Origin of the sequence: Pseudomonas coronafaciens pv. oryzae str. 1_6 (assembly GCF_000156995.2) — a bacterium.
In the GTDB taxonomy this organism is placed as follows: Bacteria; Pseudomonadota; Gammaproteobacteria; order Pseudomonadales; family Pseudomonadaceae; genus Aquipseudomonas; species Aquipseudomonas tremae.
This window is the reverse complement of record NZ_CP046035.1, coordinates 3,454,376-3,512,046: the sequence shown is the minus strand read 5'-3', so window position 1 is coordinate 3,512,046 and position 57,671 is coordinate 3,454,376. Positions and strand designations below refer to the sequence as shown.

Sequence of the window (57,671 nt, the reverse complement as noted above, 5' to 3'; positions counted from 1 at the left end):
GAAGCGCAGCAGGTCGATACCCTGTTCATGACGGTGTCGCTGTTCAACACCCTCAGCGCCGAGTGCTCCGACTGTTTCTCGACCCTGCGCCAGGTACTGATCGGCGGTGAACAAGTCAGCGCCGCCGCCGTCCGCGCCTGGTATCAGGCCAACCCCGAAAGCCGCTGCCGGATTTTCAACGTTTACGGCCCCACCGAATGCACCACCTTTGCCGTGTCCTGGCCAATTCCCCGTGATTTCGCGGGTGATGCAGTACCGATTGGCCGGCCATTGCCGGACACCTTCGCCCACGTACTGGACGCCAGACAAAGCCCGGTGGCAGCCGGAGAAACAGGCGAGCTGTACCTGAGCGGCAGCGGGGTGGCCTGTGGCTACCGGCAGCGGGCCGATGAGACTGCCCGCAGTTTCGTCCGTCTGTCCGCGCTCGACGGCGGTACAGCGTTGCATTATCGAACCGGCGATCTGGTCAGGGTCAACGCCGAAGGACTGATCGAATATCTGGGGCGGGTGGACCGTCAGGTAAAAGTACGCGGTTTTCGGATTGAACCGGGAGAGGTCGAACAACGCCTGCTGGAGCATCCGGGTGTTGCCCAGGTGCATGTCTGCACGCGCAGACAGGCGGCCGAGGATCACCAGTTGCTTGCCTTCATCGTGCCACGCGACGGGCTGGACTATCGCAGCCTGGAGGAGCATCTGCGTGAGCGTCTGGCGTCGTGGATGCGGCCGCACCAGCTGTTTCTGCTGCCGCGCCTGCCGCTGACCGCCAATGGCAAGATTGATCAACAGGCGCTGTTGGCGCAGCCGCTGGAGCCATGGCGGCCGGCCAACGGGGCAACCACGGGCGCTGAGCAATCGCCCGTTCTGGACTGGTTACTGACCCAGGCCCGCTCGCTGTTGGCTCAACCGGCACTGGGCGGGCAGGACGACTGGCTTGCCAGCGGTGGCGATTCGCTCAAAGCAATGCGCCTGCGTTCTGCGATTCGCCACCACTGGCATCGGGAAATAGCGATTGCCGATTTACTGGCCGAACCTTTCGCGACACTGGCCGAGCGTATTGGCGCCGAACAGGTCAACGCGCTGGCCTATCCTCCCGCACCGGCCATCAGCACGCCCAAGCAATCACCTGCCAGCGCCGAACAAAGCCGCCTGTGGCTGATACAGCAACGCGCCCCCGAATCGACCGCCTACAACGTGCCGCTCATTCTGCATCTGGCGGCAGGTGTTCAGGTTGCCGAACTGGCCGAGGCGGTGAAACGACTGATAGCGCGGCACCCCGGGTTGCGCACGGCCTTCGTGTCTGGGGCTGAAGGGTTGCAACAGGTGGTTGCCGAGCAGGGCGCCGAATGTCGGGTATTTGCGCGTGGAGCGTTCGACGAAGACACTTGGCGCAGCTTTGCGGCACTGGTGTTCGACACACCGTTCGATCTGTCGGCAGCTACCTTGTGCAAGGCCTGGCTGCTGCCATTCGCCGATGGCAGCTGTCGACTGCTGATCAATCTGCACCACATCGTTGTCGATGGCTGGTCAATGAACTTGCTGTTCGATGAGCTGGCACAGTTGTACACCGACGCGTTGCAGGGGCGGGCAAGCGACCAGCCGGCGCCGGCGCTGAGTACGCTGGTGTTTGCCCTGTGGCAACGGCAATGGCGTATCGATCCGCATTACCGCGATCAGCGTCGCGCGTTGGCCGCACTGCACCGCCGGCTCGAAGCCCCATCGCCCGCGCTGTTGCCGTCCCGCCCGGCCAGCCCGCAGGCGAGGCTGGACCGTCAGCTGCTGGGCGCCGAACGCAGCCGGGCGCTTGACCGGTTTTGCAGTCAGCAGCGGCTGACCCGTTACGAGGTACTGTTCAGCGCCTTCGCCTGGAGCCTGTACGCCGTGACCGGCTGCGAGCGTCCACGAATCGCCAGTCCGGTAGCGAACCGTCCGTTACGCGAGTTCGAGGATGCGCCGGGCATGTTTGCCAACACCGTGCTGATCCCGGTTGCATTCGATAACGGCAGGGCATTGAGCGATCAGTTGCGCGCTCAGACGGCCGTGGTGCGCGAAGTGCTGGCCTTGCAGGACGTTGCGTTGGCGGATCTGGTCGAAGACCTGCGCCTGTCGTCCGGCAGTGCGCTGTTCGACTTCATGTTCGTCTTGGAAAATACCGACTATGCGCGCCTGTCCGACAGCGCGTTGAATGCCACTCTGGAGTTTGCCGAGAGCCTGCAGGCCAAGTGTCCGCTGACCTTGCTGGTGGTCGATGGCGGGTCGCAACTGGAATGCTGGTGGGAATACCAGTGCAGCTATTTCGATGCACCGCAGATGCAGGCCATTCACGAGGTGTTCCAGCGTGGCATCGATTTGCTGCTGGACAGCCCTGCAACGAGCAACCCTGCAGCGACCCTGCATGATGTGCTCAGGCCTTGGCGTTTCAGCCTGCCTGCTGCCAGTCAGGGCGTTAGCGATGAGCCGCCGTTCAACACGCTGGCCGACTGGTTCGAGCATCAGGTGCACTGCACGCCGGATGCCCCGGCACTGGTCGCCGATCAGCGCTGCATCAGTTACGCCCGATTGAATGCGCTGGCCGAAACGCTGGCGGCCACCCTGAGCGAGCTGCTGCCCGATCGGCAAAATACGCCGTTACAGGTGGTGCTGTACCTTGATGCTTCCGTCGAGCATATCGTGGCGTTGCTGGCGCTGAGCCGACTCAATGTCACCGCGGTGCCGCTGGACCCTGGCTATCCACTGGCGGTGCAACGGCAGATTCTGCAACAGGCCCGGCCTTGCTGCCTTCTGTACAGCTCGGCGACCGAGACCGCACTGGCGGCGCTGGACGGTGGTGAGGTGCCTCGCCACAGGGTTGATCTGGGTGCTCCGGATAAATCGTTCGAGCGTCGCCGTCATGCAGGTGAACGACCGCTGTATACGCTGTTCACCTCGGGTTCGACCGGCACGCCAAAGGGCGTACAAGTCCCGGACCGGACCCTCTGCAACCTGCTGCACTGGCAGCGCACCGAGGGACACTTACCGGCAAAATCGGTGACTCTGCAGTTTTCCATGCTGTCGTTCGACGTTTCCTTTCAGGAGATTTTCAGCACCCTGTGCGGCGGCGGTTGCTTCCACCTGATCAACCCCCGCTGGCGACAGGACGCCTCGGCGTTGTTGAGTTACTTGGTGCAGGCGCGTATCGAACGGCTGTTTCTGCCCTGCGTGGCTCTGCAGCACTTGGCACAGACCGCTGTCAGCCATCGGATCTACCCACAGGCGCTGCGCGAGGTGGTGACGGCGGGCGAGCAATTGCTGTGTACCGACGCGTTGAACAACTGGTTTGCCGGTATGCCGCAGGCCCGCCTGTTCAACCATTACGGTCCGACCGAAACCCACGTTGTCAGCGCCTGGCGCTTGCCGGCTGATGTGCAAGAATGGCCATTGCGCGCCCCCATCGGCCATGCCGTCAGCAATGCATGCCTGCTGGTGGTCGACGAGCATGATCGACCGCTGCCACATGGCTGCCAGGGTTATCTGCTGGTAGCGGGGCCGATGATTTCACGCTGCTATCTCGCTGATCAGGCCTTGAATGCTTCGCGCTTCGTCGAGCTTGAGATGCCCGAACGCGGAACAACACTGTTCTATCGCACCGCAGATCTGGTCCGTGCCGATGCGCAGGGTTGCCTGCACTACATCGGTCGTGATGATCAGCAGGTCAAGATCAGTGGCCAGCGCCTCGAACTCGGACAGATCGAAGCTGCGCTGATGCAGGTCGAGTCGGTCAGCAATGCGGTGGTTGCCATGCAAGGCGAACCGCCGCGCCTGTGCGCATGGCTGCAGATCGATGGGGCTACGCCCGATATCCGGGGCCTGGATCGTCAGGTTGCGCTGCACGTGCCCGCTCATGTGCGCATTGATCAATATCGGCGTCTGGACCGCTGGCCGCGCACGCCCAGTGGCAAAATCGATCGCAAGGCCTTGGCCGAACTGGGCGAGCCCTTGCAGCGGCCTCGCGCGTCGGTCACGGCGATCACTCTGACCCCGCTTGAACAGCAACTGAGTGAACTGTTCGTCGCGGTGATCGGGCGCGAGATCGAACCGGAGCAGACCTTTTTCGAAGCCGGCGCCACCAGCCTTGGCCTGATGCGCCTGCATGCGCGCTACAACGAGACGCTGGCGTACCCGGTGGCCATGTCGGAAATGTTCGAACATGTGACTGTGCGCCGCCTTGCGCAGCACCTGTCTGCCTCGCCTTCGGTGCCGACCGAGCGTGCGCGGCAAGCCGAAGTCAGCGAACAGCCCATGGCAATCATTGGCATGTCGGTGAATGTCGCGGGGGCCAGCGATCTCGCCGGGTTCTGGGCGATGGTGCAGGGCAACGAACGGGGTATCGAGCTGTTTGATGCCGCCGATGGGTTGGTCGGCGCTCGCAGCCAGATGGACGGGATGCTGGATTTCGATCCCGAATACTTCGGCATCAGCCTGCAGGAAGCGCGGCTGATGGACCCGCAACAGCGGCATCTGCTGATGGCCTGTGTGCAGGCGTTGCAGCATGCGGCGATCACACCGCATGCCGAGGGGCCACGTATCGGCCTGATTGCCAGTTGCGGCGAAACTACCTATTTCCAGCAAATGCTGCGCGAAAGTGCTGACGGCGACCTGCCGGACGGTTTCCAGATGGCACTGCATCACGACAAGGATTTTCTGGCCACCAAGGCCGCCTATCATCTGGACCTCAGCGGTCCGGCGCTAAGTGTTCAGGCCGCCTGTGGCAGTTCGCTGATTGCGGTGCATCTTGCCGCCGGCATGCTCCGGCAGGGCGACAGCGACGTGATGCTGGCGGCAGGTGTACTGATCGATCCGATCCTGACCGACGGCTACCGGTATCGGCCGCAACACATATTTTCTCGTGACGGGTTGTGTCGTCCGTTCAGTGACGACGCCAGCGGCACCATCGGTGCCAGTGGGTATGGCGTGGTAGTGCTCAAACCGCTGGCCCGTGCCCAGGCCGATGGCGATCGTATCTACGCGTTGGTCGAAGCCTCTGCACTGAATAACGATGGCCGGACGAAAATGAGCTATACCGCGCCGTCGGTGGCGGGGCAGAGCGCAGTGATCAGCGAGGCGCTGCGCAAGGCCGGTATCTGCGGTGCCGATATGGGTTACATCGAGGCTCACGGCACCGGTACCCTGCTGGGCGACCCGATTGAAGTCGCGGCCCTGAACAAGGCGTTCGGTGATGCACCTGCGGCGAGCTGCGCACTGGCGTCGGTGAAAAGCCAGATAGGCCACCTCGGTGCGGCGGCCGGTGTCGTCGGTCTGATTCGGGCATCGCTGGCAGTGTTTCATGGCGTGATCCCGCCCAATCTCGGCTTCGGTCGTATCAACCCGCAGATTAACCTTGAGCACTCGCCGTTCTACATACCCACCACCTCGCGCCCGTGGCCCGAGGGCCGTCGGCGACTGGCCGGTGTCAGCAGTTTTGGCATCGGCGGCACCAACGCGCATGTGATTGTCGCTGCGCCACCGGCGCAGGCAGCCATCGCCGAAGACGTCGCCCCATGCCTGTTGCTCTCGGCGCACAGCCGGTCGGCATTGCAGCGCGACATGGCGGCCATCGAGGCGTGGCTCGGCGCTCATCCGCAACAGCAGCCTGCGCTGCTGCGCCATCTGCAACGTGGTCGACGGGCCTTGCCCTGGCGTTTCGCGACGATCTGTCAGCCGGGTCAGGCCCTGCGCATGCAACCTGATGCCATCAAACGAGTCAGCCCGACAGGGGCGCGCATCGATGGTCGCGAACAGACGCCGCAGGTACTGCTGGACGCCTGGTATGAAGGCGTCGATATCAACTGGCCGGCTCGCTCTGCGCCGCCGCCCTGGGACTTGCCACCCTCGACTTTTGACCTACAAACGTTCCGCTTTCAGACCTCTGCGAGAGTCGAGCCGCCGGCGACTGCGGTGCAGACGGCCGAGCGACAGCCCGTTGCCGACTGGTTCCATCAGCGCCAATGGCAGCGTGTGCGCCGCTTGAATCAGAATATGCCCGGCCTGCGCCGGGACATGCTGGTGGTGTGCAGCCAGGAGCGCCTGGACAGCACAGTGCTCGGTTGTTTGAGTGAAGTGTATCGGCAGGTCATTGAAGTGTGCGCCGGCAATGGCTACCAGCGGCTCGGACCGGACCGCTACGAGCTGGACCCGCTGGACAGTTCGGCATTCTCACGGCTGATCGCCGAACTGACGCAAAGAGCCCCGCTGACCGAACTCGACTGGCTGCACGCCCTGCCATTGTCGGTCAGCGGGGCCGTCAACGAACAAAGTCTGGCGGCGGGGCAATGGGCGTGTCTGGATACCGTTTGCGCGCTGTTGCAGGCCTGGGGCCAGACTCCGCGAACGATGGTTTTGCGCCTCTGGCTGTTGTCCTGGCAAGCCTGCCCGGTCAATGGTGACGTACAGCGCCCCGAGCTGGCCGCGCTGGCAGGGATCACTGAGGTTGCACCGCAGGAATACCCGATCCGCTGCCACTGGCTTGACCTTCCCGAGCCACGGCTAAGTCTTTATGCGCGGCCGCTGGCGGCGTTGCTGGCCGATCCGGCTTTGCTGCCTCGGCGTATGGCCATTCGTGACGACTATCTGTGGCAAACCAGGCTCCAGGCCAGTCCGCTTGTGGCCCCTGCAACCGTTTCGAATCTGTTGCCCGTCGACGGCACGTTTCTGCTGCTCGGCGGCACTGGCGGTATCGGTCGCACGTTAGGCGAACACCTGTTGCAATCCAGCCAACGCCGTCTGGTGGTGCTGTCGCGCAGCGGCAATTGCCCGGACAACCTGCTCGGCTACCGCTCACGCATCGACCTGATCGCAGCGGATATCGCTGACTTGGCGCGCTGGCCCGCCGTTCTCGACTCGTTGCGCCAGCGTTACGGGCGTTTCGACGGCGTGATTCATGCTGCCGGAACCGGTGCAGGCAGCCTGATTCGTCAGCGTGATGCGCAGACGCTGGCAGCGTCCATGGCCAGCAAGACCCTCGGTATGCTGGCGGTTGAAGAGTTGGTCAAGCAGATGACGCCGGGCTTCGTGCTGTATTGCTCGTCGATGTCGGCGCTGTTTGGCGGCGCCGGTCATGTGGATTATGCAGCGGCCAGCGCGGTGCTCGATGGTTTCGCCCACTACCGCGCCGATCCCGCCGATACGTGTGTGCGCCTGAGCATCAACTGGGACATCTGGCGAGACATCGGCATGGCTGCGGCCGAAGGCGTCGGCGATGCGGCTCACCAGCAGCATCTGGCAGTCGGCCTGACGGCGCAGGAGGGCGGTCAGGTGTTCGACGCCGCGCTGGGCGCCCAGTTGCCGCAGCTGCTGATTTCGACCACCCGACTCGAAACCGCACGGCAGTTTTACCCACTTCGTCACGGCGCCGCTTCTTCCCCGACCGACATCAAGCTTGCCGGGCAATCGGACACCGATCTTCGCGAACGTTTACAGGGTTGCCTGTGCAAGTGGCTGGGTGTTCCGTCGCTGGACGAGGAGGCTTCCCTGTATGAACTGGGCGCCGATTCGCTGACCTTGCTGGACCTGATCGATGAGTTGCAGGCCGCGACCGGCGAGGTGCTGCAGCTTTCGCAATTCAGCCCCACGGTCAGTCTGCGTGAAGTACTGATGCTGGTGCAGTCGAGTGAAACAGATGAGGCAAAAGCTGACGATGAATGGGATGTCGCCGTACGTATCGACCCGTGGCACGCAGGCGCAGGCCGTGAACGCCTGTACCTGATTCACCCTGTGGGTGGCGATGTTCAGGCGTACCGCGAGATGGTCGCGGCACTGCATCCTGATCTCGGTGTGTGGGTCATCGCCGATCCGGCCCTGCGTCTGCCGGAGTTGCCGAATATCAGCCTTGTCGAGCGTGCGCGCCTGTATCTGCAGGCGCTACAGGCGCATTGTCCGCAGGGCAGCGTCTGGCGCCTCGCGGGCTGGTCATTCGGTGCCTGGGTGGCGCAGGCCATGTGCAGCCTCGTACCGACGGACCACCGGCAACCGCTGTTGTATCTGATCGATCCGCCTGCGCCGGACGCCGGTCTGGAGCTTGCGCAGATTGACGAAGACCAGATTCAGCAGGTGTTCAAGCGGGAGTTTTCTGCGCGGCGACCCGATGTGCCAACTGCTGGCCTGGTCAACGATACGTCACGTTATCTGCACAGCCTGACCGTCTGCTGCCGAAACAACATGGCGAGCATGGTCGAGTATCGGCCCGCGCAACTGCCTGACACCAAGGCACGGCTGTTCATTGCCACGCGCCCCAACCCTTATGGTATCGGCACCGCCTGGCAACTGGCGGACCTGCGGCGTGCCTGGCAACAACTGTTGCCGCACTCGCTGAGCTGGCAGCCACTGGACACCGACCACTACGGCATTGTTGCAGCGCCCTGGGCGCACGTGATGGCTGAGATGATCAATTCGGACTTTGAATCGGGACTGGGCTGAAGGCGTCTCAAGCGCGCTTTTCATGGGCGCGCCAGCCCGCTATCGAACAACGGTCATGGTGAAGAAAAGCCATGCCAATAACAGGAAGGTGAGGGGACATGGATCAACTGGCTCTCAAGGCTATCGAGAAAATCGCCGGCGCCGTGCGTGCGCCTTACCACAGCATTACCGTGGAGCGTCTGACGCCGATCATCGGTGCCGAGGTCAGCGGTGTCGATCTGTCGCAACCGCTGCAAGAGGCACAGCTGGCGGAAATCCGCAGGGCGTTTCTCGAGAATCATGTGCTGGTGTTTCGCGATCAGCACATGACGGTGGAGCAGCATAAAGCGTTCGGTCGCCTGTTCGGCCCGCTGCGGGCCTTGCCGGTCGAAGATATCGACGGCGATGATGCTGAACTGGTCGTGGTGCGCGCCAATGCCCAGTCACGTTTTGTCGCCGGTGAGTTGTGGCACACCGACGGTACGGCCGATGCGGAGCCTTCGATGGGCTCGATGCTGTATGTCAAAGAGACGCCCGCGATCGGCACTGGCGGCGATACGCTGTTCGCCAACATGCACCTGGCGATTGAAATGCTCTCGCCTGCCATGCAGCAGTTTCTCGGCCAGCTGACCGCCATTCATGACGGCGAAATTCCCTGGAAAGGCTACACGCCGCCCGCCAATCTACCCAAGAGCGAGCATCCGGTAGTCGTCCGCCATCCAGAGACCGGGCGACCGACCCTGTTCGTCAATTCCGGGTTCACCTCGCACATTGTGCAATTGTCCGCTGACGAGAGCCGGACCCTGCTGAACATGCTTTATGACTTGATCGCTCGCGAACCGAGCCTCAGTTGCCGAGTGCGCTGGGCACCCAATACGCTGGTGTTCTGGGACAATCGCTGCACCCAGCACCATGCCGTCTGGGACTACTTTCCACACTCGCGCTATGGCGAGCGGGTCACGATTCTGGGCGGCCGGCCCACGGCGTGAGGCAGGCTGGCCGGGCACCGGTTTTCAGGCCCGGAGTTGCAGGTCGTAGATCAGATCATCGAACCATTGCTCGCCGATCTGATAAGCATGCGGCACGCGGCGTTCCAGGGTGAAACCGCATTTATCCATGACTTTGCACGAGGCGATGTTGCCGTCGGTCACGGTCGACTCCAGTGAGTCGAGCCCGATGGCGGCGGCATAGTCGATGACTGCGCGCAGCGACTCGGTGCCATATCCCTTGCCCTGGTGCTCAGGCAACAACAGGTAACCCACTTCCGCATGCCGTGGCGACATGATGCGAAAGCCGCTGACACCCAGCTCCACGCCGCTGTGCCTGTCGATGACCACCAGGCACAGCCAGTGCTCTGACTCAGGCCCCCACTCAGGCAGCCGGTGATTGAAACCTTTGCGGATCTGTTCCTCTTCGATTTCACCGAACACATATTGCATGGTCTGCGGTTCCGAGTGCAGCCTGAGGAACAGCGGCCAGTCGTCAACGACCATCGTCCGCAGATAAAGCCGCTCGGTGTTTAACTCCAGCATCCATTGCTCCTTGAAGGATCAGAAAAGGCACAGGGTTTTTTACCCGGCCTGCACCCAATGATCAATAATGCACGCAAATTCCATTGCTATGACGCTCGGCAGCATGGGCCCATCTTATTTTCAGGACGTCAGGGACGATAAATGGCATTTCGGGTATTGGTCATCGGTGGCTACGGCAACTTCGGCAGGCTGATCTGCAACCATCTGGTGAACACGCCGGGTATCGAGCTGGTTACTTCAGGTCGTGACAGCCACAAGCTGGCAACGCAGCTCGCCGAATTGCAGACGCATGGTGGCAACGCCTGCCAGAGCTGGTGCGTCGATATCATGCAGGCTGGCAATAGCGAGTCTCTTCGGAGGCTGGGCATTGATCTGGTGATTCATACGGCCGGGCCTTTTCAGGGGCAGTCCTACGCAGTGGCGCAGCATTGCATCGATGCCGGGGTCAATTACTGCGACCTGTCGGACTGCCGGACCTTCGTCTCCGGCATTTCCGCCCTCGACACTGCCGCTCGCGAGGCGGGTGTCAGCCTGCTGAGCGGGTGCAGTTCGGTGCCCACGCTCTCGGCAGCAATCATCGACCAGCATCGTCAACGTTTTCTGCGCATCGATTCGATAGCACACGGCATCTCGTCGGCAGCGAAAATGCCTGGGGTTTCCACCGTGCTTGGCGTGCTGGCCTACGCCGGCAAGCCCATCAGGCAGCTCAAGGCTGGCCAGGTGCATGAGGTGTCCGGCTGGATGGATTTGACCCTGCGGCGCTTGCCTGGCATGGGCACTCGCTTGCTGGCCAATGTCGATGCGCCGGATATCGATGTCTTTGCCACGCGTTATGCGGCGCAGAGCCTGAGTTTCAAGGCGGGTTCGGGGCTCAAATCGGGTGTGATTGCGACCTGGTTGCTGGCGTTGGCCGTTCGTCTTGGACTGGTCCGCGACCCTGCGCCGTGGGCGGTGCGCTTGCACCGCTGGGGGACCCGCTTCGAACATCTGGGTGATCGAAAAAGCGCCATGTATATCGATGTCGACGGAGAGGGGCTAGACGGTCGACCGCTGCAGATGCGTGCGCAATTGACCGCGCTCAACGACAAAGGCCCCGAAATCCCCAGCTGCGCCGCCGTCGCCCTGAGTATAAAAATGGCAGCTGGCTATCGTCCGCAGCCAGGGGCGCGTGCCTGTGTCGGGGAGGTCAGCGTTGACGAGTACCTGGCGGCGATCAACGAGCCGTCAGACATTTGCCTCGATGTGCATTTTGAGCCTGCGGGGGTCTGACGTTGCTTTATATCGGCCTGAAATACCTGCACGTCATCGCGGCGATTTTCCTGTTCGGCTTTGGCATGGGCTCCTACCTCTATCTGATTGCGGCGAGCAGGAGTGGTAATCCGGTGGTCATTGCTCATGTTGCTAGAACGGTGGTGCGCTTCGACGCGTGGATTACCACACCGGCAGGTTTTGTTCAGATCATCACCGGCTATGCGATGGCCCGTCTGGCGGGCATGTCGCTTTTGACTGACTGGATCATTACGTCCCTGATCATTTTTGTCTGCGTAGGCATGCTGTGGTTACCCGTGCTGATTCTGCAACATCGTCTTCAGCGAATGGCCGAGGACGCTGTCAAGGCAGGCGCACTCATCAATGATCAGTTTCAAGCGCTTTACCGTCTATGGTTCTGGCTCGGCATCGCCGGTTTTTCAGGCATGTTCGTGATTGTATTAATGATGGTGAGCAAAATGACGTTCATGCGTTTGCTGCAAATTTGAAGCGGTCCGGGCGTATGTCTCCCTGCCACCGGTCATCTGAAACGTGTGTTTCAGGTCAGATAAATAAATCTTAATGAGGCCGGTAGCGGCCCTGAATACGGGGTGTGCACGGCACCTGTCTGCAGTTGTCTGCTTAATCAATCTCAATAAAGCTATCAAGTTAACCTGCGTTGCGCCGATTCACAGGAATCACGAAAAATCAAAGGCACACACGTAATGAGCGCAAAATGGTTGGACAACTTGAAAGTCAGCAAGAAGCTCGGGCTGGGCTTCGCGGCTATTTTGCTGGGTGTATTGACGGTGACGGCCATCGGTTACTCCAGCACTAACCTGTTGATCGAACGCATGGGCAAGAGTAGCAAGGTCGCCGAGATCAAGGCTGACGTTTTGAGCGCGCGTATCGCTGCACAAGCCTACGCCACAGGCCCTAGCCCAGCGGGTGTGCAGACTTACTCAAGCGCACTGGATACGCTGAATCGCAGCGTCGATGATGGGCTGCGGGTATTTGTGGTGTCGAGCAACCTGGAAAAACTGCGAGGCATCAAGGAGCAAGTCGGCGGGCTGAAGCAGACGTTCGAACAGTTGGTCAGCATCAACCAGAAAGTCGATGATGCGCTGAAACCCATCATCAAAGTGTCCGATGATGTCAGTGCCACTTTCGAGAACCTGCTGAACAAGACCATTGACGACACCTTGCGTGTGCCGGATGAAACCGGCATCAAACAGGTCAAGATCGCTGGCGACCTGCGCAATGGCATGACTAATTTCCGTTTGGTATTTCGTCGCTACCTGAGTATCCCTTCTGCTGATAATCGTCAGGCCACTTATAACGCGGCTGACGCGTTGATCGCTCAGGTGGGTGCCGCCCGCAGCCAGTTGCCTGTCGAGGCGAATGCCTCGGTAGATGCTGCGCTGGCTGCATTAAAACAATACAAAGTGCTGATGACTTCGATCTCGGAAATGCTTCAGCAGACCGACCAGATACGAGGCAATTTGCAACAGCAGTCTGTTGCGACCGCTGCTCGTGCAGACGATTTGGCGACCCAGCAGGTAATCAGTGCCAAAAAAGAGCAGGACACTGCTGTCATGCAGCTGTTGAGTGTGGCGGTGGTCGTGCTGCTGATCGGCATTTTTGCTGCATTCGTGATCACCCGCCAGATCACCGCGCCATTGAATGACACAGTCATCGCCGCGCGTCGTATCGCCGACGGTGATCTGACTCATGACATCAGCACGATTCGTCAGGACGAACTGGGCCTGTTGCAGAACACCATGCAGCACATGACCGTTTCCCTGCGCAGTCTGATCGGTGGTATCGGCAACGGTGTCACTCAAATTGCTACAGCGGCCGAGGAGTTGTCTGCCGTGAGTGAGCAGACCAGTGCCGGTGTTTCCTTGCAGAAGACCGAAGTGGATCAGGTGGCGACCGCTATGAACCAGATGGCTTCCACCGTGCAGGAAGTTGCGCGCAATACCGAAGATGCTTCGCGGGCGGCCAAGCAAGCCAGCGAGCGTGCGGCCCACGGAAGCAGTGTGGTGCAGCACGCTACACGTGAAATCGGTCAACTGGCCGGTGAAGTGAAGCAGCTCGGTGAGGCCATGCAGCGTCTGACTGAAGACAGTGGCAAGATCGGCAGTGTCATCGACGTGATCAAAGCTGTCGCCGAACAGACCAACCTGCTGGCACTCAACGCGGCCATCGAGGCTGCACGTGCCGGTGAACAGGGCCGTGGTTTTGCGGTAGTAGCCGACGAAGTTCGCTCGCTGGCCCAGCGTACTCAGAACTCGACCACTGAAATCGAAGCGCTGATCCTGACCTTGCAACAAGGCACCGGCGCCGCTTCGGGCCTGATGGACGCCAGCCTGCAACGCACCGAAGGTACTGTGGTTCTGGCCCGCCAGGCTGAACAGGCACTGGTGGAGATCAACCAGTCAATCAGTACTATTGAACAGATGAGCCAACAAATTTCCGCTGCCGCCGAGCAACAAAGCTCGGTGACGGACGAAATCAACCGCAGCGTATTGAGTGTTCGCGACATCGCCGATCAGTCGGCCTCTGCGACCGAGCAGAGCGCAGCGTCGACAGTCGAACTGGCCCGCTTGGGCAGCGATCTGCAGAGCATGGTTGCGCGCTTCAGGATTTAACCTTCCAAAACAGAGTGCCTCGTGACGCCGTCACGAGGCACTCTGTCGGGCTTCTGCCCGCGCAACCATCCACCCCCCATACCCCGAAACCGCCATGCCTCCGGCTATTTGTCAGGACAGCGGCTCACCGAACATCGCCCATGCTCAGAGCATCGTCATCGGCGGACCAGAATGGCCGCAAGGCCCGTGTGGTACTTGAAAGCCCGTCCAATCAGGCGATCAAGGCATGCGTCGAGGCGGGGCTGGCGATCAGACTCATTGATCGAGGCGCGGTCAGCGATGCCATGCGGCTGCTCGATGACCTCCCCGATATCGCCGAGCATGAAATCGTGTTTCTGCGATCGCCCGCGTCAAAGACCGATGAGGCCGTGAGTCTGCTGGCGCAGGCGATGCAGAAGCATTTTCGGGTTTAAGCTGGGCGCGAGTGCGCCTCAACCGTCCTTGAACAAAAAGCTATACGCATTCAGCGCCGGGACGCCGCCGAGGTGTGCGTAGAGCACTTTCGAGCCTTCGGGGAATTCGCCGTTGCGCACCATGTCGATCATGCCGTGCATGGATTTGCCTTCGTAGACCGGATCTGTCAGTACGCCTTCGAGTCTGGCGCAGAGGCGTATGGCTTGCAGGGTGCCTTCGTTGGGCAGGCCGTATTCGGGGTAGGCGTAGCGGGTGTCGAGTACCACGTCTTCGGCGGTGATTTCACGGCCAAGCTCGACCAGCTTTGCGGTGTTTTGAGCAATGCGCAGGATTTGTTCGCGGGTTTTGTCCGGCTTGGCCGAGGCATCGATACCGATGACTCGCTGCGCACGGCCATCGGCAGCGAAACCCACCAGCATGCCTGCATGGGTGCTGCCGGTCACCGAGCAGACCACGATATAGTCGAACTTGAAGCCCAGTTCTTCTTCCTGCTGACGCACTTCATCGGCAAAGCGCACAAAACCCAGCCCGCCGTAGGGATGCTCGGAGCAACCAGCGGGGATCGGAAACGGTTTGCCGCCGCTTTCAACCACGTCGGCCATGGCTTTTTCCCAGCTCGGGCGGATGCCGATGTCGAAGCCGGCCGAGTCCAGGCGCACATCGGCGCCCATGATGCGCGACATTTCGATATTTCCGACCCGGTCATACAGCGCATCGGAATAGTTGACCCAGTTCTCCTGCACCAGCACGCATTTCATGCCCAGATGCGCCGCGACAGCCGCCACCTGACGAGTCTGATTGGACTGGATGCCGCCTATGGACACCAGCGTGTCGTACCCACCTTCGATGGCTTCAGGCACCAGGTATTCCAGCTTGCGGGTCTTGTTGCCGCCAAATGCCAGGCCGCTGTTGCAGTCTTCACGCTTGGCATACAACTCGACCTTGCCACCCAGGTGCTCGCTCAAGCGTTTCAGAGGGGTAATGGGTGAAGGGCCGAAAGTCAGAGGGTAGCGTTTGAACTTGCTGAGGTTCATGTCGGGTCTCCGTTGATGAGTTGATCCAGGCATCGAAGTTTTGAGGTTCGACGTTTGAACGGTGTGCCTGGCATGGCTCCCATCATAGAAAATCGCCCGGTAATTGTGGTTGCAAAGAATTGTATGTATGCAAAATTATGGTTAGTGTATTTGCCATCAAACCTGTTTTTATTCTGTGAAATAAATAATGAAAGCAATAAATGAAAGTGCCAGGAAGTCCGGTGCCGATATGGCGCCGCTGCTGGACAGGATCGACCGCGCTATCCTGAAGACGCTGCAGCGTGACGCCTCGATTTCCAATGTCGCACTTGCCGAGAAGGTCAAACTGAGCCCGCCAGCCTGCTTGCGGCGTGTCGAACGGTTGAAGGAGGCGGGGGTCATCAAAGGTGTTGTCGCGCTGCTCAATGGCGATGTACTTGATGCAGGCATGGTGGTGCTGATCGGCGTAGTGCTGGATCGCTCCACGCCGGACTCGTTTGCACAATTTGAAGCAGCAGCGCAGAAAGTCTCCGGCTGCATGGAGTTTCATGTGGTCACCGGCGAGTTCGACTACTTCATGCTGCTGCGCACTAAAGACAGCCAGAGTTTCAACCGCCTGCATGCCGAACAGTTGCTGTACTTGCCGGGCGTCAGGCAGATCCGTTCGTTCATGGGCCTGCGTCAGGTGTTGTCGACCACGCATTTGCCGATTTGACAGACCGGGAGTGTCTGGCCGGGCATTGTCAGCGTCAAACGTTCGCGTCTGACAAGGGTCAGAGTTGGTTGATGCAACACGATTGACGCCGGTGCGTGATTCAATAAAGCCGTTTCTTTTTATTTGCTCAAGGATTTTCATTTTGGCTGCTGGAAGCTTGCTTACCCTGCTTGACGATATTGCGACCCTGCTGGATGACGTGGCATTGGCCACCAAAAAGACCGCAGGCGTGCTGGGCGATGACCTGGCCCTCAATGCCCAGCAAGTCACCGGCGTGACGGCGGACCGTGAGCTGCCGGCGGTGTGGGCGGTCGCCAAAGGTTCATTGCTCAACAAGGCGATTCTGGTGCCGGCCGCGTTGTTGATCAGCGCCTTCGCGCCCTGGGCGATTCTGCCGCTGCTGATGATCGGTGGCGCGTTTCTGTGTTTCGAAGGTTTCGAAAAGATTGCCCATAAATGGCTGCATCCTGAAACCGGTGAGGAACACGACCAACGCAAGCAAGCGGCTACAGATGCATCAGTGGACATGGTCGCGTTCGAGAAGGAGCGCATCAAGGGTGCGATTCGCACTGACTTCATTCTTTCGGCAGAAATCATCGTGCTGGCATTGGGCGTTGTCTCGGCCCGTCCGTTCATGGACCAGGTCGGCGTGCTGGTTATTGTTGCGGTATTGATTACCGTCGGGGTCTATGGCCTGGTGGCCGGTATCGTCAAGCTTGACGACTTGGGTCTGTACCTGAAAAAGACCGCAAGCGTGGCTGCGCAGAAGGTCGGCGGTGCCTTGTTATGGCTGGCACCGGTGCTGATGAAGGTGTTGTCGATCGTCGGTACTGCGGCCATGTTCATGGTCGGTGGCGGGATTCTGGTTCACGGCCTGCCGTTCGTTCACCATTGGGTCGAAGGCGTGACGGAAGCGGCGGAGGGTGCTGTAGGCGGTCTGTCGCTGGTTGTTCCGACGCTGATCGATGCTGTCGCAGGGATTATTGCCGGTGCGGTGCTGGTGTTGGTCGTGACACTGATCGGCAAGCTCTGGAAAGCGGCGAGGGAGTAACCGTAAGGGGCGTCGTGACAGAGGCAGGTTGTGGGCGCGGACCGGGCGATGCATCGCTTGTCCGCGACCTCTTTATTTTGTAGGAGCGGACTTGTCCGCGACCTGCCGGGAACCGGCAGTAAAACTGTTTTCAGGGCCGCTTCGCAGCCCATCGCAGCCGTCGTATCCTCCTGAAGCACTACGCCGCCGTCCTCCTGGCAGATGCCCGTTCTACGCGTATCTCAAGAGGTATGTATGACTCGGTCACCTACTTAGAAAAACACTTTCACCAGTAAGCTCGCGGTGTTCTGATCGGTATCAAAGGAGCTTGTATCCTTGATGCCGTATTTGTTGGTCCAGTAGTCGTACTCGATACCGACATAGAGCTGGCGTTCCGGGTAGTTCAGTGCTTTGCCGAGGTCATACTTGATCTGCGGGTTGAAGTGCAGGTTGGAGTGGTAAGTGCCACGTGAGGTCTTGTCATTGTCCACCACCCAGTCCATGAACCCGTCGATCAGCACGTCCGATTTACCGACGGGAATGGTGTAGGACCAGACTGGAGTAATCTGCCATACGCCGTCACCCGGCCGATTGCCTTCGGTCTGGCGCTGGTAGAAGTTCAGCTGGAAGTAATCGAAGCCCGGGATTTTCAAGTCAAAGGCCGGACCGATAAGATACGACTCGTTATCGCCTTCACCAAACTCGTAAGTTGCAGCGATCAACACATCGCTGATCGGCCCGAATTCAAACTTCTGACCAAAGATCTTGCCCAGCGACAGCCGTGGCGAGAACTCGCCGTAGTAGGTGTTATCGCCAGCCGTTGCGTCTTTCTTGCCGTTGTAGAAGATCTTGTCGACGAAGAAGAAGTTATCGCCGTATTTCCAGCTGTCCGCATGCTCGAATGTGAAAGTCTGCTGATTTTCCGGATTCACAGCAAAGTCTCGTCCATTGAGATAGGTGAGGCTATTGCTCTGCCACTGGAATATATCCCCCGCCATGGCGGGTGCGGCGGACAGCAGACTGCTGGCCAGTAACACGCTGGAAAACGTACGGTTCATGCGGTGGGTCCCTTGATATGGATCATGATTTTGCAGACTGGCGTTCTGTAAGTGACGCCTTGTCTGGTGGAGCAATAATTTGTCTGTCTGGTCAGCTTTATGTTGTTAGCAAGAGCTGCGCCAACCCATGAAAAAATTCAACTAATCTCCAGGCCGATGCTGAGAGTGTCGGTTTTAAGTGTTTTTTCAAGCCGACAGGCGCCTGAGTGCTCAGTCAGCCAGTTGGCTGTCCGGGCACATTCAATGTAAGGGCAGGTGAAGGTGCAGTTTCGCAGCGGCGGCGGAGGATACTGACTCGCATCACCCAGCTCAAGTGCTCCAGGGCAGGGCGCCTAGAGCGAAAACAGGGCAAACGCCTGGTTGGGTCAGTTGATGTGCGCGCCCTGATCGATCCATGCACCTACCAGATCACGCTCCTGCTGGGTCATCTGAGTGATATTGCCTAGCGGCATGATGGGCGCGGTGATCGCTTGCGCCTTGATGCGGGGTGCCTGTTGCCGGATCTGCTCGGGCGTATCGAACATTACCCCTGCCGGGGCGACGCTGAACAGTTGGCTGGTGGGGTTGGCCGAGTGGCAGACCGAGCAGCGTTGCTGGATTACCTCATGCACCTTGGTGAAATCCGCATCGGCAACCTTGGCAGGTTCTGCCTGGACGGCCGGAGCCACCGCTTCTGCAGGCTTCTCGTCGGCCCGGTGACCGCCCACGGCGGTACCCGGCAGCGGCTGGTAGACGATCTTCGCGGACGGTTGTTCGGGGCCTGTGACATACGCCAGGCAAAGCATGCCCAGCGCGGCGACCGGCAGGGTCCAGGCGAATCGGTGACTGTCATGCCGTGTATTGAAATAGTGCCGCACCAGCACAGCCAGCAGCGCGATACCGGCCAGGATCAGCCAGTTGTACTGACTGCCATAAGTACTTGGAAAATGGTTGCTGATCATGATGAACAGCACCGGCAGGGTGAAGTAATTATTGTGCCGCGAACGCAGCAGGCCCTTGGCCGGCAGGCTTGGGTCCGGGGTGCGGTTCTCGGCAATGGCGGCCACCAATGCGCGTTGCGCCGGCATGATGATGCGAAACACGTTACCGACCATGATGGTGCCCATGATCGCGCCCACGTGCAGATAGGCACCACGGCCGCTGAATATCTTGCTGAAACCGTAGGCTGCCGCGACCAGCAGCACAAACAGCACTACGCCCAGCAGCGCGGGGCGTTTGCCCAGTGGCGAGTCGCACAGAAAGCTGTAGACAAACCAGCCAACGAACAACGAACCCAGACCGATATGCACGCCTTCGGCACCGCTCAGGCTGCTACCAGGTGCCAGCAGGTACAGTGTCGGGTTGGCGTAAAACACCACACACAGCAGTGCAACCCCCGACAGCCAGGTTGAATAGGCTTCCCATTTGAACCAGTGCAGGTTCTCCGGCATGGTCGGTGGCGCAAGCTTGTATTTTTCCAAGTGATAGATGCCGCCGCCGTGGATCGCCCACAGGTCGCCCGACAGCCCGTCACGAGGGTTGCTGCGATTGAGGTTGTTCTCGAGCCAGACGAAGTAGAACGATGCGCCGATCCAGGCGACACCCACAATCATGTGAATCCAGCGCACGCCCAGGTTCAGCCATTCCATCAGATGTGCCAGCACGGTTCTTACCCTTCCAGCGGGTTTGGGTCGAGCACCAGCCGCTGGCTCTCGACAAAGTAATGTTCGTCGCAGTTGTTGCCGGAGCCACTGCGATCAACCACCAGAAAGTCATCCTGTTTTTCGATCGTCAGTACCGGATGGTGCCAGACGCCTCGATGGTAATTGATGCCCTGTCTGCCGTTTGTGACGAAGGCGCGCGTCAGCTCTGGCTCAGGCGCGTCGCCAACCGGCGCGACCACGATCAGAAAGGGCTTGCCGAGCAGCGGGATGAACGCCTGGCTGCCCAATGGGTGGCGCTCCAGCATGCCGATGGTCAACGGCATCTGCAGCGCCTGGGCGCGGAAAATGCTGATGATCGCTTTGTCATCCGGTTGCGCCGTCTCAACCTCGGCCAGACGATGAAAGCGCATGGTCGAACCGTTGTTGATCATGAAGTGATCGCTGCCGTCGGTTTCGATGACATCACCGAATGGCGCAAAGGCTTCCTTGGTCAGTGGCTCGATTGTCAGTTTGCGCATGCGGATTCTTCTTTAATGGTTTCGGAGTTAGTCATTTGCATGTTCATACTCATGGCTATCGTGCCAATGCCCGGCGTCACGACTCTACGCACAACCACACATCCTGGATCGGACGCAGAGCGTCCAGAACTGCATTCCCACGCAGAGCGCGGGAATGTCTTTTGCCTGTTGCTGCCTCCCGTTGCGTTTTATCTGGACACCTTGCCCAGCACCCGCAGCCTGCTCACACCGCCGTCCGGGAATACGTTCAGGCGGATGTGGGTGATCGGGCCGATGGCTTTGATCTGCTCGGCGAACTCGTGCTCGGCGTGCATGGTCAGCTTCTGGCTTGGCAGCAGTTCGCGCCAGAACAGGCTCTGAGTTTCTATCTGGTTGTCGGTGCCACCCTTGACCAGGGCGCCCTGAATCGAGCAGCTGTCCGGGTAGTTGCCCTTGAAGTGCAGGGTGTCGACGATGACTTTTTCGACTTCGCCCTGATGCCCTAGCGCCACGATGACCCAGTCGTTGCCCGGTGTACGACGGCGTGCGGTTTCCCAGCCGTCGCCCATATTCACGCCACGGCCCGGGTTGAGGATGTTGCTCATGCTGCCGTAATGCTCGTCCGAGCAGGCAATTGAACGGCCGCCATTGAGCGCGGCAACCAGGTCGATCTGTTCGTCTTCGCTGACTTTCGACCAATCGCGATGCGGCACGCCGTACACCCGCAGGCGCGCTACGCCACCATCAGGGTAGATGTTGAAGCGCAAATGGCTGAATGGCTGATCGTGACTGATCTCGTGATAGTGGTGGCTGTTGCCTTGCAGTTCTACCGACGGCAGCACTTCGGTCCACGCAGTGTTTTCGTCCGGTTCGCCAGCGGCTAGAAAACACGCTTCCAGCGAAGCCGAAGGCGGGAAGTTTCCGGTGAAGAACGAGGTGTCGATGTCCACGCCTTTTATCGTGCCTGCCACGCCCAGGCGAATCACCGCGCTGTCATAGCCTTCGAAACGCTTGCGACGCGATTCCCAACCATCCATCCATTTGCCGTTGTCGTCGAACACACCTTCTTTCCAGACCGCGGGAGTTGGCTGGAACAGTCGATTGGCATCAGCGAACCAGTCATCGGTGACCGACAGGATCTTTGTGCCCAGGCGTGCGTCGGCCAGGTTCACGAACTTCTCGAACGGTGCGGCGTAAACTTTCATGCTTTTTGTCTGCCTTCTGAATACGGTTATGACTGCGACGCTTGAAGCGCCTGTAGACGAAACAGTGCGATCTTATTGATCTCGGCCAAGGCACAAGCGAACTCGGCCTCGGGCGAGTGGTGGATGCGTTGCTCGAACGCCGCGAGAATCCTGTGTCTGTCGCTGCCCTTGACCGCCATGATGAACGGAAAGCCGAAGCGCGCCTTGTAAGCTTCGTTCAGCTCGGTAAAACGCTGAAACTCTTCAGGCGTGCATAGGTGGATCCCTGCACCCGCCTGCTCATCGGTACTCGCCTGAGTCAGCTCGCCCCGGACGGCAGCCTTGCCTGCCAGGTCCGGGTGAGCATTGATCAGCGCAAGTTGCTGCTCGTGGGTGGCACGCAGCAGGATATCGCTCATGCGTGCATGCAGTGTGTCGAGCTGATCAAGCTCCGGGCCTGCGCCCTGGTCAAACGCCTGTTGCGCAATCCAGGGTGAGTGCTCGTAGATATCGGCGAATGTTGCTACAAATGCGTCGCGGCTCAGAGTCGATGGTTTCAAATGCGGTAACGCGTTCATAGTGCCGCCTTGTCAGTAAAGGGATGTTCACTGTGCCAGTGGCGTGCGATATCGACGCGTCGAGCGAACCAGACCTGCTCGTGGCTTTTGGCGTATTCGATGAAGCGTTTGAGGGCGGCAAGGCGCGCGGGGCGGCCTATGAGGCGACAATGCAAACCGATGGAAAGCATCTTCGGCGCGTCGTCACCTTCGGCATACAGCACGTCGAAAGCGTCTTTCAAATACTGAAAAAACTGCTCGCCATTGTTGAAGCCCTGCACCTGGGTGAAGCGCATGTCATTGGTGTCCAGCGTGTAGGGGATCACCAGATGAGCTTTGCCGGTTGGGTTGTTCGGCTCCCAGTAGGGCAGGTCGTCGTCGTAGGTGTCGCAATCGTAGAGAAAGCCGCCTTCTTCCATGACCAGCCGCCGCGTGTTCGGTCCGGTGCGCCCGGTGTACCAGCCCAGCGGACGTTCGCCGCTGATCTCGGTCAGGATCTGAATCGCCTGGCGCATGTGTTCCCGCTCCTCGGCCTCGTCCATGTTCTGATAGTCGATCCAGCGATAGCCGTGGCTGCAGATTTCATGACCGTCAGCGACCATCGTGCGGATCACGTCCGGGTGACGCTGCGCCGCCATGGCGACGGCGAAGATGGTCAGGGGAATATCGAGCTGCCTGAACAGCTTGAGAATGCGCCAAACGCCAGCACGACTGCCGTACTCGTACAGCGACTCCATGCTCATGTTGCGCTGGCCTTGCAGTGGCTGCGCAGCGACCATCTCGGACAGAAAGGCTTCGGATTCCTTGTCGCCATGCAGGACGTTGCGCTCGCCACCTTCCTCGTAATTCAGCACGAAAGACAAAGCGATGCGCGCATTGCCCGGCCATCGAGGGTGAGGCGGGTTGCTGCCGTAACCGATCAGGTCGCGTGGGTAGTCAGCGCTCACTGCAAGCTTCCTTATGTGCGTGATATCAAGTGCAATGCCAGAAGCAGGCGAGGCAGTGCAGGGTAAAGATTGTATACAATTTGTTTTGCTGGTTGTAACTCTGAACTTTTCTTCACCAGGGCGGCATCATTGACAGACACTAAAGCAAGAAACCTGCCTGACTGGTCAGTTAAAACCAAAAAACCTGATAATTTTCCTTGGCTTCGCTGAAGTCGGCTTTTCCCGGTTGTCGGGGGAAGGTGTTCGAAGCGTCTTGATCATTTTTGGGTGTACAGGATTTTTCAAAACTGTCTTAATCGGTTGCAATTGAACGATGCCGGGCACTTCATTGGTGCGCTTTTTCACACTCACGGGATGCAAGGGGCGAAGTTTTGGGCAAATTGACCACACACGTGCTGGACTCCGCACATGGCTGTCCGGGCAGTGGCATCCGTATTGACTTGTATCGGGTTGAAGATCAGCAACTGCTGCACATCGTCAGCGTCGCGACTAATAGTGACGGACGCTGTGACGCGGCTTTGCTGCAAGGCGATGATTACCGGTCTGGCGTTTATCAACTGCACTTTCAGGCGGGCGATTACTACCGCGCGCGAGGCGTGACGCTGAACGAGCCTGCATTTCTCGATGAAGTAGTGCTGCGCTTCGGCATTGATGCAGGTCAGGAACACTTTCACGTTCCGCTGCTAATCTCGCCTTACAGCTACTCGACCTACAGAGGCAGCTGACCTCTTGCCCGCCCCACACTGCGGGCTTTTTTACAGGCGCGTTTCCTGAGCCGCCGCTGTGGCTGCCCTGTGTACAATGCGCCAGCACCGACGCCGTAACCTCTTCGCACGAGCCTTCATGAACGATCAGTCCCTGCCTCTCAAGAAACAGCCGCGCAGCCTCGACAGCGGTCGCAGCGTTACTCAGGACGATATCGTTTATGAACATATTTTCGATGCAATCCTCGAGCAGCGCCTGGCGCCGGGCACCCGGCTGAGCGAAGAGGCGCTGGGTGAGATATTCGGAGTCAGCCGCACCATCATTCGCCGTGCGCTGTCGCGGCTGGGCCATGAAGGTGTCGTGCTGCTGCGTCCCAATCGCGGCGCAGTGGTTGCCAGCCCCAGTGTTGAAGAGGCACGTCAGGTGTTCTTCGCCCGGCGCATGGTCGAGCAGGCCATTACCGAACTGGCTGTCGAACACGCCACTGCCAGGCAACTGGCCGAACTGCGGCAGATGGTCAGCGACGAGCGCGACAGCTTTGCTCGCGGTGATCGGGGGGCCGGTATTCGCCTGTCCGGCGAGTTTCATCTGCAACTGGCGGTGGCGGCGAAGAACGCACCGTTGATCAGTTTTCAGCGCAGCCTGGTGTCGCAGACATCGCTGATCATTGCCCAGTATGAAACCGGCGACCGCACGCACTGCTCATACGACGAACACAACCAGTTGATCGACGCGATCGAAGCACGCGACGCGCCGCTGGCAGTCGAGCTGATGATGCATCACATGGACCACATCAGCAGCAAACTCAACCTCGACGAAAGCAGCGCTTCGGATGACCTGCACGCCGTGTTCTCGCATGTACTGAGCAGAAAAAGACCGGTGCGTTGAGGCTGCTTATCCGCAAACCTCTCGTTCCTCACGCTTAAGACCGGACGCAGAGCGGCCAGAAATGCATGCCAGCCCATTGGCACGATAGCCAATCGCACTCGGTTCAACCTCGGTCATGCACCAGTCGTCCACCCGACCAGGTCTGCTTCACCGTCCGGTCATCGCCAATCGTCATCAGTACGAACAGAATCTCTTCAATGTCTTTCGCCTGTTTCAGTCTGTACGACAGCAGCGGCGTGGCGTTGTAATCCAGTATCAGGAAGTCGGCCTCGTTGCCAGGCTTGAGGCTGCCGACCTTGTCTTCCAGACGCAGCGCGCGTGCGCCGCCCAGTGTCGCCAGATACAGCGACTTTAAAGGGCTCAGTCGTGCGCCCTGCATCTGCATGACCTTGTAGGCTTCATTAAGTGTCTGCAAGATCGAAAAGCTGGTTCCGCCCCCCACGTCAGTACCCATGCCGACGTTGATCTTGTGCTTCTCGGCCATCGGCAGGTTGAACAGGCCGCTGCCCAGAAACAGGTTGGAGGTGGGGCAGAATGCGATAGCCGAGCCAGCCTGCGCCAGTCGCGCGCACTGTTCGTCGCACAGGTGTACACCGTGGGCAAACACCGAGCGTTCGCTCAACAGGTTGAAGTGATCGTAGACGTCCAGATAGTGCTTGCGCTCGGGGAACAGGGCCTTGACCCACTCGATCTCCTGAAGGTTTTCGCTGATGTGGGTCTGCATGTACAGGCCGGGGTATTCGGTCAGCAACTGGCCGGCCAGGCTCAACTGCTCCGGGCTGCTGGTCGGCGCGAAGCGCGGGGTGACTGCGTAGCTCAGGCGACCCTTGCCGTGCCAGCGCTCGATCAGCGCCTTGCTGTCGGCATAACCGGATTCTGGTGTATCGACCAGATAGTTCGGTGCATTGCGGTCCATCATGACCTTGCCGGCGATCATGCGCAGGTCAAGTGCCTGCGCTGCGCTGAAAAACGCCTCCACCGACTCCTTGTGGACGCTGCCGAACACCAGCGCCGTGGTGGTGCCGTTGCGCAGCAGTTCCTTGATGAAGATGTCTGCCACCTGCGCTGAATGCTCGGCGTCAGCGAACTGGCTTTCGCAGGGGAACGTGTAGGTATTGAGCCAGTCGAGCAATTGCTCACCGTAGGAGCCGATCATGCCAGTTTGCGGCAAGTGAATGTGGGTATCGATGAAGCCCGGTGTGATCAGGGCGTCCTGATATTCGACCAGCTCGACATCACTGCCGAGGCTGTCGAGCAGATCAGCCGCATGGCCCACCGAGACGATCTTTCCGTCTTCGACCACCAGCAACCCATCGGCAAAATACTCATATGAAGCATCGCTGGTCACTTGCGCCGGGTCGGCGATGCTGTGGACGATGGCGGCGCGGTAGGCTTTGCGGTTGACAACTGAACTCATGGCAATCTCATTGCGACTGGCTGCGCCGCGAGGCGGGCAGCAATCTGGCGATAGGTTTCACATTGGCACTTGGCTGGCCAAAGCTGACATTGTAGGTCGCGATGACCTCGGCTGCGATGGACACGGCTATTTCCACGGGCAATTTGCCTTTGACCTCGGCCAGGCCCATCGGGCAACGCATGCGCTGCAGCAGGCTGGCGTCAAAGCCCCGTTCACGCAGCCGATGCTCGAATTTGACGCGTTTGGTTTTCGAACCGATCAGCCCGAAGTAGCCGAAGTCTGCACGCTTCAGAATGGCGGCGGCCAGTTCCAGGTCGAGCTGATGATTGTGAGTCATGACGATGCAGTAAGTGCCGACAGGCAACTGCGCCACTTCATCGACCGGCTCGTCATTGACGATTTTCAGCACACCGTCCGGCATCGGATCGGGAAATTCGTGCTCACGGCTATCGATCCAGCGTACTCGGCAGGGCAGAGTGGCCAGCAACGGCACCAGCGCGCGACCGACATGCCCCGCGCCGAATACGGCGATCTGCGCAACCGGTTCGCCCATCGGCTCAAACAACAGCACGTTCACGCCGCCGCAACACTGACCCAGGCTTGCACCCAGATTGAAGCGTTCCAGGCGGGTCTGCCGGGTGCCATTGGCAAGCATCTCCCTGGCGATTTCCATGGCCTTGTATTCCAGATGCCCGCCACCGATGGTGTCGTAGATGCGCTCGGCGCAAACCACCATTTTCGAGCCGGCGTTGCGTGGCGTCGAGCCCAGCTCTTCGATGATCGTCACTAGAATGCCAGGTTCGCTGCGGGCCTGTAGCTCGGCCAGGGCGCTGATCCAGTCAGTCATTTCTGCTCCAGAACGGAGTGATCCAGGCCGGGCGCCTTCGCGAGCAAGCTCGCCCCCACAGGGGGATCCGGGACATCTGAAGACGACGCTTCGCTTGCTCGCGTAGAGGCCTGTGCGGCACTGGCAACGATCGGCTCGGAACGCCCGTTTGTTGAGCGACGCGGATCGCTGTTTCGACGCATCTGCTCACAGCCCCAGAGCACTTTTTCCGGAGTCGCCGGGGCATCGATGTTCGGCTGATGACGATAGTCTCCCAGGCTCGCCACTGCATCCTTGATTGCACACCAGGCGGCAATGCCGAGCATGAACGGCGGTTCGCCCACGGCCTTGGAGTGGAACACGGTGTCTTCCGGATTCTTGCGGTTTTCGACCAGCTTGACGCGCAAGTCCAGCGGCATGTCGGCAACCGCGGGGATCTTGTAAGAGGCCGGGCCGCTGGTCATCAGCTTGCCCTTGTCATTCCACACCAGCTCCTCGGTGGTCAGCCAGCCAGCGCCCTGGATATAGCCGCCTTCGACCTGACCGATGTCGATGGCCGGGTTCAGCGACGCACCCACATCGTGGAGGATGTCAGTGCGCAAGGTCTTGTATTCACCGGTCAGGGTGTCGACGATCACCTCGACGCAGGCGGCCCCGAACGCGTAGTAATAGAACGGCCGGCCACGCGCCCGACTGCTGTCATAGAAAATCTTCGGCGTCTTGTAGTAACCGGTGCTGGACAGCGACACCTGGCCCATCCACGCCAACTGAGCCAGCTCGGCAAAGGGCAGGACCATGTCGCCGATCCGCACATGGCCATTTCGAAACTCGACCTCGGTTTCTGCCACCTCATGATGCCGCGCTGCAAACTCGATCAGCCGCTGCTTGAGGATTTCGGCAGCATTCTGCGCCGCTTTGCCATTCAGGTCGGTACCGCTGGACGCCGCCGTCGGCGAGGTGTTCGGCACTTTGTCAGTATTGGTGGCAGTGATCTGGATGCGGTCGATATCGACCTGAAACACTTCTGCCACGACCTGCGCGACCTTGGTATTCAAGCCCTGACCCATCTCGGTGCCACCGTGGTTCAGGTGGATGCTGCCGTCGGTGTATATATGAATCAGCGCGCCCGCCTGGTTGAGAAAGCTGGCGGTGAACGAGATGCCAAACTTGACCGGGGTCAGCGCCAGGCCTTTTTTCAGGATCGGGCTGTCGGCGTTGAAGGCGCGAATGGCCTCGCGACGCACCGCGTACTGGCTGCTTTGTTCCAGGTCGGCAGTCATTTCTTCTAGCAGGTTGTGCTCGACGGTCTGGTAGTAATGAGTAACGTTGCGTTCGGTCTTGCCATAGTAATTGGCCTTGCGCACCGCCAGCGGGTCCTTGCCCAAGAAGCGGGCGATGCAGTCCATGACCTCTTCGATGGCCACCATACCCTGTGGGCCACCGAAGCCGCGGTAGGCGGTATTCGAGGCCGTATGGGTCTTGCAGCGATGGCCGTTGATCGTGGCTTCGCCCAGGTAATAAGCGTTGTCGGCATGGAACATCGCGCGGTCGACAATCGAGGCCGACAGGTCTGGCGAGTAGCCGCAATTGCCTGCCAGGTCCAGCTCTATGCCTTGCAAGCGACCTTCATCATCAAAGCCTACGTCGTACTCGATGTAGAACGGATGGCGCTTGCCGGTCATCTGCATGTCTTCGAAGCGTTGCAGGCGCATCTTGGTCGGCTGCCCAGTCAGGTGGGCAATCACCGCGCACAGGCACGCCGGGCTGGCTGCCTGAGTTTCCTTGCCGCCAAAACCGCCGCCCATGCGCCGCATGTCGACCACAATGCGGTTCATCGGCACGTCCAGTACCTCGGCCACCAGCTTCTGGATTTCCGTAGGGTTCTGGGTCGAGCAGTAGACAATCATGCCGCCATCCTCAGTCGGCATGACCGAGGAAATCTGGGTTTCCAGGTAAAAATGCTCTTGACCACCGATGTGCAGGTTGCCTTGCAAGCGATGGGTTGCGCCTTGCAGCGCCGTCGCAGAGTCGCCGCGTTTGTGGGTATGGCTGTCGAGCACAAAATGCTTCTGGCGCAGCGCCTGGACCACATCCAGCACGGGCTCCAGGTCTTCGTATTCGATGATTGCGGCCATGGCGGCCTGGCGTGCTACGTCCAGATCCCGTGCAGCAACGGCAAGCACTGGCTGGCCGACGAATTCAACCTTGTCGATGGCCAGCAGCGGGTCGCCCGGCAGCAGCGGGCCGATGTCCTTCAGGCCCGGAATGTCTGCATGGGTGATCGCAATTCGTACGCCTGCAAAGGCGTAGCAGGGCGATGTGTCGATGCTGATGATGCGCGCATGGGCGCGGTCGGACAGCCGCGCATACACATGCAACTGATTGGGAAACTCAAGGCGGTCGTCGATATAAACGGCTTCACCCGACACATGCTTGTCGGCGCTGTCGTGCTTTACGCTACGACCGACGCCGGTGCTGAGGCCTTGTTGAAACAGCGCAAGCATGTCGGCTTGTGTCAGCGGCGGGTTGTGATCAGACATAGTCAGTCACCCGCGTCGCAAAGGCTGGTTTTTGCAGTTCGATGAAATACTTGCGCAACAGGTTGCGGGCGCTCAGCAAACGGTACTCTTTGCTGGCTCTGAAGTCCGACAGCGGAGTGAAATCGTCACCCAGCGCAGCACAGGCACGCTCCAGGGTTTCTTTGTTCCAGGGCTGGCCGACCAGCGCCTGCTCGCACGCCGTTGCGCGTTTCGGGATCGCTGCCATGCCGCCAAATGCAACGCGAGCGTCATTTACCACGCCATCTTCTATCGTCAGGCGAAACGCCGCACACACTGCGGAAATATCGTCGTCCAGCCGTTTGGATACCTTATAAGCACGGAATATGTGCCGAGGATTTGCAGTCGGGACGATAATTCGTTCGATGAACTCGCCTGCTTGGCGGGCGGTGACCTTGTAATCGATGAAGTAATCTTCCAGCGCCAGCGTGCGTTGAACAGTACCCTTGCGCAGCACAACCCGAGCGCCGAGTGCGATCAGCAGTGGCGGGGAGTCACCTATGGGCGAAGCGTTGCCGATGTTGCCGCCCAGCGTGCCTTGATTACGAATCTGCAGTGAAGCAAACCGCTGCAGCAGCTCGCCGAAATCCGGGTATTCGGCTTTGAGCGCGGTGTAGCAATCGGTCAGTGGCGTCGCTGCGCCGATCTCCAGGCGGTCCTCGAAGCGTTCGACACGCTTCATTTCGTCGATGTGCCCGACGTAGATCAGGGCGGGCAGCGGTTTATGGAATTGCGTGACTTCAAGCGCCAGATCGGTGCCGCCCGCTAACAGGCGAGCTTCCGGGTTGGTGTGATACAGGTCGGCAAGATCAGCCACGGTCAGCGGGATCAGGCAGTGTTTGTCGCCGTCGCTCAGTTCGCCGGGCCTGTCAGGTGTGATCGCGCGCAAGCGCTCGATTGTCTGGCCTTCGCGTTGATCGAACTGGTCAGGCAACTGCTCGCCGCAAGCCTGCTCGGCAGCGGCGAGGATCGGACGATACCCCGTGCAGCGACACAGGTTGCCAGCCAGGGCTTCATGGACCTGATGGGCATCGGCCTGCTGACTGTTCTTTTGCAACGCAAACAGCGACATCACAAACCCTGGCGTGCAGAAGCCACATTGCGAGCCATGACACTCCACCATTGCCTTCTGCACGCTGTGCAAATGGCCCTGATGTTTCAGGTCTTCCACGCTTATCAATTGTTTGCCATGCAGGGAGGCGACGAAAGTCAGGCATGAATTGACACTGCGGTAACGCAGTTGTGGCTGACCGTCGGCATCGCTTTGCAGCTCGCCGATCACCACAGTGCAAGCGCCACAGTCACCACTGGCGCAACCTTCCTTGGTACCGGGCTTGTGTGCCTGCTCACGCAGGTAGGTCAGCACGGTCATGTTCGGATTCAGGGTGCGCTCGGTTTTTAGCTCTTGGTTCAAAAGGAACTGAATCACGGCGCAAAGCCCTCGCATTTATTGTCATCAGACATGTCGATGAATCTATCAGCTCTGCCAATGGGGTCAATTTTTTTCTGACTCCGAAGTCAGGAAATCAGAGTTTTCGTCGACTCATTGATCATGAGTTTTCAGCGACTGGTTGTTAATAGAAGGAATGTGCAAGGTTTTTGCTTAATTCGTGCCAGTTTTTGTAGCTATGGCCCTGCGCCATCCACGCAGGGTGAGATACACTTCGCCGCTTGCATGCAGAACTGGTTTTTTTGAAGGATAGTCATGACGTTCAAGGCACCGGACAGCCTCGCTGAGCAAATTGCTCATCATCTTGCCGAGCGGATCATTCGCGGTGAGCTCAAGCCTGGAGAGCGAATTCAGGAGCAGAAAGTCACGCAGGCGTTGAACGTCAGTCGTGGCTCCGTGCGCGAGGCATTATTGATTCTGGAGCGCCGCCATCTGGTGGTGATCCTGCCGCGCCGTGGTGCTCAGGTCACGGTGCTCAATGCGCACAATGTCACCAGCCTGTGCAACCTGATGAGCGAACTGTACATTTTGCTGGCCAATTCGGTAGTCGAGCATTGGCAGGCCGATGATGATCTGCTCCCGTTCATGCAGATACAGCAGCGTCTGCGCGCCAGTTTCGAGCAGCAGGACGCCAAGACGTTCGTCGAAGAGAGCTTTAATGTGATGCGCGCAGCCTATCTGTTTGCCAACAACCCCTATCTTCAGGAAACCGTCGAGAACCTGCAGCCCTCCATGAGCCGCAGCTATTTTCTGGCTCTTGAGCAGCGCAAGGCCGAGATGAGCGATTATCTGGCGCTGTTCGATGAACTGTTTGCTGCCGTGATCGCGCGTGACAAAGCGAAAATTCGCGTGGTGCTGACCAACTATTGCCAGCGCAGTTGTCAGCTCGTGCTGTCTGCCTTGGCGGCGGACTGACGCCATGCGCCTGAAGTGCATCAAGCTGGCGGGGTTCAAGTCTTTCGTCGACCCCACCACGGTGAACTTCCCCAGCAACATGGCGGCTGTTGTCGGCCCCAATGGTTGCGGCAAATCGAACATTATTGACGCCGTGCGCTGGGTTATGGGCGAAAGCTCGGCCAAGAACCTGCGCGGCGAGTCGATGACCGATGTCATCTTCAACGGATCCACCAGCCGCAAGCCGGTCAGTCAGGCGAGCATCGAACTGGTTTTCGACAACTCGGACGGCACACTGGTGGGCGAGTACGCCGCCTACGCGGAAATTTCGATCCGCCGCAAAGTGACGCGCGACAGCCAGAACAGCTATTACCTCAACGGCACCAAATGCCGTCGTCGTGACATTACCGATATCTTCCTTGGCACGGGCCTCGGGCCGCGCAGCTACTCGATCATCGAGCAGGGCATGATCTCCAAGCTGATCGAAGCCAAGCCCGAAGACCTGCGCAATTTCATTGAAGAAGCTGCCGGGATCTCCAAGTACAAGGAACGGCGTCGGGAAACCGAAAACCGCATTCGTCGTACGCACGAGAACCTTGCGCGTCTGACTGACCTTCGCGAAGAGCTGGAGCGCCAGCTGGAGCGTCTGCACCGGCAAGCGCAAGCCGCCGAGAAATATCAGGAATACAAGGCCGAAGAGCGGCAGTTGAAAGCACAGCTCTCGGCGCTTCGCTGGCAGGCATTGAACGAGCAGGTCGGCCAGCGCGAGGCAGTAATCGGCAATCAGGAAGTCGGTTTCGAAGCCTTGGTGGCTGATCAGCGCAGCGCTGATGCGAGCATCGAGAGGCTGCGCGACGGGCACCATGACCTGTCCGAACGCTTTAATCTGGTGCAGGGGCGCTTCTATTCGGTCGGTGGTGATATCGCCCGCGTCGAGCAGAGCATTCAGCACGGCCAACAGCGGCTGCGACAGTTGCAGGACGACCTGCGCGAGGCTGAGCGTGCCCGGCAGGAAACCGAATCCCATCTGGGGCACGACACAACGTTGCTCGCCACCCTTGGCGAAGAGCTGGAAATGCTCGAGCCCGAGCAGGAAATGACCAGCGCCGCCGCCGAGGAGTCAGCCATCGCGCTGGAAGATGCCGAAGCCGCCATGCAAAGCTGGCAAGAGCAATGGGACGTCTTCAACCAGCAGTCTGCCGAGCCGCAGCGCCAGGCGCAGGTTCAGCAATCGCGTATTCAGCAACTGGAACAGAGCATCGAGCGACTGGCGGAGCGTCAGCGACGTCTGTCCGAGGAGCGCCAGTTGCTCGCCGCTGACCCTGAAGACGCGGCCATTCTCCAATTGAGCGAAGACCTCGCCACCCGTGACCTGACCCTCGAAGAGCTGCACATGGGCGAAGAGCAGGCTGTCGAGCGTCTGGAGCAACTGCGCGAGGCCTTGCAGGACGCCAGCCAGGCGCAGCAGCAGGCGCAGGGGGAGTTGCAGCGGCTGAACGGCCGACTGGCTTCGCTGGAGGCCTTGCAGCAGGCAGCACTTGATCCCGACACCGGCACCGCGCAGTGGCTGCGTGATCAACAGCTGGCCGAACGTCCGCGACTGGCCGAGGGCCTGAGCGTCGAGGCTGGCTGGGAGTTGGCCGTAGAGACTGTACTGGGCGCCGATTTGCAGGCAGTGCTGGTCGATGACTTTGCCGGGCTCGACCTTGCAGGCTTCGAACAAGGTGATTTGCGCTTGCTGAGTGCCAGTGCCGACACCGTGCGTGTGCCGGGCAGTTTGCTCGAAAAAGTCGAAAGCACGGTCGATCTGTCAGCTTGGCTGGGGCAGGTTATCCCGGTCGAAGATCTGGACGAGGCGCTGTCCCGTCGGCCGCAGTTGAGCGCCGGACAAAGCCTCATCAGTCGCGACGGTTACTGGGTCGGGCGGCATTTTTTGCGGGTGCGGCGTGCCAGCGAAGCGCAGAGCGGCGTGCTGGCGCGAGGTCAGGAACTGCAGCAGCTTGGGCTGGAGCGTGACGAGCGCGAAGCGACGCTTGCAACGCTGGAGGAGCAGTTGCTGAGCCTGCGCGAACAGCAGTCGCAACAGGAAGAAGCACGTGAGCAACTGCGCCGCCGTGTGCAGGACGAAACCCGTCAACAGAGTGAACTCAAGGCGCAACTTTCTGCGGCCAGGGTAAAAGTCGAGCAGTTGACGCTGCGTCGCACGCGTCTGGACGAAGAGCTGGCCGAACTTGCCGGGCAGCGCACGCTGGAGCATGAGCAACTTGGCGAGTCGCGCCTGCAATTGCAGGACGCGCTGGACGCCATGGCACAGGACACCGAGCAGCGCGAAGTGCTCCAGGCTCAGCGCGACTCGCTGCGTGAGCGTCTGGACCGCATACGTCAGGACGCGCGGCAACATAAGGATCACAGCCACCAACTGGCAGTGCGTCTGGGTTCGATCAAGGCGCAATATGATTCGACGCGTCAGGCGCTGGAGCGCTTGCGCATGCAGTCCGAAAGGCTGACGGAAAAACGCGAGCAACTGAGCCTGAACCTGGAGGAGGGTGAGGCACCGCTCGAAGAGCTGCGCCTCAAACTCGAAGAGTTGCTGGAGCGACGCATGGTGGTCGATGACGAAATGCGCATCGCCAAGAACGCTCTGGAAGACGCCGACCGTGAATTGCGCGAAGCAGAGAAGCGCCGTACCCAGGCTGAGCAGCAGTCACAGTTGCTGCGCGGCCAGCTTGAGCAGCAGCGGTTGGAGTGGCAGTCACTGACCGTGCGCCGCACTGCGTTGCAGGACCAGTTGCATGAAGACGGCTACGATTTGCACGGTGTGCTTGCCACGCTGACCCCTGACGCCAGCGAACAGGCCGCCGAGCAGCAACTGGAAAGCATCGCTGGGCGTATTCAGAGGCTGGGCGCGATCAACCTCGCGGCCATCGACGAATATCAACAGCAATCCGAGCGCAAACGCTACCTGGATGCACAGGATGCCGATCTGGTGGAGGCGCTCGACACGCTGGAAAACGTCATTCGCAAGATCGACAAGGAAACCCGCAATCGCTTCAAGGATACCTTCGATCAGATAAATAGCGGAATTCAGGCACTTTTCCCGAAAGTTTTCGGTGGAGGCTCGGCTTATTTGGAACTGACGGGCGAAGATTTACTCGATACAGGGGTGACAATCATGGCGCGCCCACCCGGCAAGAAGAACAGCACCATTCATCTGCTGTCGGGCGGGGAGAAAGCCTTGACTGCACTGGCGCTGGTTTTTGCCATTTTCAAGCTCAACCCCGCGCCGTTCTGCATGCTGGACGAGGTTGATGCTCCGCTGGATGATGCCAACGTCGGCCGCTATGCGCGGTTGGTGAAAGAAATGTCACAAACGGTGCAGTTCATCTACATCACCCACAACAAGATCGCCATGGAAATGGCCGATCAACTGATGGGGGTGACGATGCATGAGCCTGGTTGTTCGCGGCTTGTGGCCGTTGATGTGGAAGAGGCGATGGCACTGGTGGATGCCTGAGCAACGCTTGCTCGATCGGCTAAACGGGTGTGAAAAGGCAAAAAAATGCAGCGGTTGTGCGCTAGATGGCACTTTGTGCAGTAAAGAGACGTAACGGACGGTGTAAAGTTACCTTTGGTCGTGCTAGTTTAGTGACCACTTTTTTATTTCAGCGTGGGCAAAATGCCAGTCAGAACATGGACTTGGCACCACGTATTAAAGGGGTTTAGGCCCTTATTTTCAGATTTCTTCATTAGAGGCACTGGATTACATGGAAATCGGTCTGCGCGAGTGGCTGATCGTCATCGGCATAATAGTCATTGCCGGTATTCTTTTTGATGGCTGGCGCCGTATGCGCGGCGGCAAAGGCAAACTGAAATTCAGGCTGGACCGAAGCTTCTCCAACCTTCCGGATGAAGAAGAGCCCGCGTCTGCAGAAGTGTTGGGGCCGCCTCGTGTGCTGGACACCCACAAGGAACCGCAGCTCGATGAGCATGACCTGCCGTCGATGAGCGCGAGTCCGCGTGACAACAAGCGCGGCGAAAAACGCAGCAACGAGAAAAAGCGCAAGGATGAGCCTCAGCAGGGCGACCTGAACCTGGACATCGACGGCCCGAGCCTGTTTACAGCGCGCGACGACGACTTCCCGGACGACAAGCCCGCCCAGCGCATCACCGAAGACAAGGACCTGCCACCGGTCGAAGAAGTACTGGTCATCAGCGTTATCTCCCGCAGCGAAGGCGGTTTCAAAGGCCCGGCGTTGCTGCAGAACATCCTTGAAAGCGGTCTGCGGTTCGGCGAGATGGACATTTTCCATCGCCACGAGAGCATGGCCGGCAACGGCGAAGTGCTGTTCTCGATGGCCAATGCTGTCAAGCCAGGTGTATTCGATCTGGACGATATCGACCATTTCAGCACCCGTGCAGTGAGCTTCTTCCTGGGTCTGCCTGGCCCACGTCATCCAAAGCAGGCGTTTGATGTCATGGTGGCTGCTGCTCGCAAACTGGCTCACGAGCTTGACGGCGAACTTAAAGACGACCAGCGCAGTGTGATGACCGCGCAGACCATAGAGCATTACCGCCAGCGTATCGTTGAATTCGAGCGCCGTGCGCTGACCCAGCGTCGCGGTTAAGCGTCAATGCACCAGCCCCTTGTCAGGAGCGCCCCGGCGCGCCTTGCGGGGGCCGGACTGGAACAGAACAGAACCAACAGATGAGCAGCCTCGGCTGCTTTTTTGCTTTTTGAGAGAACACCCGTATGAAGGCCGTCGAAACCCGAATCCTCGAACTGCGTGCAGAGCTGGATCAGCATAACTATCGCTATCACGTGCTGGACGAACCCAGCATCCCGGATGTCGAATACGACCGCCTGTTTCATGAACTCAAGGCCCTCGAGGCCGAAAACCCGCATCTGGTCACGCCGGACTCGCCCACTCAGCGGGTTGGCAGCGCAGCCTTGTCGGCTTTTACCCAGGTACGTCACGAAATGCCCATGCTCAGCCTGGGCAACGCGTTTGAAGAAAACGACCTGCGTGAGTTCGACCGCCGAGTGACCGAGGGCCTGGATTTGCCTGCCGGTGATCTGTTTGGCGAAGGCGGCAAGGTGCAGTACAGCTGCGAACCCAAGCTCGACGGCCTGGCAGTCAGCCTGCTGTACCGCGACGGAGCGCTGGTGCGCGGTGCAACGCGTGGCGATGGCACAACGGGCGAAGACATCAGCGTCAATGTGCGCACGGTGCGCAATATTCCGCTCAAGCTGCAAGGCAAGGGCTGGCCGGGTGTGCTGGAAGTGCGCGGCGAAGTGTTCATGTCCAAGGCCGGTTTCGAGCGGCTCAATGCCAGCCAGCTGGAAGTGGGTGGCAAGACTTTCGCCAACCCGCGCAATGCCGCTGCCGGCAGCCTCCGTCAGCTGGACTCGAAGATCACCGCCAATCGTCCGCTGGAATTCTGCTGCTATGGCCTGGGCCAGACCTCGGCGGAAATCGCCGACACCCATATCGGCGTATTGAATGCGCTGAAGAAGTGGGGCATGCCGGTCAGCCGCGAGTTGAAACTGGCGGATGGCGTCGAGGAATGCCTGGCCTATTACCGCGACATCGGCGAGCGACGTCTGACGCTGAGCTACGAGATCGATGGCGTGGTGTTCAAGGTCAATAACCTGGCTGCGCAGCGCGAACTGGGTTTTCGGGCTCGTGAGCCACGTTGGGCCATTGCCCACAAATTCCCGGCCATGGAAGAGCTGACCGAACTGCTGGACGTCGAGTTTCAGGTGGGGCGCACCGGTGCTGTCACGCCCGTTGCACGTCTCAAGCCGGTCAAGGTTGCCGGGGTCATGGTCGCCAACGCAACGCTGCACAACATGGACGAAGTGGCGCGGCTGGGTGTGATGATTGGCGATACCGTGATCATTCGCCGAGCCGGTGACGTCATCCCGCAAGTGGTGCAGGTGGTTGCCGAGCGTCGTCCAGACACCGCTAGACCGGTCGAGGTGCCGCAGACCTGCCCTGTGTGTGGCTCGCATGTCGAGCGCACGCAGTTGATCAAGCGCAGCAAGGGCAAGGAAACCGTCTCTGAAGGGGCGGTATATCGCTGTGTTGGTCGTCTGGCCTGTGGCGCGCAACTCAAACAGGCAATCATTCATTACGTGTCGCGGCGTGCCATGGATATCGGGGGGCTGGGCGACAAGACCATCGAGCAACTGGTCGATGAAAAACTCATTGGTTCGCCTGCCGACCTGTACAAACTGAAATACGAGCAGATCATCGACCTGGAAGGCTTTGCTGAAATCTCCAGCAACAAGCTGCTCAAGGCGATTACCGACAGCAGGCAGCCGACCCTGGCGCGCTTCATCTATGCCCTGGGCATCCCGGATGTAGGCGAAGAGACGGCCAAGGTCTTGGCGCGTTCGCTGGCGTCGCTGGATCGTGTCAAGCAGGCGCTGCCGGAAGTTCTGACCTACCTGCCGGATGTCGGCCTGGAAGTCGCTTACGAGATTCACAGCTTTTTCGAGGACGAGCACAATCGCAACGTCATTGATGCACTGTTGGGTGAATGCGGTCTGCAGCTTCAGGATCAGGGTGAGCTGGGGGCCGAATTTGCGGCCAGTACTACTCTGGAAGGGCTGATAGACAAGCTGCACATTCCATTGGTAGGGCCGGGCGCTGCGCTCAAGCTGGCCGAGAAGTTTGGCACGCTGGAAGCAATCATCGGCGCCGACTGGCTGGATATGCGTCAGGCGCTGCCCGAGAAGCAGGCCAAGTCGGTCCGCGACTTCTTTGATGACAGCGCAAACGCCGAGCGCGCCCGCGCCATCGAAGCCCAGCTCAAGGACTTTGGCATGCACTGGCGCAGCGAGAAGAAAACCGTCGAGGGCTTACCGTTGGCCGGCCAGACCTGGGTGCTGACCGGCTCCCTGGAGCGCATGAGTCGCGACGTCGCCAAGGAAAAACTCGAAAGCCTGGGTGCCAAGGTGTCCGGCTCGGTATCGGCGAAGACCCACACCGTGGTCGCGGGCCCCGGCGCTGGTTCGAAACTGACCAAAGCCAACGAACTGGGCCTGACCGTGCTGGACGAAGACGCACTGCTCAAGCGCCTGACCGAACTGGGCGTGGCGGTTGACTGACATCGCAGTCATGCCGCGCGTCTAGAGCAGACGCAGAGCCTCCGGAGCGGCATGCCTGCAGCTGTGTGTGGGCGCGGCAAGTGTTCAGGCGCGCGCTTTATCGTTCCTGTGCTCCAGCGTGGGAATGCCGTTCGTGACGCTCTGCGTCACATGCTTGATGCGCACCGTTCATGGCCCATGAACACGCCTTCAACCCTATCATCCATGCCGTTCGATAATATTTTTGAACCCCTGAAGCGTCAGCATGATCTAGTCCATGCAAGATCAACGGGAGATCGCCATGTATCGCTTTTTCGAACAACTCAGTTCACGCATTACCGCCCCATTTATCGGCGAATCCAAACGTAACAGCAAGGTCTGGCAATGCACGTGCGGCCAGTCGGTGTTTTTCCCCAATTCCCAATGCCTGGCGTGTTCGGCGGCGCTGGGTTATCTGCCTGAGCAGGGCCGCGTCGCGACGCTTGAAGCAGGGCCAGCGCCCACTGTCTGGCGCCTGAGTGACGAGCCCGGTGTCGGCCTGTACCGACGTTGCGCCAACCTCGACACGGCCGCAGCCTGTAACTGGCTGTTCCCGGAGCACAATGCTGGCGAGTTTTGTGTCGCTTGCAGCCTCAATCGCACGATCCCCGACCAATCCATCGCTGAAAACGGCGAGCGCTGGCGCAAGGTCGAGACCGCCAAGCGCCGTCTGGTCGCGCAACTGATTTCTCTGGGGCTGCAAGTCATCCCCAAGAGCATCGATGAAGAAGCCGGCCTGGCTTTCGATTTTGTCGGTGTGGATCTGGAAGGCAAACTGCCGACGACTGGCCACGCCAATGGCTTGATCACCCTGAACATCGAAGAAGCCGACGATGCCCACCGCGAAGCAATGCGTGTGCAGATGCACGAACCCTATCGCACGTTGCTTGGCCACTTCCGCCATGAAGTCGGCCACTACTATTGGGACCGATTGATTGCCGACACCCGCTGGCAGGACGGCTACCGCAACCTTTTCGGCGACGAGCGCGCCAGCTATGCCGATGCGCTGGATCACCACTACAAGAATGGCGCCCCCGATAACTGGCAGGAAAGCTTCGTCAGTGCTTACGCCACGATGCATCCTTGGGAAGACTGGGCCGAAACCTGGGCTCACTATCTGCACATGATGGATGCGGTCGACACCGCGCTGGGTTTCGGCATGAGCGCTCGCGAGATGGAACTCGATTACCAGCCGTTCCCGCTGGATGTCCTTTACGACCCACAGCATCCGGGTGGGCCGGCGTTCCTGTCGTTCGTCAATGCCTGGATCGAGCTGGCGAGCATGCTCAACGAGCTGTCACGCAGCATGGGCCAGCCGGATTTCTATCCATTTGTGCTGCCGCCAGCAGTCATCGCCAAGCTGCACTTCATCCATCTGGTGATTCAGGATGCAGGCGGCAAGGCCGACGAGGTTCTGCTGGCCCAATAAGAGCTGCAGCGCCCGACACAGCCGGTGTCGGGCGCTTGTTCAGGCAGTCTCTCAGAGCTTCAGCGTCAGCCTGCGCTCAAAACCGATCCGGCCGCGATACGCCTCACCGGTATCCACCCAGCCCTGGCCCGTATACAGCCCAATGGCGGCGCCATTGTCTGCGTCCACCGAGAGCATCAGTTGAGTGATGTCCGGCCATTTCAGGGCCAGCGCCGCAGGCAGTGCCTGCAGGCACTGCTTGCCCAAACCTTTGCCCTGTTCACGGCGGTCGATCTGCAACGCGTGCAGTGTCGCAGTCAGCTCTTCCTGAGCCCAATCCGGAAGGCAGTCGCCACGCTTGAGCAGAAAAAAGCCCACCGGCTGCTCGTCCGCCAGAAGCACAAAGCCACGAACGTTCGAGTTGGGGTTGACCAAAAGGGTATTGAGCGCGGTGTAGATGTCGCCGGAGAACTGTATCTGCTCCTGCGTGACCTCAAGCTGCTCCAGCTGTTGGCATTGGGTTGGGTTGAGATCTTCGTAGCCGACCAATCGAGTCTGCATGAGCAACCTGCTGGCTGATTATTGTTGAGGCGGGCAGGGTACATGATCAGCGCGGGGTGTTTCGAGGATTTGCTGCGCCTTCCGCGAAGGTGAATTCCGGCTCCGGCCCCCTGCACACAAGTGCTTGAGCCCTATCGAAATTTTTATCGGAGGCAACGGTTGTAAACTCGCGCCAGACCGGTACAATGGCGCGGCTCGCCAACTGGTGAGTGTCGTTATGGTGACCCCATCGGTCCCCCCGCAACGATTACCCGTGAACCTGGTCAGATCCGGAAGGAAGCAGCCACAGCGGGAACATTGTGTGCCGGGGTGTGGCTGGTGGGGGCACCACCTGTCTACAGATCCTTTTCCCGAAAAGGTCTGCTCGCAAAAACTCTTCTTGCTCAACCTTTCCGCACCGAATTCCGGTGAAGCTTTCGCGCGTCAGCGGAAAAGTTCTGCGCGGCGACTCTCGCAAGCCCGCCAAGCGAGCTACTGTAACGTCTGCCTGTCCATGCCTATTAGTTCATATCAAGTTTGCCTTCTGGAAAAATACGGCGGCGCTCCTTGCGCACGATGTTTTCATGTTTGCACGGTGTATAGAACGCGTTGAAGCGGCTCACATCCAGAGTTTTCCTGGCAAGGGCGCAATAAACCAATGTGTCGTACTCGGCTTCGGTGATGAACTTATACAGGTCACGGCGATACAGAAACCCTATCTGAAAGGCGAGGGTTTCGGTGGGATAACGAGTGGGCTCGACAAAGCAGTTTTCCATGTCGATCAGATTCATCGGCTCGACAGCCTTTTCGTTAAGCATGATGTTAAATGCCGAAACGTCCATGTGATAGATGCTCTTCGCATTGCTCTTGCGTAACAGTTCAAGTGCCTGTTGCACAAACCAGTGTGCTCGCGTCGGGTTGCACTCCAGCCAAGCCTGTCCTTTGGTGTAGTCGTCCAGCAGTTCGGTCAGTAGAAGTGTTTCCTGCACCAGGCCCACGCCGCGCCGAATATAGCCAAAACCGACTATCGAGTGAGAGGGAATGCCGCGCTCGCTGGCTGCCAGCATGTTGTACAACTCTTCTACGGCCCAGTCGTAGCGGCCGCCCGCTGTCTGGCGCCCGAGCGTGACACGCCAGCGCGATTTCAGGCTGTCGAGCAACTGGGATTTGGCGAACAGTCGTGTGCTGCCAGCCAGCAACTGGCCGCTTATGCGCTTGCGAGATTTGCTTTTGGGCTGATCGAACCAGCGGACAATCGAATCAAGTAGTTCGGCAGAAGGTATTTCACTGAAATGAAAGGTGGCGTTGGCGATATGGCGAGTATGTAAAAAGCTGGAAAGCGCCGACGACACGGACAGCATGATCGAATCCATTCTGTGTTTAATAAAGCGACGCATTATTTCACTGAAAACAAGCTGTGCAATGACTTTTATGAGTGTTCAGACTTTGTTATTTATCTGGTTAGTTGGTGGGCAACAGTACTTGTATAAGCACCGTAGTGCGTTGGTCAGAAGGTACTGTCTACCCATCCGGCGTGAGTAAGCACGCAAGCAGTGCATGAGTTGGCAAGTTGCCGGGTGGCTGCACTGTTTTGGCGGGGCAATGGCAACACCTCGGTTCATTCCCCTCGTGATGTGATCAGAATCCGGCTGAACCCTCGACACCCTGCGTAACCTAACCTCCTACGCGTCGCTTGAAACCGTTTTACGGCAAGGGGCAATTCAGGTCGCTGCGGGTGTCACGGGCTTTCGGTCAGGCGTCTCGCAGCATTGGAGCCGGGGGCCGGATGGAACAGGACATCATCAGATTTTTCACAGACTCGCAATTTCTGGGCATTTCGCTCGCCAACTGGGTGCTGGCAGTTATTGCCTCGACTGTCAGCTTCGTGCTGGTCCGGGGTGTCATTGGTTTTGTGCTGAGAAAGATGCGCTCGCAACCCGCGGCGCCCAGCACGCATATGCGCTACATCGTCATCCAGGTATTGTCGGGCACCAGTAATACCTTGTTGTTGCTGGCGTCGATTCTGATCGGGGTAGGCATGCTTGATCTGCCCGAGCGCTGGCTAGGGCGGGTCAGCAGCCTGTGGTTCGTGGTCGCGGCCTTGCAGGTCGGGCTGTGGGCCAATAGGGCGATTGCGCTGGCGCTGCAGCGCTATTTCGTCCGCCACAACACAAACGGGACGTTTCAGGGCAGTGCTTTGGCGACCTTGAGTCTGTGGGGGGCGAAAGTGTTGCTGTGGGCCACGGTGGTCATGGCCATGCTGTCCAACGTCGGGGTCAATATCACGGCGTTCGTGGCCAGCCTAGGGGTTGGCGGCATCGCAGTAGCGCTGGCGGTACAGAACATTCTGGGCGATGTGTTTGCGTCGTTGTCCATCGCGGTGGACAAGCCGTTCGAGATCGGCGACTTCATCGTCGTGGGAGAACTGGCGGGTACGGTAGAGCATATCGGGCTGAAGACCACGCGCATTCGCAGTCTGGGCGGCGAGCAGATCGTGATGGCCAACGCGGACATGATCAGCAACACCATTCAGAACTACAAACGCTTGCAGGAGCGGCGCATTGTCTTCGAGTTCAGGCTGACATATGACTGCTCTGTCGACCAGATCCGCGAAGTGCCGAAGAAGGTTGAGGCGATCATCAATGCGCAGAGGCTGGCGCGCTTTGATCGTTCGCATTTCCGTGGCTTTGGCGAGACATCGCTGGAGTTCGAGACCGTTTTTATCGTCCTCGACCCCAGTTACAACGTCTACATGGATGTGCAGCAGGCAATCAATCTCGACATCATGGAAGCCTTTGCCGAGCTGGATGTGCGCTTCGCGTTCCCGTCCCGCACGGTGTACGTGGCGTCCTTGCCACCTGTGAAGACCGCGCGACCGACTGCGCTGGAGGCTGCCGACGCGAACGCGTGAGGCAGTGTCAGGCAGGGAAGTGCAGAGCGTTGGTCAGATCGCCCATGGGCGTCTGGCCGCGTGCAACCATCGCTTCATCGCGGCGTTTCAGGCCGTCGAGTTTTTCCAGGCCGTGGATGCGGGTAATCAGGCGCAGGATGGAGGCCGTGTCATACACCGTGTGATCCACCTTGCCTTTGCGCGCGAAGGGTGAAATGACCAGTGCCGGAACACGTGTGCCGGGGCCGAAGCGATCGCCTTTCGGTGGCGCTACGTGGTCCCACCAGCCGCCGTTCTCGTCGACCGTCACGACAATCACCATGTTGTCCCATTGCGGGCTTTCGCGCAGCACCTTGATCACCCGGTCGATGTGCCGATCGCCCGAGGCTACGTCTGCATAACCGGCGTGCATGTTCAGGTTGCCCTGTGGCTTGTAGAAGGTCACGGCAGGCAACTTGCCGGCTTCAGCATCGGCGAGGAAGCGGTTGGTGCTCGATTCGTCACCCAAGCCGCCGTCACGCAAGCGCTTCTTACGCTCTGTCGGGTTCTGTGGCCCTTGCTGCTTGAAGTAGTTGAACGGCTGGTGATGGTACTGAAAGTTGGGGATTTTCGGGATGCCGGTGGAGTCCTTGAACTCATCGAGCGTCACTTGCCAGGCGCCGGCGTACCAGGCCCAGTCCACATTCCTTTTCGACAGCTTGTCACCGATGTGCTCGTGGCTTTGCGGGACCAGCACATTGGGCAGGTCCGGCTTGGAGTAATCGGGGTTCTGCGGATCGCGCAGCCAGGTCGGCCAGTAAGGCGGCGCCATTGTGTTGACCGCATAGTTATCTGGCGTGATTGCGCTGGGGCCGAACTGCGGTGGCCCCTCCATTGCGCTGGCCGGTGAATTGTCCAGCGGTTTCAGGCGTGTGTCATGGGGATTGAAGCTTTGCAGGGTGGCGATCTGCGTCTTGGCTGGAGACTCTGCGGCATTCGGGTAAATCGGTGCCGTGGCGGAAATCAGGTATTGATGGTTGAGAAACGAGCCGCCGAATGCGCCCTGGAAGAAGTTGTCGCACAGCACAAACTCCTTGGCGACGTCCCACAGGCGCAGGGAGTATTGAGTCTGCGCGTAGTTGCCCATGGTCAGGCCGCCGGCATCCGCCCAGGCGACGAAACGATCATTCCTGCCGTCGTTGATCTGCATCTGGTTCTGGTAGAAGACGTGCCAAAGATCGCGCGTCACCAGGCTCAATGGCAGGTCTTCAGCGTTCGGGCCTTTGAGCGGGAAGGGCGCGTTGGGCAGGTTTTCCTGAAACTGCACGCCAACCGGGTACGTCACGCCGTCGACGGTCTGCGGCCCTACCTGCAGAACGCCGCCCCAAGCGGGAGGCAGTTTGTCCAGCAGCTTGCCATCACGGTCGCGCTGCTGGTAATCGGCAGGTCTGACCGAGGAAAGAGGCTTTTGAACCCCCGGAAAATCCCCGAACAGGTTATTGAAACTGCGATTCTCGGCGTAGATCACTACCACGGTCTTGACGTTTTCACGCAGCGCACGGTCCAGTGCCGGGCCGGCCAGATGATGCCGTTCGTTGTCCGCAGGCAGCGGCGGTTTCTCATGGGCTGATACGTAACCGCTGAGCGTGACACCTGCGCCCAAGGCTGCCATCCCGCCGAGGAAACGACGGCGGCTGGGGTTTTCGTTGGTGTCTTCGTCGTCCGGTCTATCGCTCATCGCCCAATACTCGCGCTGGTTAGTTTGTTACCAAAGATTTCAGGCGAGGGTAGCGAGGAAATGTGACGGGATTGCTACAAGGCAGTGTGGCTTATTGATGAGCGAGTTGTGAGGTGTAGTGGTCGATAATTTGCTCGATCTCTCCCGACATGCGCATTTGCAACAGCGTACGCAGAATCCTGCTCACTGGCAGGTCCGGGTTGTCGCGGATCAGGCAGGCTGCCGGTTGCTCGGCGATCATCGCAACAGGCTTGAGCTTCTTGCCGACAGGCAGGCTGCGATTGGTCCACTCGAGGATCAATTCATTGGTGACCGCGTAGTTGTAACGTCCGGCAATCAGTTTGCCCAGCGCCTGCTTCTGAGTGCGTGCGTCTTCGCGATTCAGGCGGTGACTGTCAAACAGGTGCTGCAGGGCGGGGTAGTTGTAGCCCAATACGGTGCCAACGGTTTCATTGTCGAACTGCTCGGGATAAGGGCCCGCAGCGGTTTCTGCGGAGGCAACCAGCCAGTCGCGCTGATAAAGGATCGGCAGGCTCCAGAGATAATCTCCTGAGAGGTCCGGGTACCACGCCTGTGAGCCGTAGCAATAGATGTCTACCTCGTTATTCTCAAGCGCAGCCTGAATGCGCAGGCGCGGCATTACGTGGTATTCGGCCTCCCTGCCCACATGCTGGACCAGGCTTCGGGTGATATCGAACAGAATGCCGGCTTCTGGCTGGTAGTCGGTGATGTGGATCATCGGCATGCTCCAGCCTTCATTGATCGCAAAGCGCAACGGCGGCTGCCCTGCATGGCTGGTTTGCGCGGATGAGAAGAGCAGCCCCGTCACGATCGCTCGTAAAGGCACACTCAAGGCAAGGGCCAGGATATAGCGCTTCAATTCATTCATTTAGCCAGCTTAGCCACAATAGACACGGACACCGGATGCAATTTTGCCCCTGCTCGGCTAGCATTGGCGGTCTTCCGCTTACCAGTCGCGACGGTTTTCAATGAGTTATCAGGTTCTAGCACGTAAATGGCGTCCGCGCTCGTTCCGCGAAATGGTCGGCCAGGCTCATGTGTTGAAGGCCCTGATCAACGCGCTGGACAGTCAGCGCCTGCACCATGCCTATCTGTTCACCGGCACACGGGGCGTCGGCAAGACCACTATTGCGCGGATCATCGCCAAGTGCCTGAACTGTGAAACCGGTATTACCTCGACGCCTTGCGGCACCTGCTCGGTGTGCAAGGAGATCGACGAAGGCCGCTTTGTCGACCTGATCGAGATCGACGCCGCCAGCCGTACCAAGGTCGAAGACACTCGCGAGCTGCTCGATAACGTGCAGTACGCGCCAAGTCGCGGGCGTTTCAAGGTCTACCTGATCGACGAAGTTCACATGCTGTCGAGTCACTCGTTCAACGCCTTGCTCAAGACGCTTGAAGAGCCGCCGCCGTACGTCAAGTTCATCCTCGCGACCACCGATCCGCAAAAGTTGCCGGCGACCATTCTGTCGCGTTGCCTGCAGTTTTCTCTGAAAAATATGACGCCCGAGCGTGTGGTCGAACACTTGACCCACGTGCTGGGTGTCGAGAATGTGCCGTTCGAAGACGACGCCCTGTGGCTGCTTGGGCGCGCCGCCGATGGCTCGATGCGCGATGCCATGAGCCTCACCGACCAGGCGATTGCCTTCGGTGAAGGCAAGGTCATGGCTGCCGATGTGCGTGCCATGCTCGGTACGCTGGACCACGGCCAGGTGTTTGATGTACTGACTGCGCTGCTCGAAGGCGATGCCCGAGGTGTGCTGGAGGCTGTGCGTTATCTGGCCGAGCAGGGGCCCGACTGGAGCGGGGTGCTTTCGGAAATACTAAACGTGCTGCACCGCGTGGCTATTGCCCAGGCGCTGCCCGAAGGTGTCGATAACGGCCATGGCGACCGTGATCGCGTGCTGGCGCTGGCCCAGGCGCTGCCGGCCGAAGACGTGCAGTTTTATTACCAGATGTGCCTGATCGGCCGTCGCGACCTGCCGCTGGCCCCTGATCCGCGTGGCGGTTTCGAGATGGTGCTGTTGCGCATGCTGGCATTCCGCCCAGCTGACAGCGAGGACGCGCCCAGACAACCGCTAAAGCCAGTGGGGATCAGCCAGGCCACGGTTGATTCCCGCAAAGCAGTGGCGGATGCGACACCTGTTGCATCGGCGGCTCCGGTAGCGCCAGTCATGGCCGCTCCAGACCCCGCTTTCGAGGCCGTGCCGCCCGCCGCTCCGGTGAAGGCCGACGCTACGCCAGCGGCGCAGCCAGTGCCGAAAGCCGATCCCGAACAGAAAGCCGAGCCGGTCGAAGAAGTCGATCTGCCGTGGAATGAACCCAAGGCGCCGGCTGCCGAAGCCGAGCCCGCTGCAGAAGCGGACCCTGTGGTCGAGCCTGTTCTGGAAACGCTCTCTGCGCAGCCAGACCTTACGCCGATGCCCAGCCCCGCGCCTGCCAGCCCGGTACCGGACGCGCCTGAGGCCGAGGCCTCGCAGTCGGCGGTCGAAGAGCATGCTGCCTCAGCGATGCACGAAGTCATCCCGGATTCAGCCTACCTGTCTGCATCCGTGAATGCTGCGCCGATGGACCGCGAAGATGAGCCGCCGGCAGACGACGATTACGTCGAACCGGACATTGATATCGACCCGGCGTCCTACAGTTATCTTGATGAGCTCGCGCATGAAAGCGTCGTCGAGCTTGAAGCTGTCGAGCCAGAGCCGGCCCCTGCGGCCATGCCCGCCACCGGTCTTGCCGCCGAATGGCTGGAAGTGTTTCCGAAACTGCCTGTTTCCGGCATGACCGGCAGCATCGCTGCCAACTGCACCCTGATATCGGTCGAGGGCGATGACTGGCTGTTGCACCTGGACCCGGCGCACAGCGCGCTGTTCAACTCGACGCAGCAGCGCCGTCTGAACGATGCGTTGAACCAGTACCATGGTCGCACGATCAATCTGAGTATCGAGCTGATCAAGCCCGAGCAAGAAACCCCTGCTCAGGCAGCTTCACGCTTGCGTGCCGAGCGTCAGCGACAGGCTGAAGCCTCGATCCAGGCCGACCCGTACATCCAGCAGATGCTGCAACAGTTTGGTGCCGTGATCCGGGAAGATACGATCAAGCCTGTTGATCCGCCTGCAGTGCAGGCCCAATAACCGAGATTTGGCGCGATTGGCGCCGTGCAAACGAACCATCCATTTTCGAGGAGATATCCCATGATGAAAGGTGGCATGGCTGGCCTGATGAAGCAGGCGCAGCAAATGCAGGAAAAAATGGCCAAGATGCAGGAAGAACTGGCCAACGCAGAAGTTACCGGTCAATCGGGCGCAGGCCTGGTGAGTGTGGTGATGACCGGTCGTCATGACGTCAAGCGCATCAATCTGGATGACAGCCTGATGCAGGAAGACAAGGAAGTGCTGGAAGACCTGATCGCCGCTGCCGTTAACGATGCTGTGCGCAAGATCGAACAGGCCAGCCAGGACAAGACCGCTTCCATGACCGCCGGCATGCAGCTGCCACCGGGCATGAAGCTGCCGTTCTGACGGTTGTTTGCGCGAGGATCAATGCCAGGCCTGGAGCCTGGCATTTTTCTGTCCGGGTTTCTTGTGCATGAGTCGAACTGATTCTCGCGTCAATACGCGGGGCTTTGCCACGTCCTGCGTTGCCTTGCAGGCACTGCACACAAAGGAAAAGCGCTTTTTCATCACGATAGCACTGACGTCGCAGAGCCTTGGTGTGACGCGGAGCGTCACGAAATGCATTACCACGCGGACCGATCATCGTATTGGAATGCCCGGAAAATGGGGCGTTCAGGCTTCTGCCCGAAGGGCGTGGGAGCGAGCTTGCTCGCGAAGCCGGTGTTTCAGACGCCGCGTTTTTGGTGATGATACTGGCCCTTTCGTGAACAAGTTCACTCCCACGGCCTACGGCCAGAATCAAGAGCGGGCTTGTGCAAGACGCTGAACGCTACATGGCAGCAATAAATGCATCAACCAACCGTGCCAAACCCCACAATTGCTTTGATCTCCAGATACTCCTCGAACCCATGCACACCATATTCGCGGCCATTGCCCGAGCGTTTGTAACCGCCGAACGGCGCCATCGGGTTCCAGTTGGGGTAGTTCAGGTGGACCTGGCCGGCGCGAATGCGCGAAGCGACCGAACGGGCCTGTTCAAGGTCCTGGCCCTGAACATGTGCACCCAATCCGTAAACCGTGTCATTGGCAATGGCGACCGCTTCATCGATCGTGTCGTAGGCAATCAGGCACAGCACCGGACCGAAGATCTCTTCCTGGGCGATACGCATCGATGAGTCCACCTCAGAGAACACCGTCGGTTGCGTGAAAAAGCCCTGCTCGTGACCCGGCACACGACCCGGCCCGCCGCACACCAGCTTCGCTCCCTCGCTGATTCCTGCATCAATCATTGCCTGCACACGATGAAACTGTGCCTCATTGGCGATAGGCCCCAGCACCGTGCGCTCTGCTTGCGGATCACCGACGATGATGGACGCTGCCGTCGCGGCGGCCAGCGCTTCTACCTCTGCCAGACGCTCCCGCGGCACGATCATCCGCGTCGGTGCGCTGCATGACTGGCCGACATTACGAAAGGCCGCCATCACGCCAGGCGGCACGGCTTTGGCGAAGTCGGCATCAGGCAGCAGAATGTTCGGGGACTTGCCGCCCAGTTCCTGAGTGACTCGCTTGACGGTCGGTGCAGCGGCTTGCGCTACCAGTGCGCCTGCGCGGTTCGAACCGGTGATCGAAATCATGTCGATGTCAGGGTGGGCCGCCATAGCACCACCGACTTCCGCTCCACTGCCGTTGACCAGATTGAATACTCCCGGTGGCAAGCCGGCGTCATGCACCAGTTGCGCGAACAGCAGCGCGCTCAGCGGCGACAGTTCGCTGGGTTTGAGCACCACAGTACAACCCGCCGCGATGGCCGGCGCGACTTTGGCGGTGATTTGATAAAGCGGCCAGTTCCAAGGCGTGATCAGCCCACACACGCCGATCGCTTCGCGGTTTATGGCTGTGCTGCCTTCGACGGTCTGGAAGCGGTAAGTCGCCAGCAGGTCACGCGCGACCCGCACATGCTCGGCAGCAAGCGGCACCTGCATGGCGCGTGCAGAGCTGATTGATGCGCCCATTTCCAGCGATATCGCCTGTGCCAGTTCTTCCTTGCGTTCGATGATCAGCTCATGGATGCGGTCGATGAACTGCGCACGGACTTGCGCTGAGGTGCCGGACCAGCTCGCGAAAGCCGCACGCGCTGCTGCCACTGCACGATCGACATCGGCGGCAGTGCCACTGGCGACATGCGCAACGACTTTCTCGGTTGCCGGGTTGACCACAGGAATGCTGGCCGGGGTGAGCGGGGCGCACCAGTGACCGTCGATATAAAACTTCTGCGAGGTGTTCGGATCGACGCAGTGGCTGTTCAAGGGCTGAGTGGTCATCCAGCGGGCTCCCTGGAGCAATAGTGATTTGATGTCAATAAGCTAACAAAGCAGTGTGGATAAAAAACGCCGAACTTGAGGGCTGCAAAGAATAATCTGCTGTATGCAGCCCCGCTGACCTTGCGGACCTGTTTCGGCTCGTAATTCGCTGTGATATCAGCCAATGGCCTGGGTCACCAGCGCAAACTGCTGCACCTCCGTGCTGATCGGCGGAGGCGTGCCCCGCACCATGCGCGGCGCCCGGTCGACACAGGGCAGGCCCAGGCTTTCCAGCCACGGCGCCAGTCCGCAGTCGGCGAGAATGTCGAAGCGCACAAAAAGGTCGGGGATCTGCCGCAGCAGGTGACTGATCAACTGCTGAGCCTGTTCGAAAGTCTGGGCGACCACCGGGCCGATGATATGCCCGCGTCCAAAGCGTCGCAGCAGGGCGATGCCCTGCAACTGTCCGTAATGCTCGATGCCGACTGCCTGCTCGGCGTCACGCAACAGGTCGGTTAGCACAACAGTACGGTCCAGTCCGCTGCCTGCGTTGGCCAGGCGAATCAGCTCGGGATGGTCGACGGAACCAAGTTTACGAAGCTGGCCACCATCGCCAAGGGTGTGCTGTCGGGATAGGTCGGGGATGCCCTGATGCTGCTGAATCCGCGCAAAGTCGACAAAGCCAAGGCTTTGATAAAGCGGCGCACCCAGCTCTGTGGCATTGAGGATCGGCGTACGCGGCGCTGTCGCTTCCAGGCACAGGTTCATCAGGCGGCGACCAATGCCTTTGCCCTGATGCTCGTCGCTGACAATCACCAAGCCAATCGAAGACCAGTCGCCCTGATGACAGGTGAAGGCTACGCCGACCAACTGCCCCTCACACACGGCGACAAAGCCTTGCGAAGTGCGTTGGACCATCGCCCAGTCTTCTTCGCGATGCGGCCATTTGAGATGAACCGACAGGGCGTGCGCAGCCGGAATGTCTGCGGCAGTCACCGGACGGTACTGATAAGGGGATTCTGACTTGGCGGGCATGGGCGTCTCCTTGAAAACAGGTTGGGGGGTCGGTCTGGCTCAAATCAGCTTGCCTGCGCTCATTGGCGGCGCACGTTGCCGAAGTGGACTGACCGATATAGTCACGTTCCAGCAGGGTCACCGAACGCCCGTGTTCCCGAGACTCTTCATCGTGCGGCCCGCGCCACGGCTTCGATCTCGATCAGGTAGCCATGATGCAGCTCCGGGACCGGCACCACGGCGCGTGCCGGACGGTGTTCGCCCAGATAACCCGCGTAGATACGATCGAATGCCGGCCAGTGCCGGATGCCTGCGACATAAACCGTTACCTTGAGCAGGTCATCCGGGCCGCAGCCTGCCGCGCGTAGAATGGCAATCAGATTGTCCAGCGCGAGGGCGGCCTGAATTTCAAACGGTTCGTCAACGCTGTGGCTGCCGTCGGCGCGCACCGGCAGTTGCCCGGAGACATGCAGGATGCCCTCATGCAGCACCGCCTGAGCATAGTGGCCGCCGGGTGCTGCGGCCGAAGTTGTGCCGATCAGCTCGATATCACCAGCCATGCAGGCGACTCCAGGTGTGAATGGCGCCATCGGCGTCACAAGCGTGGTAGTCCGGAAATTGCGCGCCAGTTGCACACGCATGGTTGGGCAGAATGCGCAGCCGGCTGCCGATGGGGAAACGTTCGCTGATGTCGGCAATTTCGCCTGCCGCCAGAGTGATGATGCCGTGTTCCTGATTGGCCCCGGTCACCCGCGCGCCATCGATCCATTCGCCGGTATCGGTGCAGACCTGACCGTAACCGAAATCCTGACGCTGGCGCTGAGTACCGCGATCCCGGCTCATGGCCATCCAGCCTGCATCGACGATGATCCAGCCTTTTTCCTGCTGATGGCCGATGACCGTAGTCAGCACGCTCAGGGCCAGTTCGTCCGCCCGGCATATGCCGATGTTGTGCATCACCAGATCAAAGAATACATACACACCGGCACGCACCTCGGTCACGCCTTCCAGGCTCTGGGCAGACAACGCGGTGGGTGTCGAGCCGATGCTGACCTCCGGGCAGGGCAGCCCGGCGTTGCGAATGCGCTCGGCGGCGCGGACACACAGCAAACGCTCCTGCTCGGCCAGGGCCTGCAAAGCTTCAGGTGTGTCGAGGTCGTAGCTGGAGCCCGCGTGGGTCATGACGCCACGCAGCTGCATGCCGCCTTCGACCAGTGTTTTCGCCACTTCTGTCAGTGCGCTGTCCTCGACCGCCAGCCCGGAGCGGTGACCGTCGCAATCGATTTCGATCCACACCTCGAAGCGCTCGTCGTGTTGCTGACCAAAGGCAACAATGGCCTGCGCCGCAACCACGCTGTCGGTCAAAATGCTCAGCCGGCAACCGTCGCTTCGCAATTTGAGTGCCTGATGCAGCTTGCCGGGCGCGATGGCGACGGCGTAGAACACGTCATTGATGCCTTCGGCGAAGCAATGCGCCGCTTCCTTCAGCGTCGAAACCGTCACGCCACTGGCGCCTGCGGCGATCTGCGCCTGAATGACCGGCAGCGACTTGCTGGTCTTGACGTGGGGGCGCAGACGCACGCCCAGTTCATTCATGCGTTGCTGCATGCGCTGGATATTGCGCTGCATGCGCGGCACATCAAGCAGCGCAACCGGCGTATCAAGAGAGGACACAGAGGACAGAAAGGCTGACATGGGCGAGGCTCGTGTGACTGGGTACGAGCAGCACTTTACGTGTTGGGAATGAAGCTGTGCTTCAATGAGGCTTCATCAATCCTTAAGCTGAACTGAATGATTGCCATCGAAGACTTGCGCCTGGCTGTGACTCTGTCGCGTTGTGAATCCCTCAGCGCTGCTGCCCGGGTTCTCAACGTATCGCCACCTGCGCTGTCGATGCGCTTGCGCAAACTGGAGACGCAATTGGGCATCACCCTGGCCAATCGCGACGCCAGACGGCTGAGCCTGACGGCCGATGGCGAGCGGTTTGCCCGGGAGAGCGCGCACCTGCTGGAGCAACTGGAGGCGTTGCCCGAGTCCTTCAGGCAGCGCGATGATCGTCTGGTGGGCACCCTGCGCCTGGTGGCGCCGTTCGGTTATGGTCGGCAACGCATTGCGCCGTTGTTGTCGCGCTTCGCCAAACTGCATCCGCAGCTGTGCCTGCACCTCGACCTGCGCGAAACGCCGTGGCCGGATCGTCATGACAGCGACGCGGTCATTCACATCGGCAACCTGAATGACAGCTTGTGGATCGCCAGGCCTCTAGCCCAGAACCACCGCTGGCTGTGCGCCAGCCCTGCTTATCTCGAACAGCATGGCGCGCCCTCGACGCCTGAAGAGTTGTCTGCTCATCGCTGCATCTGCATCCGCGAAAACGACGAGGACGTGACCCTCTGGCACCTGAGCAAGGGGCAGATGAAAAAGACCCTGCGCGTCCAGCCTGCGCTGCTCAGCAACGATGGTTCGGTTGCCCGACGCTGGGCCGAGCAGGGGCAGGGGATCGTGCTGCGTTCGCAGTGGGATGTCAGCGATGCGATTGCCAGAGGCCACCTGATACGTGTCCTTGCCGATTGGCAATTGGCCAGTGCTCCGATCAACCTGCTGGTGCCGTTGCGCAAGCATCGCAGCGCTCGCGTGCAGGCTCTGACGGAGTTTCTGGAGACTGCTTTGAAAGGCTAATCAACGCCATAGGTTATGCGCTGTTGGTCGCAGTATCGAATACCTCAATTGACGCTCACAGCAACGCGCGGGTATAAACCGCGTCTTGTGTTTTTGTCGGATTTTTCTCCATGAGCTTCAGCCCCCTGATTCGCCAGTTGATCGATGCCTTCCGCGTGCTGCCGGGCGTCGGTCAGAAAACCGCGCAACGCATGGCGTTGCAGCTGCTGGAGCGCGACCGCAGCGGCGGCTCCCGGCTGGCGCTGGCGCTGGGGCAGGCGATGGATGGCGTCGGCCACTGTCGCTCTTGCCGTACCTTGACCGAGGAGGAATTCTGCCCGCAATGCGCCGATCCGCGTCGCGACGATACGCTGCTGTGCGTTGTCGAAGGGCCGACCGATGTCTACGCGGTGGAGCAGACGGGGTATCGAGGTCGCTATTTTGTGCTCAAGGGCCATTTGTCGCCGCTTGATGGTCTTGGCCCCGAGGCCATCGGCATTCCGCAATTGATGGAGCGCATTGCCGGCCAAGGCACTTTCACCGAAGTGATCCTGGCCACCAACCCGACTGTGGAAGGCGAAGCAACTGCGCATTACATTGCGCAGTTGCTCAATGACAAGGGCCTGGTTGCCTCGCGCATTGCTCATGGCGTGCCGCTGGGTGGCGAGCTGGACCTGGTTGACGGCGGCACCCTTGCGCACTCGTTTGCCGGGCGCAAGCCGATCGCATTGTGATGCGGCTCAGTTGATCTGCTGATCAATAGCGCGGCGTAATATCCCGCTCCACAGGCGGTGCGTCGGGGTCCTGACCAGCCGGAAACTTGCCTTTCAGGTGCCAGGCGAAGGCAATGATTTCGGCGATTGTTCGATACAGCGGCTCGGGAATGCTGTCGCCCAGCTCCATGCGGGCCAGCAGTTTGACCAGCTCGGCGTTTTCGTAAATCGGCACTTCGTATTCCCGGGCGATTGCCAGGATGGCTTCGGCCAGTTGGTCGTCGCCCTTGGCGCTTAGGGTCGGTGCCTGCTGGCCGTCATAGGTGAGGGCAATAGCCTGGCGCGGGACATGATCGGGTAGGGACATCAGGCGTTCTCGTCGATCCAGCGTTGTTCAAGGGCGGTGCGCGGGCCTTGTGGCGGAACGCCATGGCTGCAAGCCAGCTCGCCGACGGCAAGACCGCAGGCAACAAGACGCTCACGCAAATGGCCCAATTCGTGTTCGATCAAGGCTGCGCTCTCCGGGCGCTCGGCCCATAGCTGGCTGGACAGCGTACCGCGCAGCAACTGCGCGTTTACCTGCATCGGCCCCAGCGGTTCGAGGTCGAAAGCCAGGTCGACTTTCCAGAGCTTTTCACGGCTATCCGTGATCTCGATGCCCTCGCGCTCTTCGCCGGTTTCCGGGTCAGGTTTGTCTTCACGCTGTACCTTGACCTGCAACGGCACGATGTCATGGGCATTGCGCATCGGCACTTCCAGCTGCCAGGTGGTCACTTGAGTGCCATCGGCGTTGGTGCGAGTCTGTTCCAGACCGCCCAACTGATGGCTTTGCAGTCGTGAAACAGCCGCGGCAGCCAGCTTGAGGAGTATTTCAAGATCGTCTTCCTTCTCGCCGCCACCGACAATGCGCGACGGCAGGGGAAAGCTGCTTGGCTGAGTGCGCGCCGCGACCATCCCCAAGGTGCCGAGCGCATAGCGAATCGCATTGGGCATGGCCCGGGCCAGGGTATTGGAGGCCGCCGCTGCGCCATAAGACTGGTTTTCCGGCAGACCCGGCAGGATCTGGCCAATCAGGCGCATCAGATTGGCCTTCATGTCCGGGGCTTGCATCGGGTTCAGTCCGGCCAGCAGTTTCGCTTCCATGAACACGCCGCTGGCGTGGAGTGCCTGAGCGACGCCTTTCGGGGTGCTCATCTGCTCGATGTCGGGGAGGTCGTTCAACAGTTGGTTGATGCTGGCCTGAAGTGTGGCGCTGATTCCCGAGTTACCAGTGCCGCCGGCATTGGCCGGGCTGGCTGACTGCAGGTTTTGCAAGGTGCTGATCAGGTTTTCCAGAGAGCCCTGGCGGTTTTGTTGAGTGGTCAGTTGCTGAGCCAGCGCCAGTTGATCGAAGCGGCTGGGCAGGGCGACGAAATTCAACGCCTGGCTGCCTTGCACCTGAGCGCTGAGCAGACTGCCGACCGTCAATGGCTGCGGGCTTTCTATGGTCAGGCTGGACCCTGCCAGCGCAGTGTTGAGCAGCATGACGATGGAACGGTAAACGGGCGTCGCCGTGGCCGGGTTGGGTATGGTGGCCTGAGTGACCGCCTGGCTGAGTTCCTGACTGGTCAGTACCTTGCCCTGCACCAGCGTGCCAGCGGGCAATCGCTGAGTATCGATACTGGTCATCGAGTTTTTCAGCGCGTTGTTGATCTGTTGCAGGCTCAGGGTCAATTCGTTGGACGACGCCTGCGCCACTTGCAACATGCTGCCGGGAGTGAACGGTACGCTGCTGCTGACCGGCAGGTTGGTCTGGGTGCCGTTGGCCAGCACCAGGCGCAGCAGCAGCTGGAAGTTCTGGTTGACCTGCTTGAGGGTCAACACCTCGGCATCGACAGTTTCGCCCTCGGGGATCAGGTTTTCCGAAGAATGCAACAGGGTCAGCACTTGCGCAGGCGAGACGCCGGCGCGCAGTAATGTCGTAATGGGGGTTGTCGCCGGAACGCTGGTGATGTCGCCTGTCATTGAAATATCGACCTGAGGAAATTGCCCCTTTGATAACAGGACTCGCATGTATAATACCGGCCAAAACCGGGCTGGCCGCCATTAACTTCTCTTCATGTAACGGCTGCATCAATCCCGACTTGAACCCTCTTTCACTCCGTATGTGCCTGTTTTGGTACATCTCGCGACGCAACAGCACTGGAAGCGCTTGATGATCCCGGTCCCCCCATTTTTGCAAGCAACGGCGCTGGCGTGTGAGCGGGACTGGAGAGTGCTGTTCGAGCACCTTGATCTGCAATTGCGTGCCGGTGAGATGCTGCAGGTCAGCGGCCCCAACGGCAGCGGCAAGACCAGCCTGTTGCGGGTGTTGTGCGGGTTGATGTTGCCGACCGCCGGGCAGGTGCTGCTCGATGGCCAGCCGCTGCACCGGCAGCGGGCAGCAGCGGCAGGCAATCTGTTGTGGATTGGCCATGCCCCCGCGCTCAAGGAACTGCTCACGCCGCTAGAGAACCTCACATGGCTGTG

At 59.7% G+C, this 57,671-nt stretch carries 42 protein-coding genes, 1 other RNA gene and 2 pseudogenes (2 of these 45 running past the window's edge); 23 read left to right on the top strand and 22 right to left on the bottom strand.

Going from position 1 to position 57,671, the window contains the following annotated elements:
• Both POR16_RS15735 and POR16_RS15730 read left to right on the top strand, forming a co-directional pair.
• Positions 1-8,448 carry the 3' portion of a hybrid non-ribosomal peptide synthetase/type I polyketide synthase gene (locus POR16_RS15735; protein WP_162010102.1) on the top strand. The gene continues 726 nt to the left of window position 1, outside the view, so only the last 8,448 of its 9,174 coding nucleotides appear in the window; its start codon lies beyond the left edge, outside the window; the stop codon is at positions 8,446-8,448.
• A 98-nt stretch (positions 8,449-8,546) separates the two neighbouring features.
• Positions 8,547-9,416, top strand: coding sequence for a TauD/TfdA dioxygenase family protein (locus POR16_RS15730; protein ID WP_024668855.1), 870 nt, complete (start codon positions 8,547-8,549; stop codon positions 9,414-9,416).
• Between the two features lie 24 nt (positions 9,417-9,440).
• Here the strand turns inward: POR16_RS15730 and POR16_RS15725 are convergent, their stop codons facing one another.
• A complete protein-coding gene (locus POR16_RS15725) occupies positions 9,441-9,959 on the bottom strand; it encodes a GNAT family N-acetyltransferase (RefSeq protein ID WP_005890683.1) in 519 nt (172 codons plus the stop codon).
• A gap of 141 nt (positions 9,960-10,100) precedes the next feature.
• On the opposite strand from POR16_RS15725, the gene POR16_RS15720 reads away from it, so the two are divergent.
• The 5 genes and pseudogenes from POR16_RS15720 to POR16_RS15700 all read left to right on the top strand — a co-directional run.
• Positions 10,101-11,228: a saccharopine dehydrogenase family protein gene (locus tag POR16_RS15720; protein ID WP_005890685.1), complete on the top strand. Its 1,128-nt coding sequence runs from the start codon at positions 10,101-10,103 to the stop codon at positions 11,226-11,228.
• Between the two features lie 2 nt (positions 11,229-11,230).
• Positions 11,231-11,716, top strand: a complete 486-nt coding sequence (locus tag POR16_RS15715; RefSeq protein WP_005890687.1) for a DUF2269 family protein — start codon at positions 11,231-11,233, stop codon at positions 11,714-11,716.
• 216 nt (positions 11,717-11,932) lie between these two features.
• Positions 11,933-12,955 (top strand): annotated as a pseudogene (locus tag POR16_RS27105) (methyl-accepting chemotaxis protein); the annotation flags it as partial.
• A gap of 33 nt (positions 12,956-12,988) precedes the next feature.
• Positions 12,989-13,861, top strand: a complete 873-nt coding sequence (locus POR16_RS27100; protein WP_371906418.1) for a methyl-accepting chemotaxis protein — start codon at positions 12,989-12,991, stop codon at positions 13,859-13,861.
• Positions 13,862-14,028: 167 nt separating this feature from the next.
• Positions 14,029-14,274: pseudogene (locus tag POR16_RS15700) on the top strand (LysR substrate-binding domain-containing protein); the annotation flags it as partial.
• Between the two features lie 18 nt (positions 14,275-14,292).
• On the opposite strand, the gene POR16_RS15695 reads toward POR16_RS15700, so the two are convergent.
• The gene (locus POR16_RS15695) at positions 14,293-15,309 is read right to left on the bottom strand and encodes a 1-aminocyclopropane-1-carboxylate deaminase (protein ID WP_005890695.1); all 1,017 of its coding nucleotides are present in this window, start codon (positions 15,307-15,309) and stop codon (positions 14,293-14,295) included.
• Between the two features lie 187 nt (positions 15,310-15,496).
• Between POR16_RS15695 and POR16_RS15690 the strand changes: the two genes are divergently transcribed.
• Positions 15,497-16,003, top strand: coding sequence for an Lrp/AsnC family transcriptional regulator (locus POR16_RS15690; RefSeq protein WP_042932324.1), 507 nt, complete (start codon positions 15,497-15,499; stop codon positions 16,001-16,003).
• Between the two features lie 142 nt (positions 16,004-16,145).
• Positions 16,146-17,054: a DUF808 domain-containing protein gene (locus tag POR16_RS15685; RefSeq protein WP_122381242.1), complete on the top strand. Its 909-nt coding sequence runs from the start codon at positions 16,146-16,148 to the stop codon at positions 17,052-17,054.
• Positions 17,055-17,305: 251 nt separating this feature from the next.
• Here POR16_RS15685 and POR16_RS15680 read toward each other — a convergent pair whose 3' ends face one another.
• The 6 genes from POR16_RS15680 to puuE all read right to left on the bottom strand — a co-directional run bounded on the left by POR16_RS15680 (position 17,306) and on the right by puuE (position 22,919).
• Positions 17,306-18,091 (bottom strand): outer membrane protein OmpK, encoded by a 786-nt coding sequence (locus POR16_RS15680; RefSeq protein ID WP_005890707.1) that lies wholly within the window; start codon positions 18,089-18,091, stop codon positions 17,306-17,308.
• Positions 18,092-18,456: 365 nt separating this feature from the next.
• The gene (locus POR16_RS15675) at positions 18,457-19,734 is read right to left on the bottom strand and encodes a urate hydroxylase PuuD (RefSeq protein ID WP_005890709.1); all 1,278 of its coding nucleotides are present in this window, start codon (positions 19,732-19,734) and stop codon (positions 18,457-18,459) included.
• 5 nt (positions 19,735-19,739) lie between these two features.
• Complete coding sequence (locus POR16_RS15670) at positions 19,740-20,252, bottom strand: ureidoglycolate lyase (protein ID WP_005890713.1); 513 nt, start codon at positions 20,250-20,252, stop codon at positions 19,740-19,742.
• Positions 20,253-20,440: 188 nt separating this feature from the next.
• On the bottom strand, positions 20,441-21,436 hold the full coding sequence (alc, locus tag POR16_RS15665; protein ID WP_005890716.1) for an allantoicase: 996 nt from the start codon (positions 21,434-21,436) through the stop codon (positions 20,441-20,443).
• 26 nt (positions 21,437-21,462) lie between these two features.
• Positions 21,463-21,993, bottom strand: a complete 531-nt coding sequence (gene uraD / locus POR16_RS15660) for a 2-oxo-4-hydroxy-4-carboxy-5-ureidoimidazoline decarboxylase (RefSeq protein ID WP_005890721.1) — start codon at positions 21,991-21,993, stop codon at positions 21,463-21,465.
• On the bottom strand, positions 21,990-22,919 hold the full coding sequence (gene puuE, locus POR16_RS15655) for an allantoinase PuuE (RefSeq protein ID WP_005890724.1): 930 nt from the start codon (positions 22,917-22,919) through the stop codon (positions 21,990-21,992). Before puuE ends, uraD begins: the two co-directional genes overlap by 4 nt.
• 371 nt (positions 22,920-23,290) lie before the next feature.
• Between puuE and uraH the strand changes: the two genes are divergently transcribed.
• Both uraH and POR16_RS15645 read left to right on the top strand, forming a co-directional pair.
• On the top strand, positions 23,291-23,644 hold the full coding sequence (gene uraH / locus POR16_RS15650) for a hydroxyisourate hydrolase (protein WP_005890726.1): 354 nt from the start codon (positions 23,291-23,293) through the stop codon (positions 23,642-23,644).
• 118 nt (positions 23,645-23,762) lie between these two features.
• Positions 23,763-24,512 carry a GntR family transcriptional regulator gene (locus tag POR16_RS15645; RefSeq protein WP_005890728.1) on the top strand — a complete coding sequence of 250 codons (750 nt, stop codon included), beginning with the start codon at positions 23,763-23,765 and terminating at the stop codon, positions 24,510-24,512.
• Between the two features lie 103 nt (positions 24,513-24,615).
• On the opposite strand, the gene guaD is transcribed toward POR16_RS15645, so the two are convergent.
• The 4 genes from guaD to xdhA are packed head-to-tail and all read right to left on the bottom strand — an operon-like array spanning position 24,616 to position 30,742.
• Positions 24,616-25,929 carry a guanine deaminase gene (gene guaD / locus POR16_RS15640; RefSeq protein WP_005890730.1) on the bottom strand — a complete coding sequence of 438 codons (1,314 nt, stop codon included), beginning with the start codon at positions 25,927-25,929 and terminating at the stop codon, positions 24,616-24,618.
• A 7-nt stretch (positions 25,930-25,936) separates the two neighbouring features.
• On the bottom strand, positions 25,937-26,776 hold the full coding sequence (gene xdhC / locus POR16_RS15635; protein ID WP_005890732.1) for a xanthine dehydrogenase accessory protein XdhC: 840 nt from the start codon (positions 26,774-26,776) through the stop codon (positions 25,937-25,939).
• Positions 26,773-29,295, bottom strand: a complete 2,523-nt coding sequence (gene xdhB, locus POR16_RS15630; RefSeq protein WP_122381243.1) for a xanthine dehydrogenase molybdopterin binding subunit — start codon at positions 29,293-29,295, stop codon at positions 26,773-26,775. Before xdhB ends, xdhC begins: the two co-directional genes overlap by 4 nt.
• On the bottom strand, positions 29,288-30,742 hold the full coding sequence (xdhA, locus tag POR16_RS15625) for a xanthine dehydrogenase small subunit (protein WP_005890737.1): 1,455 nt from the start codon (positions 30,740-30,742) through the stop codon (positions 29,288-29,290). Before xdhA ends, xdhB begins: the two co-directional genes overlap by 8 nt.
• Positions 30,743-31,018: 276 nt before the next feature.
• Here xdhA and POR16_RS15620 point away from each other — a divergent pair, with 276 nt between their 5' ends.
• The 5 genes from POR16_RS15620 to POR16_RS15600 all read left to right on the top strand — a co-directional run bounded on the left by POR16_RS15620 (position 31,019) and on the right by POR16_RS15600 (position 40,218).
• Positions 31,019-31,678 (top strand): GntR family transcriptional regulator, encoded by a 660-nt coding sequence (locus POR16_RS15620; RefSeq protein WP_005890739.1) that lies wholly within the window; start codon positions 31,019-31,021, stop codon positions 31,676-31,678.
• Positions 31,679-31,682: 4 nt separating this feature from the next.
• Positions 31,683-35,171 (top strand): chromosome segregation protein SMC, encoded by a 3,489-nt coding sequence (gene smc, locus POR16_RS15615; protein ID WP_053932469.1) that lies wholly within the window; start codon positions 31,683-31,685, stop codon positions 35,169-35,171.
• 250 nt (positions 35,172-35,421) lie between these two features.
• A complete protein-coding gene (gene zipA, locus POR16_RS15610; protein WP_005890270.1) occupies positions 35,422-36,282 on the top strand; it encodes a cell division protein ZipA in 861 nt (286 codons plus the stop codon).
• Positions 36,283-36,407: 125 nt separating this feature from the next.
• Positions 36,408-38,771 (top strand): NAD-dependent DNA ligase LigA, encoded by a 2,364-nt coding sequence (gene ligA, locus POR16_RS15605; RefSeq protein WP_122381244.1) that lies wholly within the window; start codon positions 36,408-36,410, stop codon positions 38,769-38,771.
• 280 nt (positions 38,772-39,051) lie between these two features.
• Entirely contained in the window at positions 39,052-40,218 is a 1,167-nt protein-coding gene (locus POR16_RS15600) for a zinc-binding metallopeptidase family protein (RefSeq protein WP_024689612.1), read from the top strand.
• Positions 40,219-40,269: 51 nt separating this feature from the next.
• On the opposite strand, the gene POR16_RS15595 is transcribed toward POR16_RS15600, so the two are convergent.
• Entirely contained in the window at positions 40,270-40,758 is a 489-nt protein-coding gene (locus tag POR16_RS15595; protein ID WP_005890274.1) for a GNAT family N-acetyltransferase, read from the bottom strand.
• Between the two features lie 227 nt (positions 40,759-40,985).
• Between POR16_RS15595 and ffs the strand changes: the two genes are divergently transcribed.
• Positions 40,986-41,082: signal recognition particle sRNA small type (gene ffs / locus POR16_RS15590), an RNA gene on the top strand.
• Between the two features lie 176 nt (positions 41,083-41,258).
• Here the strand turns inward: ffs and POR16_RS15585 are convergent.
• Positions 41,259-42,098, bottom strand: coding sequence for a lipopolysaccharide kinase InaA family protein (locus POR16_RS15585; protein ID WP_005890276.1), 840 nt, complete (start codon positions 42,096-42,098; stop codon positions 41,259-41,261).
• A gap of 425 nt (positions 42,099-42,523) precedes the next feature.
• Here POR16_RS15585 and POR16_RS15580 point away from each other — a divergent pair, with 425 nt between their 5' ends.
• Positions 42,524-43,648: a mechanosensitive ion channel family protein gene (locus POR16_RS15580; protein ID WP_005890278.1), complete on the top strand. Its 1,125-nt coding sequence runs from the start codon at positions 42,524-42,526 to the stop codon at positions 43,646-43,648.
• 7 nt (positions 43,649-43,655) lie between these two features.
• Here POR16_RS15580 and POR16_RS15575 read toward each other — a convergent pair whose 3' ends face one another.
• Entirely contained in the window at positions 43,656-45,344 is a 1,689-nt protein-coding gene (locus tag POR16_RS15575) for an acid phosphatase (RefSeq protein WP_005890280.1), read from the bottom strand.
• A 91-nt stretch (positions 45,345-45,435) separates the two neighbouring features.
• Entirely contained in the window at positions 45,436-46,233 is a 798-nt protein-coding gene (locus POR16_RS15570) for a substrate-binding periplasmic protein (RefSeq protein ID WP_005890282.1), read from the bottom strand.
• A 100-nt stretch (positions 46,234-46,333) separates the two neighbouring features.
• Between POR16_RS15570 and dnaX the strand changes: the two genes are divergently transcribed.
• Both dnaX and POR16_RS15560 read left to right on the top strand, forming a co-directional pair.
• Positions 46,334-48,499 carry a DNA polymerase III subunit gamma/tau gene (dnaX, locus tag POR16_RS15565; RefSeq protein WP_122381245.1) on the top strand — a complete coding sequence of 722 codons (2,166 nt, stop codon included), beginning with the start codon at positions 46,334-46,336 and terminating at the stop codon, positions 48,497-48,499.
• 60 nt (positions 48,500-48,559) lie between these two features.
• The gene (locus tag POR16_RS15560; protein ID WP_002552818.1) at positions 48,560-48,886 is read left to right on the top strand and encodes a YbaB/EbfC family nucleoid-associated protein; all 327 of its coding nucleotides are present in this window, start codon (positions 48,560-48,562) and stop codon (positions 48,884-48,886) included.
• 446 nt (positions 48,887-49,332) lie between these two features.
• Here POR16_RS15560 and POR16_RS15555 read toward each other — a convergent pair whose 3' ends face one another.
• The 4 genes from POR16_RS15555 to POR16_RS15540 all read right to left on the bottom strand — a co-directional run bounded on the left by POR16_RS15555 (position 49,333) and on the right by POR16_RS15540 (position 53,490).
• The gene (locus POR16_RS15555; RefSeq protein WP_005890286.1) at positions 49,333-50,802 is read right to left on the bottom strand and encodes an aldehyde dehydrogenase family protein; all 1,470 of its coding nucleotides are present in this window, start codon (positions 50,800-50,802) and stop codon (positions 49,333-49,335) included.
• A 156-nt stretch (positions 50,803-50,958) separates the two neighbouring features.
• Positions 50,959-51,816, bottom strand: a complete 858-nt coding sequence (locus POR16_RS15550) for a GNAT family N-acetyltransferase (protein WP_005890287.1) — start codon at positions 51,814-51,816, stop codon at positions 50,959-50,961.
• Between the two features lie 146 nt (positions 51,817-51,962).
• On the bottom strand, positions 51,963-52,355 hold the full coding sequence (locus POR16_RS15545) for a RidA family protein (protein WP_005890289.1): 393 nt from the start codon (positions 52,353-52,355) through the stop codon (positions 51,963-51,965).
• Positions 52,345-53,490, bottom strand: a complete 1,146-nt coding sequence (locus POR16_RS15540) for a DSD1 family PLP-dependent enzyme (RefSeq protein WP_005890291.1) — start codon at positions 53,488-53,490, stop codon at positions 52,345-52,347. Before POR16_RS15540 ends, POR16_RS15545 begins: the two co-directional genes overlap by 11 nt.
• 96 nt (positions 53,491-53,586) lie before the next feature.
• Between POR16_RS15540 and POR16_RS15535 the strand changes: the two genes are divergently transcribed.
• On the top strand, positions 53,587-54,471 hold the full coding sequence (locus POR16_RS15535; protein ID WP_005890293.1) for a LysR family transcriptional regulator: 885 nt from the start codon (positions 53,587-53,589) through the stop codon (positions 54,469-54,471).
• A gap of 110 nt (positions 54,472-54,581) precedes the next feature.
• The gene (recR, locus tag POR16_RS15530; RefSeq protein ID WP_005890295.1) at positions 54,582-55,184 is read left to right on the top strand and encodes a recombination mediator RecR; all 603 of its coding nucleotides are present in this window, start codon (positions 54,582-54,584) and stop codon (positions 55,182-55,184) included.
• Positions 55,185-55,206: 22 nt separating this feature from the next.
• Here the strand turns inward: recR and POR16_RS15525 are convergent, their stop codons facing one another.
• Together POR16_RS15525 and fliK are read right to left on the bottom strand one after the other, a co-directional pair.
• Positions 55,207-55,530, bottom strand: coding sequence for an EscU/YscU/HrcU family type III secretion system export apparatus switch protein (locus POR16_RS15525; RefSeq protein WP_005890297.1), 324 nt, complete (start codon positions 55,528-55,530; stop codon positions 55,207-55,209).
• Entirely contained in the window at positions 55,530-57,167 is a 1,638-nt protein-coding gene (fliK, locus tag POR16_RS15520) for a flagellar hook-length control protein FliK (protein ID WP_005890298.1), read from the bottom strand. Before fliK ends, POR16_RS15525 begins: the two co-directional genes overlap by 1 nt.
• A gap of 190 nt (positions 57,168-57,357) precedes the next feature.
• On the opposite strand from fliK, the gene ccmA reads away from it, so the two are divergent.
• Positions 57,358-57,671, top strand: the 5' end (the start) of a protein-coding gene (gene ccmA, locus POR16_RS15515; protein WP_024671103.1) for a cytochrome c biogenesis heme-transporting ATPase CcmA. It continues 328 nt past the right edge of the window; only the first 314 of its 642 coding nucleotides appear in the window; it begins with the start codon at positions 57,358-57,360; its stop codon lies off the right edge, out of view.

Coding starts and splice junctions, on each gene's coding strand:
- POR16_RS15730 (WP_024668855.1), top strand. CDS start 8,547: ATGGATCAACTGGCTCTCAAGGCTATCGAGAAAATCGCCGGCGCCGTG.
- POR16_RS15725 (WP_005890683.1), bottom strand. CDS start 9,959: ATGCTGGAGTTAAACACCGAGCGGCTTTATCTGCGGACGATGGTCGTT.
- POR16_RS15720 (WP_005890685.1), top strand. CDS start 10,101: ATGGCATTTCGGGTATTGGTCATCGGTGGCTACGGCAACTTCGGCAGG.
- POR16_RS27100 (WP_371906418.1), top strand. CDS start 12,989: ATGCAGCACATGACCGTTTCCCTGCGCAGTCTGATCGGTGGTATCGGC.
- POR16_RS15695 (WP_005890695.1), bottom strand. CDS start 15,309: ATGAACCTCAGCAAGTTCAAACGCTACCCTCTGACTTTCGGCCCTTCA.
- POR16_RS15690 (WP_042932324.1), top strand. CDS start 15,497: ATGAAAGCAATAAATGAAAGTGCCAGGAAGTCCGGTGCCGATATGGCG.
- POR16_RS15680 (WP_005890707.1), bottom strand. CDS start 18,091: ATGAACCGTACGTTTTCCAGCGTGTTACTGGCCAGCAGTCTGCTGTCC.
- POR16_RS15670 (WP_005890713.1), bottom strand. CDS start 20,252: ATGCGCAAACTGACAATCGAGCCACTGACCAAGGAAGCCTTTGCGCCA.
- alc (WP_005890716.1), bottom strand. CDS start 21,436: ATGAAAGTTTACGCCGCACCGTTCGAGAAGTTCGTGAACCTGGCCGAC.
- uraD (WP_005890721.1), bottom strand. CDS start 21,993: ATGAACGCGTTACCGCATTTGAAACCATCGACTCTGAGCCGCGACGCA.
- POR16_RS15645 (WP_005890728.1), top strand. CDS start 23,763: ATGAACGATCAGTCCCTGCCTCTCAAGAAACAGCCGCGCAGCCTCGAC.
- guaD (WP_005890730.1), bottom strand. CDS start 25,929: ATGAGTTCAGTTGTCAACCGCAAAGCCTACCGCGCCGCCATCGTCCAC.
- xdhC (WP_005890732.1), bottom strand. CDS start 26,776: ATGACTGACTGGATCAGCGCCCTGGCCGAGCTACAGGCCCGCAGCGAA.
- xdhB (WP_122381243.1), bottom strand. CDS start 29,295: ATGTCTGATCACAACCCGCCGCTGACACAAGCCGACATGCTTGCGCTG.
- POR16_RS15620 (WP_005890739.1), top strand. CDS start 31,019: ATGACGTTCAAGGCACCGGACAGCCTCGCTGAGCAAATTGCTCATCAT.
- smc (WP_053932469.1), top strand. CDS start 31,683: ATGCGCCTGAAGTGCATCAAGCTGGCGGGGTTCAAGTCTTTCGTCGAC.
- zipA (WP_005890270.1), top strand. CDS start 35,422: ATGGAAATCGGTCTGCGCGAGTGGCTGATCGTCATCGGCATAATAGTC.
- ligA (WP_122381244.1), top strand. CDS start 36,408: ATGAAGGCCGTCGAAACCCGAATCCTCGAACTGCGTGCAGAGCTGGAT.
- POR16_RS15600 (WP_024689612.1), top strand. CDS start 39,052: ATGTATCGCTTTTTCGAACAACTCAGTTCACGCATTACCGCCCCATTT.
- POR16_RS15595 (WP_005890274.1), bottom strand. CDS start 40,758: ATGCAGACTCGATTGGTCGGCTACGAAGATCTCAACCCAACCCAATGC.
- POR16_RS15585 (WP_005890276.1), bottom strand. CDS start 42,098: ATGCTGTCCGTGTCGTCGGCGCTTTCCAGCTTTTTACATACTCGCCAT.
- POR16_RS15580 (WP_005890278.1), top strand. CDS start 42,524: ATGGAACAGGACATCATCAGATTTTTCACAGACTCGCAATTTCTGGGC.
- POR16_RS15575 (WP_005890280.1), bottom strand. CDS start 45,344: ATGAGCGATAGACCGGACGACGAAGACACCAACGAAAACCCCAGCCGC.
- POR16_RS15570 (WP_005890282.1), bottom strand. CDS start 46,233: ATGAATGAATTGAAGCGCTATATCCTGGCCCTTGCCTTGAGTGTGCCT.
- dnaX (WP_122381245.1), top strand. CDS start 46,334: ATGAGTTATCAGGTTCTAGCACGTAAATGGCGTCCGCGCTCGTTCCGC.
- POR16_RS15560 (WP_002552818.1), top strand. CDS start 48,560: ATGATGAAAGGTGGCATGGCTGGCCTGATGAAGCAGGCGCAGCAAATG.
- POR16_RS15555 (WP_005890286.1), bottom strand. CDS start 50,802: ATGACCACTCAGCCCTTGAACAGCCACTGCGTCGATCCGAACACCTCG.
- POR16_RS15550 (WP_005890287.1), bottom strand. CDS start 51,816: ATGCCCGCCAAGTCAGAATCCCCTTATCAGTACCGTCCGGTGACTGCC.
- POR16_RS15545 (WP_005890289.1), bottom strand. CDS start 52,355: ATGGCTGGTGATATCGAGCTGATCGGCACAACTTCGGCCGCAGCACCC.
- POR16_RS15540 (WP_005890291.1), bottom strand. CDS start 53,490: ATGTCAGCCTTTCTGTCCTCTGTGTCCTCTCTTGATACGCCGGTTGCG.
- POR16_RS15535 (WP_005890293.1), top strand. CDS start 53,587: ATGATTGCCATCGAAGACTTGCGCCTGGCTGTGACTCTGTCGCGTTGT.
- recR (WP_005890295.1), top strand. CDS start 54,582: ATGAGCTTCAGCCCCCTGATTCGCCAGTTGATCGATGCCTTCCGCGTG.
- POR16_RS15525 (WP_005890297.1), bottom strand. CDS start 55,530: ATGTCCCTACCCGATCATGTCCCGCGCCAGGCTATTGCCCTCACCTAT.
- fliK (WP_005890298.1), bottom strand. CDS start 57,167: ATGACAGGCGACATCACCAGCGTTCCGGCGACAACCCCCATTACGACA.